Source organism: Collinsella sp. LCP21S3_A9 (assembly GCF_052118785.1).
In the GTDB taxonomy this organism is placed as follows: domain Bacteria; phylum Actinomycetota; class Coriobacteriia; order Coriobacteriales; family Coriobacteriaceae; genus Collinsella.
On sequence record NZ_JBQKGN010000008.1, the window covers coordinates 1 to 57,480 of the forward strand.

Sequence of the window (57,480 nt, forward strand, 5' to 3'; positions counted from 1 at the left end):
CGCTTCATCGAGGAGCTCGGGGGCTGGATCGGCCGATACAATACGGAGAGGCGCAGCGATGCGCTCGGCGGCCGCACGCCGGCCGAGTTCCGCGCCGCGCTGGGAAGGGCCACGTAACGGTCCAAGAAATCGTCCGCAGTCCCTCGCTCAGACCGGGACGCATTTTCCCGATCGACCCTCTGCGGGAAACTGTATCCCACCTTGAGGGGCAAAACTGGGACGCGGTTTCCGGCCCAGGCATCAAAACGAAGTTGCGATGGAATAGTTCCTGTTTGGGGCTTTAACCAGCAAAAACAGGAACTATTTCACCGCAAGTTATGAGGAACGGGATGGGGCTGGCCCTCTTACTCTTACAGATGGCGCTCCAGGAAGCGGAAGGCTAGGCGAATCCAAGGGCGGACTGCCACCTGCTTGTCCTCGTTGTCGACCGCGGTATTGGCATTGCCGAGCGAAAGGCCGTGACCGCCTTGGTCAAAGACGTGCATCTCGCAAGCGACGCCCTCCTCGGCCATGCGCTGAGCAAACGGATAGACCTGCGCGATCGGCGCCGTTTTGTCATCGGACACGCCCCACACAAAGGTCGGCGGCATCTGGCGCGAAACATGCGTGGTAGGGCAGATATCGGCCAGGTGCTCTTCGGTGGCCTCGCCACCCGTCACCATCGACAGGTAGTCGTTGAGCAAATCGCGCCCCGTCTTGCCACCTGTCTTGGGCACGCGCAAGTCGATGCGCGGGTCGCGCGTCTGCATGTCGCGGACATAGGCAAAGTCGAGCAATGGATATCCCAGCACCACGGCATCGGGACGAATGTCGTCCGGACGCGCCCCGGCAAGTGCCGCGAAGGGACCGGTCTTCCACTGCGTTGCCAGCGAGGCGCAAATCATGCCGCCCGCCGAAAAGCCCACAACGCACACGCGCTTGGGATCGACATGCCACTCGTCGGCATTCGCACGAACCGTGGCGACCATCTTGGCAAGATCTGCCTGGGGGTGCGGAAAGCTCACGTCACCCGTGCCACTCGTGACATAGTTGAGAACAAAGGCCTGGTACCCGTGATCCAAAAAGGCAAACGCCACCGGATCCTGCTCATGCGGGGCGATGTGCGTAAACGCGCCTCCGCCGCAGATGATCACTGCCGGGCGACGACCATTGGGCTTGCCGGGCAGCGGTTCGGCCCCCATATAGGTAAACGTCGCCGGATATTCCTCGGTCGGCTCCTCGCCCCACAGCGCATGGCTCTCGACGATCATATATGCTCCCTTCGCGCGATTCGTGCGCACGTTATGTATCGCCTTCAAGCGTACCCCACTTGGACGCACGGCATCGAAACGTATCCGCAATAAGTTTCCCTTCAACTGATATATCACATAATCCCAGCTCAGGGCCGTCGTTGAGCAGCGTAAAATAGAGACGCTGACCGAGCCGGTAAACACACACGAAACGTTTCCGGCAAAACTACGCGTGCGCCACATGCGCACTTGATACGTTGGAGGCATCTATGGGTCTGCTCGATTCGCTCAAGTCCACGTTCAACTCGTCGGGCGAGGCGTCCGTACCGCCCGCAGCAAGCTTCGCCACCCGCGAAGGCGTCATCTACGCTCCCGTTAACGGTGTGCTCGTCAATCTAAACGAGATTCCCGACGAGACCATCGCCTCGGGTATGCTCGGCCAGGGCTACGGCATCGAGCCCATCACCGGCACCATCTATGCTCCCGCTAACGGCCGCATCGGCGCCACCACCGTCACCAACCACTCTATTGGCATGATCACCGAGGACGGCCTTCGCGTGTTCATCCATGTCGGCCTGGGCACCGTACAAATGAACGGCAAGGGTTTTGCCCGCTTTGTCGAGATGGGCGATGTGGTCAAGGCAGGCCAGCCGCTCATCAGTTTCGACCGCGATGCCATTAAGGCCGCTGGCCACGAGGACATCGTGACCGTCATCATCTCCGAGCTCGATCGTCTTAAGAGCATCGACCATGTCGGCGAGTCTGGAACGCTTATCGGCGGCAACCCGCTCGTCAAGCTGGGCGACCCGCTGCTGGTGGCTAAGACCAAGTAACGAGTCCTGCGCCGTACAGCCAATAGGCAACACGCCAAGCGCCCACGACCATCTGGCCGCGGGCGCTTTTCGTTTGAAAACCGTCCCGTCAATACCTTATCTGTATAGCCCAAATGAGCCGAGCTGCTAGAATATCGAACTATATGGATAACTATCATTCAACCGCTATGGGAGGATATGTGAACCGCACCAAAATCGCGCAGCTCTATGCCGATGCCGAGTCGCTCGGCGGCAAGACCGTCACTGTCGCCGGCTGGGTCAAGTCCGTCCGCGACATGAAGAACTTTGGCTTCGTCACGCTCAACGACGGCAGCTGCTTCCGCGACCTGCAGGTCGTCATGAACCGCGAGACGCTCGGCAACTACGACGAGATCGCCCACCAAAACGTCTCGGCTGCACTCATTTGTACCGGCACCGTCAAGCTGACCCCCGATGCGCCCCAGCCTTTCGAGCTTTCTGCCACCTCCATCGAGGTCGAGGGCACGAGCGCCCCGGACTACCCGCTGCAGAAGAAGCGCGCAACCGTCGAGTTCCTGCGTACCCAGCAGCACCTGCGCCCGCGCACCAACCTGTTCCGCGCCGTGTTCCGCATCCGCTCTGTCGCGGCTGCCGCCATCCACCGCTTCTTCCAGGAGCAGGGCTTTGTCTACGTCAACACCCCCATCATCACCACGAGTGACTGCGAGGGCGCCGGCGAGATGTTCCGCGTGACCACGCTCGACCCCAAAAATCCGCCTCTCACCGCGTCCGGAGAGGTCGACTGGAGCCAGGACTTCTTTGGCAAGCATGCAAGCCTTACCGTGTCCGGCCAGCTCAATGCCGAGAACTTTGCCATGGCCTTTGGCGACGTGTACACCTTTGGCCCCACCTTCCGCGCCGAAAACTCCAACACCACGCGCCACGCCGCCGAGTTTTGGATGATTGAGCCCGAGATGGCCTTTGCCGACCTGAACGACTACATGGATAACGCCGAGGCCATGCTCAAGTACGTTCTTAAGGACGTTATGGCCACTTGCCCCGACGAGCTCAACATGCTCAACAAGTTTGTGGACAAGGGCCTGATCGAGCGCCTGAACCACGTGGCCAACTCCGACTTTGCCCGCGTCACCTACACCGAGGCCGTCGAGATCCTGGAGCAGGCCGTCGCCGCCGGTCACAAGTTTGACTATCCTGTCAGCTGGGGCATTGACCTGCAGACCGAGCACGAGCGCTTCCTGACCGAGGAACACTTTAAGCGCCCGACCTTCGTGACCGACTACCCGGCCGAGATCAAGGCCTTCTACATGCGCATGAACGACGACGGCAAGACCGTCGCCGCCGCCGACTGCCTGGTTCCCGGTATCGGCGAGATTATCGGCGGCTCCCAGCGCGAGGAGCGCCTGGATCTGCTCGAGGCCCGCATCAAGGACCTTGGCATGGCCCCCGAGCAGTACAAGTACTACCTTGACCTGCGCCGCTATGGCTCCTGCAAGCACGCCGGCTATGGTCTGGGCTTCGAGCGTTTGGTCATGTACCTGACGGGCGTGGGCAACATCCGCGACGTCCTTCCGCACCCCCGCACCGTGGGCAACGCCGATTTCTAATCGCCACAGCTCCGTCCCGCGCGTTACAGCGTGTCGCACCAGCGCCTCTCGGCAAGCCGAGGGGCGCTTTTTCAACAGTATCCGTCAAGCTTTTGTCAAGCTTTTGGTCAGCTGATCAGGGCTGTTGAAAACTCGACCCGCCGCTTGCCGACGACTACCGACCACCCAGAGTGCCCTGTGCCCCTAAGCAAACCCCGTGTCCTAGGCTCCGTAGCGTCATCACCCAAAAACGGAAAGGACGTGAACGCAATGGCCAAACCCGCTGTTGAGAACTACGAGGCCACGACCAGGGGTGCTGCTTCCATGGCAGCCTATCGCGCTGTGCGCATCCTGCAACTCTTAAGCGAGCATACCGGTGAGGACAAAGCGCTTCCTCCCGATGAGCTGATCGAGCGCCTCGCCCATCCCGACGACCCCGCTCGCATGCCCATCTCGGCAGCGCGGCGCAGTATCCATACCGCGATTTCCGCCCTGCGACATGCCGGATACGAGATTGAGTACAAGCGCGGCGCGGGTTACCGACTTCTCACCCGACCGCTCTCCGACGAGGAAATCATTCGACTCCATGGCATGGTCATGCGCAACCGCTCCACACCCATCGCGACCAGGAAAAGCATAGCGCGCCATCTGGTCGCCATGGCAAGCGCCGACGTTCGCGGCTATCTCGATACGTCCGAGCCGGCACCAAGCGCAGAAGGCAAACCCGCCAAGACCACGCGACCGCCCGCCAAACGCATCGATACCTGCGAGCTCATCGAGCGGGCCATCGACCACGGAACCACGGTGAGCTTTGACATTTCAAGCGTCACGACACATGACAAGATCGAAGTGACGCGGATGACCGTTCGGCCTTTTGCCATCAAACAGCGAGACGGCGTCTCGTATCTGCTGGGAACGGTCGTCGACGGGCACGGCTCCGACGACACCCTACGCACCGTCGAGGTCGGCCGCATGAGAAACGTTAGCACACGCCTGCTCGACGGCAAGAAGCTCTTTGCCGCGCTGGACGAGGGGGAGCGGCCCGCGCCCGCCGCCTAAGTCTTGCCGTTGCCCGCCAAATCCCCCGCCGTCCATCCGGTTCAGTATTAAAAAACCCGACAGGTTGTTGAAAAAATGGGCATCGGCGCTACTATAGACCCACTTGCACTTTGTTTGAGTGCAGTGTTTCCAGCAATTTCTATACTGGGGGTAATGACATGAACGACATCACCATCAGCCGCAGGAGCCTTCTGGTCTCCGCCGGCCTGCTCGCACTGGCCCCGCTCGCCGGATGCGGCGGCAACTCTGGTTCCGGCTCTGCAGCCGCCGGTTCCGACTACACCATCGGCGTTCTGCAGCTCACTGAGCACTCCGCGCTCGACGCCGCCAACGACGGCTTTGTCAAGGCCATCAAGAAGAGCGGACTCAAGGTCAAGATCGACCAGAAGAACGCCCAGAACGACCAGTCCACGTGTAAGTCCATCGCCGACAAGTTTGTGGGCGACAACGTCAACTTGATCTACGCCATCGCCACGCCTGCCGCACAGGCTGCCGCCGGCGCCACGGCCGATATCCCCATCGTAGGCTGCGCCATCACCGACTACGCCGCCTCCGGCCTGGTCCAGGACAACGACAAGCCCGGCACCAACGTCACCGGCGCCTCCGACCTCACCCCGGTCGCCGAGCAGCTCGAGATGATGCAGAAGGTCCTGCCCGACGTTAAAAAGGTCGGTCTGCTCTACTGCACCGCCGAGTCCAACTCCGACGTCCAGATCAAGGCCGCCAAGAAGGAACTCGACAAGCTGGGCCTGGAGTACACCGATTTCACCGTCTCGAGCTCCAACGAGATCCAGTCTGTCGTCGAGTCTGCCGTAGGCAAGGTCGACGCGCTCTACTCCCCCACTGACAACACTATCGCCGCGGGCGCTTCGCAGGTCGGTCAGATCTGCAAGGAGAACAAGCTTCCCTTTGTGACCGGCGAGGAGGGCATGTGCATGGCCGGCGGCCTGTTCACCCTTTCCATCAACTATGAGGACCTGGGCTACGCCGCGGGCGAGATGGCCGTTAAGATTCTGAAGGGCGAGGCCAAGCCCGAGGATATGCCGATCAAGCACCTCTCGAGCAAGGATCTGGTCGTCGTCAAGAACGACGAGATGGCCGAGGCCCTGGGCATCGACCTTTCCGCTCTAGACGAGTAGCGCCATGCGCGGTAACGCAGCTAGGCACGCGCTTGCGCCATAGCTGTGTTATTCAATATCTGAGTCATTGGGGCGAACGCTAAAGACCGGCGTTCGCCCTGCTTGTTTTTGGTAAAACAAAATGTCCGTCCGCTGCTCTTTTATGCATTGGTACCGCTATTATGGAAAATCACGTGTCCACCCTATCCTAGGAGGTATGAAGCATGCTCATTGCATTGCAGGGCGCCGTTTCGCAGGGTGTCCTCTGGGGCATTATGGTGCTTGGCGTGTTTATCACGTTCCGCCTGCTCGACATCCCCGATATGACCTGCGACGGCAGCTTTGCCCTCGGCGGCTGCGTCTGCGCCGTGCTCATCGTCAACAACAATGCCGACCCGTTGCTCGCCGTTTTGGCCGGCATGTGCGCCGGCGCCATTGCGGGCGCGGTCACGGGCATTCTGACTACCGTCTTTGAGATTCCCGCGATCCTCGCCGGAATCCTCACCCAGATCAGCCTGTGGTCCATCAACCTGCGCATCATGGGCAAATCCAACACGCCTATCCTTGCCAAGGGCACCGTGTTCTCGGCCGTCAGCAATATGACGGGTCTGCCGCAGTCCACCGTTGCCATCATCCTGGGCATCTTGCTCGCCGTGGCTATCGTTGCCATCCTGTATTGGTTCTTTGGCACCGAGATCGGCTCGGCGCTGCGCGCCACCGGCAACAACGAGTACATGATCCGTGCCCTGGGCGTCAACACCAACTCCACTAAGATGATCGCCCTCGTGCTCTCCAACGCCCTCATTGGCCTTTCGGGCGCGCTCATCTGCCAGAGCCAGAAGTACGCCGACATTGGCATGGGCACCGGCGCCATCGTTATCGGTCTCGCCGCCATTGTTATCGGCGAGGTGCTCGGCCGCCTGCTGCCCGGCGGTCTCACGCAGTTTAGCGTCCGTCTTGCCTCCGCCGTCTTTGGCTCCGTGGTGTACTTCCTCATCCGCGCCATCGTGCTGCAGCTGGGCATGGACGCCAACGACATGAAGCTGCTCTCCGCCGTGATTGTCGCCGTGGCCCTATGCGTGCCCGTGGTTTGGGAGCGCTATAAGCTCCGCAGCTCCTACACGAAGGGGGATGAGGCAGATGCTTAAGCTCTCGCACGTCAAGAAGACCTTTAACAAGGGCACCGTCACCGAAAAGCGCGCTCTTACCGGCGTCGACCTTACCCTCAACGATGGCGACTTTGTAACCGTGATTGGCGGCAACGGCGCCGGCAAGTCCACGCTGCTCAACATGATCGCCGGCGTGTATCCGCTCGATTCGGGCGTTATCGAGCTCGACGGCACCGACATCTCGCGTCTGAGCGAGTCGCAGCGTGCCAAGTACCTGGGCCGCGTGTTCCAGGACCCCATGCGCGGCACCGCAGCCGACATGCAAATTGCCGAGAACCTGGCACTCGCCAAGCGTCGCGGCCAGCGTCGCGGCCTTTCGTGGGGCGTCACCAAGGCCGAGAAGGACGAGTACGTCAAGCTGCTCAAACGCCTGGACCTTGGTCTGGACACGCGCCTCAACGCCAAGGTCGGCCTGCTCTCGGGCGGCCAGCGCCAGGCACTCACCCTGCTCATGGCCACGCTCACCAAGCCGCGCCTGCTGCTGCTCGACGAGCATACCGCGGCACTCGACCCCAAGACGGCCTCTAAGGTGCTCAATCTGACCGAGGAAATCGTCGACGAGAACCACCTGACCACGCTCATGGTCACGCATAACATGAACGACGCTATCCGTCTGGGCAATCGCCTGATCATGATGCACGAGGGCCACGTAATCTACGACGTGACGGGCGATGAGAAGAAATCGCTCACCGTGGCCGACTTGCTTCAGAAGTTCGAGGAGGTCTCGGGCGGCGAGCTCGCCAACGACCGCATGCTGCTGAGCTAAACCTACCAAAAAGGGACAGGTTTATTTTGGCAGGTTTTATCTGCGCAGACGTCAAAACCGCCGCAAAGGGACAGACACCTTTGCGGCGGTTTTTGTTAAAGAGTAAGGAGACCGCCATGAAAAGACTCCCCCGCCTTGCGTTAGCTGCCGCGTTGTTTGCCGGCGCACTCACAGGCATCCCAAGCCTCGCTTTCGCGGGGAACCTGCCCGCCGCTATTGACGGCTCCGTGGCCGTCATGCACACCAATGATATCCACGGCAGCTACAAGTACAGCTACAACGCAAGCAAGGGTACCGGCACTGTCGGCTTTGACGGACTGGCAGTTCTCTATAGCGCTCAAGGCAGTGCCCCCGATCTTTTGCTCGATGCGGGCGATACCTTCCACGGGCAATCCTTCGCCACTATGAGCGAGGGCAAAAGCATCGCCGAGCTCATGGACACCTTTTATGCGAACGGCTACGACGCGACCACGCCGGGCAACCACGACTGGAGCTACGGCGCTGACAAGCTCCGCACCATGACCGGCTACAGCACCACCGGCACGCCCTTCGCCATGCTCTGCGCAAACGCGAAGTCTACGAGCGGCGTATGGAGCTCGAGCATCACCAAGACGCTCGACCGTACCTGGGAGGACAGCGAAGATCACTCCACATTCGACTACAAAATCAAGGTCGGCGTCGTGGGTGCCATGGATGAGTCGCTGGGATTCTCACTGCGCGAAGGCCTTGTCCAGGACACGTCGTTCTCGGATGCGGCAGCCGCCATCAATGCCGAGGCTAAGCGACTGCGCGAGGATGAGGGCTGCAACGTTATCGTCTGCATCGCTCACACGCTCAACGCCAAGGCCTTTGCTGCAAAGCTCGTTGGGGTCGATGCACTGGTCGCGGGCCACGAGCACATCAACTTAGACGAAAACGTGACGGGGGCCGACGGCAAGCCGATCCGCGTCGTCGAGGCGGGCAGCGCCTTTGCCGAGGTCGGTCTGCTTTCCATTCCGTACAAGTACGACACGAATGGCACCGTGACGACCGACGATGACACGGTCACGATCCCCGCAGACGACAGCGACGAGAAGCTCTACACCGCCAAGAACGTCAACGACCTTTTGGCAGACCCCGACAAGGGCGCCTTCTACCAGAGTCAACTCGATGAGGTTCGCAATAACAAAATCAAGCCACTCGACGACGCCTTTAAAATCGAGTCGAACAAAGTGATCGGCACATCCGCCACTGACTATTTCTACGGCGAAGACGCCGCGGGTACGCATGGCTGGGAGATGGTGCGCACCACCGATTTGCGTCCCAGCAAAGCGAGCGACACCACCAAGGCCCAGACCATCGGGCATGTGATCTGCGGCTCTTATCTTGCCCTGACGGGGGCAGACCTCGCCATCGAAAACGCGGGCGGCATCCGCGGCGGCATCGCAGCGGGCGATGTGACCGCCGGCAACGTCATCGCCATCTCGCCTTATGGCAACACCGTGGAGACCTGGACCATGACCGGTGCAAACTTCCTCGCAGCGCTTGAGCACTCACTGCAGATCAGCGACGATTGCAATCACAGCTACGAGCTTCAGCAAGCCTACGTGGCAGCCGGCCATACCGAGCAGGAGGCGCAAGACAAGTACAAGTGGCGCGATGACTCTGGCAGCGTTCTCTCCTTTGGCGGCATTAACGTGACGATTGATTGGACGCAGCCCGAAGGCAAGCGCATTGTGAGCGCCACACTCACCAAGGATGGCAGCGCGCTCGACCCCGCCAAGAACTACGCCGTCGCCACCAACAACTACATCATTACCAACACGACCGACTTTCCCACCTTTGCAAAAGCTAAGAAGTGCGCCGAGTGGAGTACATGCGAGGCAGCGCTGAGGGCACTGATCGGGCAGGACGACTGGGAGAACAAGATGGCCTCGCTCGCGGGCACCATCAGCTTTGGCTCCGCCGAGAGCCCCGCACCCCATCCGACCCCAACGCCTGAGCCCTCATCCAAACCCGGCACGATGACCACGCAGATCACCGCCAAGAAGACGGCCGGTAAGCTTGCCGCAACGGGAGACCGTACGCTGACCGTGGTCGGTGCATGCCTCATCGGCGGCGTCATCGTCATCATGCTCGGCATTATCTGGAAGCGCCGCCGCTAAGCTACACCGCCGGGCCTTGCAGCCCCGCCGTACAAACCTTATATCGAGCGCAAAAGCCCGTCCGTTGTGATCGGACGGGCTTTTTGGTGGGTATCATGGTTGAACGATCATGAGGAGGTTTTCCCTACATGGAATTGTTTGAGCCGATTCTTCATTTCTTTGAGCAGCGGTGGGTCCACAACATCATCTGGGCTGGCATCTTGGCGATAGGCACCGCCGTTGCCGCCAAAGTCGTTTCCAAGACGCTGCGTCACCTGCTCAACCGCGACGATAACCCGCTTCCCGCTTCGAGCATCTTCATCAACATTGCGCGCGCCGTCATCTGGATGATTGGCGGCAGTTTTATCCTCGACAACTGCTTTGGCATTAACGCAAACGCGCTCGTCGCCGCTCTTGGCGTCGGCGGCATTGCCATCTCGCTCGGCTTTCAGGACACGCTGTCGAACCTTATCGGCGGCATGCAGGTGACCTTTATGGGCATCATCAAGCCCGGCGACAATATCGAGGTCGGCGGCGTGTCGGGCGTGGTACAGGACATCACCTGGCGCCACACGACCATCGAGGATGCCTACGGGCAGACCATCATTGTGCCCAACTCCAACATCTCCAAGGACACGCTCGTGCATCTGATGCCCTTTGGGCGCGTGGCCGTGCCCGTTGCCGTAAAGGACACGTCTAAATGGGCTTCCCTTGACGCGCTGGCAGACGAGCTGACCAGCGCCACCAAGGCCGCCGTGCTTCCCATCTCGGGCTTTGACCAGGAGCCCTACGTGCTCTTTAGCGAAATCGGCGACTTTGGCATCAAGGGCAAGATCATCTTTATCGTCAGTGACGACAGCACCACACTCACCGCTGCCGACGCCTGCATCCGCGCTATCGCTCCCATCATCGCCTAAAGCACCACAAAGGGGACAGTGAACTGCCTCCCATTTCTTTGACATCGGAAAATGGGAGGTTTTCATTCGTGGTACCATAGTTCATATAGTTGTTTAAACGACTAAGGGAGCAAACTATGGAAGAGGCCTACCGTCAAGCACGCAAGCGCGGCGAGCAAGGACGTCGACGCGCCATTAGCCAAAGCGAGCATCCATACCTTACGGACCTCGACAGTTTGGTTGCCCAGCTCCCCCTAGGTCAGCGAGAGAATGTCGGCCTGCGGGATATTCCGCTCGAAATGGTTGTCGGCACGGTTACCAAGGGCCGTCAGTCCGCCTTTTCATGCAACTTTATGCCCCTGCTGCCGTTTAGCACCGAGTTCGCCCGCAAGTGGTCCAACCTCTACGACATCCAGGTAACCGAGGGCTATCGCGACCCCATCATCGTCACCGAGTTCATGCATAGGTTCTATGTCCAGGAGGGCAACAAGCGCGTCAGTGTCCTCAAATTCCTGGACGCTCCAACGGTTTCGGCCAAGGTCACCCGTCTCTATCCCGGCAAATGGGATTCCGTCGAAAGCCGCCTGTACGGCGAGTTCTGCGCGTTTTGGCGCGTCTGCCCCCTATACGAGATCGAGTTCTCGCGTGAGGGAAGCTACGAAACGCTCGCCAAGATGCTCGGTCAGAACCTTATCGAAAAATGGCCCCAGAAAAAGGTCGATTACCTGCGCCACACCTTCCTACTCTTTAAGCGCGCCTACCTTCGCGCGGGCGGCGACCACCTGGACATTACGCCCGCCGACGCCATGCTCGTCTACCTCAATGTGTACAACCAGGACCGCCTGCTGGATACGCCGACAGATATCGTCGTAAACCGCCTGTGCAAGATCTGGCGCGAACTGGTCATTGCCGGGAAAAGTGACGAGGACAAGGTCGATCTTGTCGAAGCGCCAAACGTCGATGAGGAGGAGTCGCCCGCCAAGTCCACCTCCGGCATGCTCAACTTCTTTATGGGCAAGACCGTCTATTCGGCGGCCAACCCCCTGCGCATCGCCTTTATCCATGAATTCACCTGTGCGACGTCGAGCTGGGATAGCCTGCACGACCAAGGGCGTCAGTATCTCGATGAGCACTTTGGCGGTATCGTGCGCACCGAGGCGTTTGAGGACTGTCACGATCCGGACGTGTTCTACGCCGCCGTGGAAACGGCTGTCAAACATGGAGCAAACGTCATCTTTTCGACCTCGCACCGCCTGATGGAATACACGCTCAGGGCTGCCGTTGAATATCCCCGGGTTCGGTTCCTTAACTGCTCCATCGGCCTTCCCCACCAAAGCGTCCGTTCGTACTTTGGCAAGATGTACGAAGCCAAGTTTCTCCTGGGCGCCCTTGCCGCCAGCATGGCGGACAACCACCGCATCGGTTACCACGCGTCGGTCTTCGCTTCGGGCGCACTCAGCGAGATCAACGCCTTTGCGATTGGCGCCTCGCTGCTCGACCCCCGTGCGCAAATTATCCTAACCTGGGGCGATGTGCCCGCCGGAGGCCTTGCCGAGGCCATGTGCCGCGAAGGCGTGAGCGTCATGACCGGCGCCGATATGTCAAAGTCGCTCGAAGACCCCACGGCCTACGGACTCCACCGCCTGGTCGATGGCAAGGTTGCCGGCATTGCCATGCCGGTATGGAACTGGGGCCGATACTACGAGCTTATCGTGCGAAGTCTACTGCATGGCACCTGGGACGAGACCAGTGACGACAGCCAGGTCCGCGCCGTCAACTACTGGTATGGCATGAGCTCGGGCGTTATCGACATTCGCTACGCTCCGGGCCTGCCCTATCAGACGCGCAAGCTTGTTCAGCTCCTCCGCAATGGCATCGTCGAGGGCTCCATCAATCCATTTGGCGGCGAGCTCCGTAGCCAAGACGGCGTGGTGCAGATTGAGGGCTTTCCCCCACTGCCGAGCACGCAAATCGTCGAGATGGACTGGCTGGCAGACAACGTGGTGGGCACCATTCCGCAGCCCGACGATGAGCCGAAGGTCCGTGCTCTATGAAAATCCTTGCCATAGCCGATACCGAAGAGCGATGCCTGTGGGAGTGCTTTCGCAAGGAACGCTTTGAGGGTGTCGACCTAATTTTGTCCGCTGGCGATCTAGACCCGGACTATCTTGAGTTTTTGGTCACGGTCATCAACAGACCACTCATCTACGTGCGTGGCAATCACGATGACCGCTACGCGCGTCATGCACCGGGCGGCTGCATCTGTGTCGAAGACACCGTGTACGTGTATCGCGGCGTCCGCATTGCGGGGCTTGGCGGCTCCATGCGCTATCGAGATGGCGCTAACATGTACACCGAGCACGAGATGGCCAAGCGCATGCGTAAGCTGTCCCGCAAAGTGAGGATGGTCGGCGGCTGCGACATCTTGCTCACCCATGCGCCCGCCGCCGGCATGGGCGATCTGGACGATCTGCCGCATCGGGGATTCGAATGCTTTAACACAGCGCTCGAGACATGGAATCCCGACTACATGGTGCACGGGCATGTGCACCAATGCTATGTTCGCGACTTTCAACGCGAACGCCAGCACGCATGCGGGACGACGATTATCAACGCCTGCGGCTATACGCAGTTTGAGCTGGACGAGGCGCGCTACCCCATCCGTGGATGGCAGGCAGCCTGGCTCAATTCGCAAACCATGCGCCGCGAGCTCAAGCGCCACGAGGCAATCGAGTCCTCAACCGCCAGAACCCCCTGGTAACCACCACAAAGGGGACAAGCACCTTTGTGGTGGTTCCGGACATCTCGACACTACAGCGCGGCGATGACCTTATCGCCCATCTGGGTCGTGCCGAGGATCTTATCGGCAGGGGTGCTGTCGTCGGCAATGTCGCGGGTACGCCAGCCTTCGTCAAGCACACGCGCCACGGCATTTTCGATCCAAGCAGCCTGCTCACCCATGTCGAGCGCGTACGTGAGCAGCATTGCCGCCGACAGGATCTGCGCGAGCGGGTTAGCGATACCGAGCCCCGCGATGTCGGGCGCGCTGCCGGCGCTCGGCTCAAACAGCGACACGCCATCGCCCAGCGAAGCCGAGGCAAGCATGCCGAGCGATCCGGTAATCTGCGCCGCCTCGTCGGAGAGAATGTCGCCGAACATGTTCTCCGTAACTACGACGTCAAAGTCGACCGGTCGGTTAATGAGCTGCATGGCGGCGTTGTCGACGAGCAGGTCCTCAAGCTCTACATCTGGATACTCCTCGCCATGCACGCGATGCACGGCCTCACGCCACATGCGGCTCGTCTCCAATACATTGCGCTTGTCCACGCTTGTCACCTTGCCGCGGCGCTTGCGAGCTGCCTCAAACGCCTGGCGGGCGATGCGCTCAACTTCGTACTCGCGGTACTCCATTACGTCAACCGCGCGCTGGCCAGCCACACCGTCGGTGCCCGCACCGCCCTCGTCATAAAAGCGCTCGTGCTTGCCAAAGTAAATGCCACCGGTAAGTTCGCGGACGAGAACCATGTCAACGCCCTTGATGACTTCGGGACGAAGCGTCGATGCGCTGGCAAGTGCGTCGTAGATTTTTACGGGGCGAAGGTTGGTATAGAGGCCGAGTTCTTTGCGGATACGCAGCAAGCCTTGCTCGGGGCGCGGGACCGCCGGATCGGTCGAATCCCACTTTGGGCCACCGACGGATGCCAACAGCACGGCGTCCGACGCCTTTGCCGCCGCAAGGGTTTCATCGGGCAGCGGATTGCCGCACCCATCGATCGCCGCGCCACCAATCAGGTGATCCTCAAAGGCAAACTCTACGCCAGCGCGCTTGCCCACGGCAGCCAGCACCTTCTTACCCTCGGCAATAACCTCGGGCCCAATGCCGTCACCAGGAAGACAGCAGATCTTATAGGTCTTCTTCACGTTGCAGCTCCAGCTCTCGCTACTCGGCCCGTTTGCAAACGGATTATCCAGCTTGACCGTCATAATCGCTTACGCCTCCTGAGCCTTTGCCGCGACAATCTTGGCACGCGTGCGCGCAACCAAACCGCCGGCCTCGATAATCTCGGCAATAAATGGCGGGAACGGCTCAGCTGTAAAAGTCTCGCCAGTACGCTCGTTGGTGATGACACCCGCATCGGTATCGACCTTCACGGTATCGCCGGCACAAATCGCATCGACAGCTTCGGGGCACTCCATAATGGGCAGGCCCACGTTAATGGCATTGCGATAGAAGATGCGTGCGAAGCTCTTGGCAATAACACACGACACCCCTGCAGCCTTAATGGCAACCGGGGCATGCTCACGCGAAGAACCGCAACCAAAGTTCTCCTCGGCCACAATGATGTCACCGGGCCTCACGGTAGAGGCAAACGCGGGATCAATATCCTCCATAGCATGCGCCGCCAAGTGCGCATGGTCGGACGAGTTCAGATACCGAGCAGGAATGATGACATCCGTATCAACATCACGACCATACCTAAATACCTTGCCTTCAAAGTTCATATCATTCTCCGTTCAAACATGGAATGCGGGGGATTTGATATTTACTTACTTACTCGGACAGTCCTGCTCGCACGGAGAGCACATTAAGTGCTCTCCGACTCGTGCGGAACTCGACGCAAGCAAATATCAAATCCCTCGTTCGCGTTTCGGCTACAAAAAAGCTAATGGAAAGTTAGCGTTCGCCTTCGGCGAACAAAAAAGTGCCAGGACTGTCCGCAGTAGCGAGCAAAGGTCGAAGGACCCCGTAGCCCCTACAGGTCAGACGGCAAGCATATGTGCCCCGCCACGGCAGAAGCAGCCGCCACGGCCGGCGAGGCCAGATAGACCTCGGACGTGGGGGCGCCCATACGGCCGACAAAGTTGCGGTTGGTCGTAGAAACGCAACGCTCCCCCGCCGCCAAGATGCCCATGTAGCCGCCCAGGCACGGACCGCACGTGGGCGTGGAGAACACACAGTTGGCATCTAGGAAAATGTCGGTCAATCCCTCCTTCATGCACTGGCGGAAGACCGCCTGGGTCGCCGGAATCACGATGCAACGCAGCCCGTCGGCAACCTTATGGCCGCGCATGACTTCGGCCGCAGCACGCATATCCTCGATACGTCCGTTGGTGCACGAGCCGATTACCGCCTGGTCGATCATGATGTGACGGCTCTCGCTCACCGGATGGGTGTTGCTGGGCAGATGCGGCCACGATACACACGGCTTAATGTCGGCCGCGTCAATGGCAATAACCTGGGCATACTCGGCGTCTGGATCGGCGTGATACTCAACGTAATCACGTTCGCAGCGCCCCTTGAGCCAGGCGCGGGCAACATCATCGACCTCGATAATGCCCGCCTTGCCGCCCGCTTCGATCGCCATGTTCGAAATTGTCATGCGACCTTCCATCGACAGGCCCTCGATGGTGCTGCCGGCAAACTCCATGGCCTGGTACAGAGCACCGTCCACGCCGATCATGCCGATAATGTGCAGGATGATGTCCTTGGCGGTGGCGCCGTCCTCAAGCTCGCCATTAATCTCAAAGCGAATCGTCGGCGGAACCTTAAACCATGCGCGCCCCGTGGCAATGCCCACGCCGGCGTCTGTTGAGCCCACGCCGGTCGAAAACGCACCCAAGGCGCCATACGTGCAGGTATGCGAGTCGGCACCGATAATCAGATCGCCCGGGACCACCACGCCGCGCTCGGGCAGCAGGGCATGCTCAATGCCCGCGCAGCCTTGCTCGTAATAGTGCGTCACATGCTGCTCGTGCGCAAAATCTCGCATCTTTTTGGTCTGCTCGGCGCTCTTGATGTCCTTGTTGGGCGCATAGTGATCGGGCACCAGGCAAACGCGGTCGCGATCGAACACCTCGGTGGCACCCAGCTCGCGAAAGACATCGATCGCGATAGGTGCGGTAATATCGTTGGCGAGCACGATGTCCAGGTCGCATTCGACCAGCTGGCCCGGCTTTACCTCGTCCAGGCCTGCGTGTGCCGCCAAAATCTTCTCTGCTACGGTCATGGGACGTGCCATGTGATTCCCCTCTCAAGCGGGCTTTGCCCTGCCGAATATCGTTACTTGCCCGCCTTGGAACGGTTAGTCTGAATCATGCGGTTAATAGCGTTGATGTAAGCCTTGGCCGAGCTCACGATAATGTCGGTATCCGCGCCGCGGCCGGTGTAGATCTTGCCGTCCTCGGCGGTGATGCGCACCGTCACCTCGCCGATGGCGTCGATACCACGCGTAATGGCCTTAACGTTGAACTCCGTCAGCTCGCCATGGGCAGAGATGGCCTTGTCAACCGCTTTGTACGCCGCATCCACCGGACCGGTACCCGTCGAGCAAACCACCCGTGTCGCGCCGTCCTCGTCCGTGATGGTCGCCGTGGCCGTAGGAATAAGCGGGTCGCCGCAGGAAACCTGGAGCGCGTCGAGGGTGTAGATCGCCTTGACCTCGCGCTGGCGCTCCTGAATCATCGACTCCAGGTCCTCGTCAAAGACCTCTTTCTTTTGATCTGCAATCTCCAAGAAGCGCTGGTAGATCGACTCGAATTCCTCATCGCCAAACGTATAACCCAGCTCGGCGAGACGATGGCGCAGTGCCGCATGGCCCGAACGTGCCGAAAGGATAATCTCGGATCCCGCTGCACCCACGTCCTTGGGATCGATAATCTCGTAGGTGTCACGCGCCTTGAGCACGCCATCCTGGTGAATGCCCGAGCTGTGTGCAAACGCATTAGCGCCCACAATGGACTTGTTGGGCTGCACATTAATGCCAGTGATTGAGCTGACGAGCTTAGATGCGCGCGTGAGCTCGGTCGTCACGATATCGGTATGTGCATCCAGATCCTGCTCGTGCATCCTCATGGCCATGACGACCTCCTCGAGCGCCGTGTTGCCCGCGCGCTCGCCCAAGCCGTTGATGGTGCACTCGATCTGCGTCGCGCCATTGCGGACCGCCTCGAGTGCAAGGGCTGTGGCCATGCCCAGATCGTTATGCGTGTGGACCGAAATCGTAACGTCCTCGATTCCGGCCACGCGCTCGCGCAGATCGCGAATACGGGCGCCAAACTCCCAGGGCATGTTATAGCCCGTGGTGTCCGGAATATTCACGACCGTAGCGCCGGCCTTGATCGCTGCCTCGATAATGCGGACCAGGAACTCCTGATCGGAGCGGCCCGCATCCTCGGCATAAAACTCGACATCGTCGACAAACTTACGAGCATGCTTTACAGCGTGAACGGCACGCTCGATAGCCTCGTCTTCGGTCATATGGAGCTTGTCGCGCAAATGGCTGGGACTCACACCCAGACCGGTGTGGATACGGGGCCTCTGAGCCGTCTTGAGGGCTTCTGCGGCCACTTCGATATCCTTATCGACTGCACGGGTGAGACCGCATACCGTGCACCGGTCACCCGCGATCTTGCCAATCTCCTGTACGGAACGATAATCACCGGGGCTCGAAATAGGAAATCCCGCCTCGATCACGTCGACATTCATACGTACCAGCTGGCGTGCAATAACGAGCTTTTCCTCGGTATTCATGCTGGCGCCGGGAGACTGCTCCCCGTCACGAAGCGTTGTGTCAAAGATTGCGATTTTGCGGCTCATGATTTCCTCCTGACAGGCTAAAGATACAGATGGCTTTCAGGAGAGATGGAGTGCCTCAAGATAGAATAATACCCGTGTCGCTCATCACGCCCAAAAGCGGCGGAAGATAGCGCACCCGGGTACAACTAATCGTTATAGCGAAATTACAACCCTAGCGCGCTATCCAATCTAGTAGCGCTAGGCCTAGGAGCTGCTGTTTGTTATAGAACATGTCTGGCTCCTTTCAGCCTCGGGTATTCACTACATTGGGCTAAAGTGTAACACAGGCAAAACGACGCGCAACGGGGATTTTGAACCAAAACCACCACAAAGGCGCCTATCTCCTTCGTGTTGGTTTTGGCCCGAAATAGCAAGGAACCCGGTCCTGCACGAGACAGAACCGGGTTCCTTTAGCCATGCTTGCTTTGCTCAGGCAGTAACTAGAAGTTACTCAGCCAAGAAGTCACGCTGGACAGCGGGATCGACCTTGACGCCAGGGCCCATGGTGGAAGACACAGAGATGGACTTGACGTACTTGCCCTTAGCAGAAGAGGGCTTGACGCGCAGGATCTCGGTGTACAGGGCAGCGTAGTTCTCAACGAGCTGCTGCTCAGAGAAGGACTTCTTGCCCAGGGGCACGTGGCAGATGCCATAACGGTCGGCGCGATACTCAACGCGGCCGGCCTTGAGCTCGGAGACCATCTTGGCGACGTCCATGGTCACGGTGCCGAGCTTGGGGTTCGGCATGAGGCCACGGGGACCAAGGATCTTACCGATGCGGCCAACCTTGGCCATCATGTTCGGCGTAGCGATAGCGGCGTCGAAGTTGATCTCGCCCTTCTGGATCTGGGCGACGAGCTCGTCGGAACCGATGATGTCGGCGCCGGCAGCCTCGGCCTCACGGGCCTTCTCGCCCTCGGCGAAGACGGCAACACGAACGGTCTTGCCGGTGCCGTGGGGCAGGGAGATGGAACCACGGATGTTCTGGTCAGCCTTACGAGTATCGATGCCCAGACGGAAGTGGGCCTCGACGGTCTCGTCGAACTTGGCAGTGTCGAGCTCCTTGATGAGCTTGGCAGCCTGAAGGGGGGTGTAGAGCGTGGCGCGGTCGACCTTCTCGGCAGCGGCGTTATAGCTCTTACCATGCTTAGCCATGTGCATTACCTCCTGTGGTTAAACGGGCGTGAGCCCTCCCACATCGTATCGTGTGCCCTATTGCACACATTTAACGGGCGCCCCGGTCGGAGCACCCGTCGTTACCTAGAAAAACGCTACTCAGCGATGGTGACGCCCATGGAACGGGCGGTACCGGCGATGATCTTCTTGGCGGCGTCAATGTCGTTGGCATTGAGGTCCGGCATCTTGATCTCGGCGATCTTGGTGAGCTGCTCCTGAGAGAGCTGGCCAACCTTGTCGGCCTGGGGCTTAGCGGAACCAGACTTGAGGTTCAGCTCCTTCTTGATGAGGTGAGCCGCCGGCGGAGTCTTGGTGATGAAGGAGAAGGACTTATCCTCGTAGACAGAAATCTCAACGGGGATAATGTCGCCCTTCTTGTCCTGCGTCTCGGCGTTAAAGGCCTGGCAGAACTGCATGATGTTCACGCCAGCAGCGCCCAGGGCGGGGCCGACGGGAGGAGCGGGGTTAGCGGCACCAGCAGGAATCTGGAGCTTAATGACGTTGGCAACCTTCTTCTCAGCCATGGTCATTCCTTTCGAATCACGAGTGTGAAGTACTTGCTATATCGTAAGCACGCACGTGTTAGAAGCACTCCTGAGATGAGCAGTCACAGAAGAAGCACGCTCGCGCGAACGGACGAAAACTTAAGCGATGACAGCGACCTGGTTAAAGTCGAGCTCGACCGGCGTCTCGCGGCCAAAGATCATCAGCGTGACCTTGAGCTTGCCTGCCTCGGCGTTAACCTCGGAGACCTTGCCATCAAAGTCGGTAAGCGGGCCATCGGTGACGCGGACGGACGTACCGACCTCAATATCAACCGACGTACGCTTGGGCGAATCGCCCTTACCGGGACGACGAGTCATCTTATTGTACTCGTCGCGGGAAAGCGGAGCGGGCTTGCCGTTGCCGCCCAGGAAACCGGTGACGCCGGGCGTGTTGCGAACACACGTCCATGCATCGTCATCCATCTCCATGCGAACCAGGACATAACCCGGGAAGATCTTAGAATCCTTGGTCTCGCGCTTGCCACCCTCTTTGATCTCGGTGACGCGCTCCATAGGAATCTCAATATCAAAGATACGATCCTGCATGCCCATGGTCTCGATGCGATGCTCGAGATCGGACTTAACGCGGTTCTCGTATCCAGAGTAAGTGTGGACGACGTACCAACGCTTAGACATGGTTTAGCCCCTCAATCCAGAGAACAGAGCAAGAGCCTCGCCAAAGCCAGCATCGAGCAGAGCGATGACGACGCCGACGACGATCAGAGAAGCGCAAACGACGACCGAGTAGTTCACGAGCTCCTTCTTATCGGGCCACGTGACACGCTTCATCTCGGACTTCACCGAAGCAAAATACTTCTTGGTGCGGGCGAAGAAACCGGGCTTCTCGTTCTTCTTGGACTTCGCAGCCTTCTCGCTCTTCTTGGCAACGGCCTTCTTGGCCTCAACTTTGGAGTTGGCGGCAGCTTTGTTGGCAGGCGCCTGCTGCTGTGCCTTCTTCTTGTTCTTCTTGTTGGCCATTTGGGTTACCTCCGCGCAATGCGCTTATACATGAGTAAACCGTAAGCCCCCAAATGGGAGCTTACGGAATAATGACTGGCACGCCAGGAAGGACTCGAACCCTCAACACTCGGTTTTGGAGACCGATGCTCTACCAATTGAACTACTGGCGTATGTGACTAGAGACTAGCGAGTCTCTTTGTGCAGCGTATGGTGACGGCACCAGGGGCAATACTTCTTGATCTCCATACGATCAGGCATGTTCGCCTTGTTCTTAGTGGTCGTATAGTTGCGGCGCTTGCACTCAGTGCACGCAAGAGTAACTAGAGTACGCATGTATCCTGAACCTTTCATATCCGCCCCGTACGGGCACGAGTTGGTACTTTATCAGCTCTACGTAAGTGCTGTCAACGAAAACCTCGAATCAATTGGTTCTCGGTAGATCCATTCATATTTGGAACACATCAATGGAGCCAACGAGATCTAATCGATTCCTCACGCTCAACTTAAGAGCGAGCTAAGCGTAATCATCAGGCAAAAAGACCCACGTAGAAAAGAACCCGGCACCCATATAAGTGCCGGGTTCTCTAAGTCAGCTGTATCAGAGAGCTAATTTACTCAATGATCGTGGAGACGATGCCCGAACCGACGGTGTGGCCACCCTCGCGGATAGCGAAGCGCAGGCCCTCCTCCATAGCGATCGGGTGAATGAGGTCGCCCTCGATGGTGATGTGGTCACCAGGCATAGCCATCTCGGTGCCCTCGGGGAGCTTGACCGTACCGGTAACGTCGGTGGTACGGAAGTAGAACTGAGGACGATAACCATCGAAGAACGGGGTGTGACGGCCGCCCTCCTCCTTGGTCAGAACGTAGATCTCACCGGTGAACTTGGTGTGCGGGGTAACCGAACCGGGCTTGCAGAGAACCTGGCCGCGCTCGATGTCCTCGCGCTTGATGCCGCGGAGCAGCAGACCGACGTTGTCGCCAGCCTCGCAGAAGTCCATGGACTTACGGAACATCTCGATACCGGTAACGACGGTGTTCTGGGTATCCTTGATGCCGACGATCTCGACGGGCTCGTTGAGCTTGAGCTCACCGCGCTCGACACGGCCGGTAGCAACGGTACCACGGCCGGAGATGGTCATAACGTCCTCAACGGCCATCAGGAACGGGAGGTCGTTGTCACGAGCAGGCGTCGGGATGTACTCGTCGACGGCAGACATGAGCTCGCGAATGGCGTCCATCCACTTGGCGTCGCCCTCGAGAGCGCCCAGAGCGGAACCACGGATGACGGGGATGTCGTCGCCGGGGAATTCGTACTCGGAAAGGAGCTCACGGGTCTCCATCTCGACGAGGTCGATGAGCTCGTCATCGTCGACCATGTCGCACTTGTTCAGGAAGACGACGATGTAGGGAACGCCGACCTGACGGGCGAGCAGGATGTGCTCGCGGGTCTGAGCCATGGGGCCGTCGGTAGCGGCGATGACCAGGATAGCGCCGTCCATCTGAGCAGCACCGGAGATCATGTTCTTGACGTAGTCAGCGTGGCCCGGGCAGTCAACGTGAGCGTAGTGACGGGCAGCAGTCTCGTACTCGACGTGGGAGACGGAGATCGTAATGCCGCGCTCGCGCTCCTCGGGAGCCTTGTCGATGTTCTCGAACGCAGTGAAGTCAGCCTTGCAGCCCTCGGTCTCGGAGAGAACCTTGGTGATGGCAGCGGTCAGCGTGGTCTTGCCGTGGTCAACGTGACCAATGGTGCCGATGTTAACATGCGGCTTAGTGCGCTCAAACTTCTCTTTGGCCATAAAGCCCTCCTCTAAACAGGTCGTCCCCGGACGGGACTATGCCTTTATACCATAGTGGCCTCTCAACATACTATTGAGAAGCCACCGTGTTACCTATGGTAGCGGTGACTGGATTCGAACCAGTGACGCCACGGGTATGAACCGTGTGCTCTAACCAACTGAGCTACACCGCCGGATGGAGCCTGCAACCAGACTTGAACTGGTGACCTCTTCGTTACCAACGAAGTGCTCTACCGACTGAGCTATACAGGCACTTGACGGGTGGGAGCTATAGGATTCGAACCTATGTAGGCAGAGCCAACGGGTTTACAGCCCGTCCCCATTAACCACTCGGGCAAACTCCCAATCGTTCAAGTATCCGCAGGTTCTTTGGTCTTTTGGGCCTCCGCCCCCGCGAACGAAAAAGATAATACGATGCAACCTTGGGGGCTGTCAACGAAAACCTCTAAATACACGGTACCGGGCGTATCTATATACCTTTGACCTGCGGTTTTGCTGAATTTAGATATGAAGGACGGCGGATTTGGCTGCGCTGACGACATTTCCCAAGGGAACACTTTGGTGTGGTGGAGTACGCTTGCGGTATCGACTTTCGATAACGATCCTCGTGCGTCCGAATATCCTCGCTCAACCAGGATGGCTGGGACCGGTCCGGCCTTTGTCTCGATCTGTAACATTTAGAGAACATTTTCTCCCCTATTTGTTACAGATCGAGATGTTTCCCTGGCGGTTTCCCATTTATCTAAATCTGTAACAACAAGAACGGTTTTCCTTCCCTATTTGTTACAGATTGAGACACTTCTCAGCTCGACCCCAGATTGTCTAAATCTGTAACAGCTGGGAGCTGAATGCTCGTCCTCGTGTTACAGATCGAGACAAACCTGAAGCTTGGTGGGAGTCAAACCCGCTTATATATCGACATAAATAGAAACGGGCCCTGTCCCACTAGGGAACAGAGCCCGAAACTCTCATGGAGCCAGTGACAGGAATCGAACCCGCAACCCACTGATTACAAATCAGTTGCGCTACCGTTGCGCCACACTGGCACACTTGGCGCTTTCGCGCGAAGCCAATTAAGAATAAAGGAATTGCGGACGGGGCGCAACAGGCCCTTTGATCGACCATATCTCAAAACTATTCGTCAGAACGAATAGTTTTATCTGTTCGCCAGAACCAAAAACTATTCGTTTTGGCGATGTCAAGCCGCAACCCATTGATTACAAACCAGTTGGTTGATCAATCGAGAAAGCAGCTCCCCATAGAAGGTTTACCTACCTCCCGCGCAGGGCCTTGAGCTTGGCCAGTGCCTCGGGGCTCAGGCGACTGCCCAGAGTCATCTTGATCTGCGGAGCCTCCTCTGCCTCGCGGACGTCGTTATCGATCTGTTTGATCTCGTCCACCAGCATGCGGCTCGAGATACGCGTAACGCCCTTGCCCATGACGACGGCTTGAATTGTGCCGTCACTCGATACCACGGAGCACGCGCGGCCTTCCTCGCGCGCCTCAATGCAGAGCTTTTGTACCACGGTATCGGCCGATACGCCCGTCGGCGAAAACTCGATGCGCACGCCGCGAGCCGGCAGGTTGGGGCGCTCGCTAGAGATATTGCCAGCGCCGTCAAACACAATCACGGCCTCGTAGCGGCCCTGGGCAAAGGCGGCGACGTCGTTGATAAGGGCGGTGCGCGCCATATCGTGAACGTCGCTGGAATACGGATCGTCGGAATGGTCGTACACGAGCTTTTCGTAGCGCGGCGTGCAGTGGATCACATTGTAGCCGTCGACCACTAACAGCTCGGGCTTATTGGAGTGCACCGTGGAGACCGGGTCGGCAATAGCCTGCGCAAACGCATTGCCGCCCACGCCGTAGGTCGCGGCCGAGACAATCGGCTTGGCCGAGCCTTCGCCAAAGCGCTTGGCCTTAGACTTGGCGCGGTTCTTCTTGGACATGCGCTACTCCTCCCCCATGAGCTCGCCGGCGTTGCGACGTAGCCACTCAAAGCACAGTGCCGTCGTTGCCTGGGCAACGTTGAGGCTCTCGGTCATGCCACGCTGAGGAAGCTTGGTCAAAAAGTCGCATTTCTCGAGTACCAGGCGCGAGATGCCGTCGCCCTCGGAGCCCATGACAAGCGCCACGCGGCCCTCGAAGGGAGCATCCCAGCAACTGCCCTCGGCGTGCTCGGAGGCACCGCCCACCCAAAAGCCAGCGGCCTTAAGATCGTCGAGTGCACGAGCGATATTGGGGACCTGTGCGATAGGCAGATGCATGACGGCGCCGGCGGAGGTCTTGTAGCTACCAACGGTCACGCCGGCAGCGCGCTTGTTGGCAATAATGACGCCCGCCGCGCCCACGACCTCGGCGGAGCGCACGATGGCGCCAAAGTTACCGTCGTCGGTCACGTGGTCGAGCACCACGACAAGTGCCGGACCCTCGCCTGCACGGTCGAGGATATCGGCGACATCCGCATAAGGGAAGTTGCCCACCTCGAGCGCAATGCCCTGGTGAGCGCCGTGGCTCGACAGCGCATCGAGCTGCGCGCGCGGCACGTACTTAATGCGGACACACGCGGCGTTGAGGTCATCGACCAGACGAGACAGGGCGGCATCGCGCTCCCCGCCCTCGGCAATGAGCGCGCACTTGATGGGAAAACCGGTGCGCAGCGCCTCGACGGCAGCACGACGACCTTCGATAAACTCGCCCTTGGGAGCCTGGACAGCGTCGCGGTTGCGATCGCGCTGCGGACGCGCAGCTTGGGTGCGATCGCGCTGGCCCTTGGAAGCGGCAGCGCGGTCATTTCGGCGAATCGAACGCGAGCCAGAAGCGGCCTGCTTGCCGCCACGAGGCGCACGCTTGCGATTGTCGGCCATAGGACGGCCTCCTAAATACAACTATCAAACGAAACAAATAGACCGACCGCCCGAGGTGCGGCAGATTGCCTTGAAAGAGGAGGGCATAGACCTTGGGGCCATGCCCGACGATTGAAAGGCAAGGTGCCGTGGCTCGTGCGGTCGGGTGCTTGGGAAACCCGCAGGGGTTAGAGGGATTTGATACGGGTGCCGGCAGCGGTATCTTCAATCGTCAGGCCCAGGTCCTTGAGCTGATCGCGGATGGCGTCTGCCAAGTCCCAGTTCTTGGCGGCACGGGCCTCGGCGCGAGCCTCGAGAATCTTGGCAGCGGCCTCGTCCACGTCGTCACCAGTGTAGGCAACCAAGCCAGCAGCAACGCCCAAAAGGCCCAGCGGCAGCTCGACCTTGGGCTCGGGAAGCTCAACGCCAAACGTATCGAGCAGCTCGACCAGCGTATCGGCGGCAGCAAGAGCCGCGGCCTTGTCGGCAGCGTCGCCCGCCTGCTCCAGATACTGATTGCACTCGGTGACAAAACCAAAGACGGCGCCCATGGCACCGGCGGTGTTAAAGTCGTCGTCCATGCACTCCTTAAAGGCGGCACGGGTCTCGGCAGCCTTGGCGGCAAACGCCTCAGATGCTGCCTCATCGGCATCGGCCGTCGCATGGTTCGCGGCCCAGCGCAGGTTCTCGACCGTACCGGCGATACGCGTGAGCGAATTCTCGGCACCCTCCAGGCGCTCCCAGGAGAAGTCGAGCGGCGAGCGATAGCTCGTCTGCAGCATCAGCAGGCGCAGGGCGGCAGCGGAGTGCTGCTCGAGCACCTCGGCCAGCGTAAAGAAGTTACCAAGCGACTTGGACATCTTCTCGCCGTCGACCAGCAGCATGCCCGTGTGCATCCAGGTGTTGGAGAAGCCCTGGTGCCAGGCGCAGGCAGCCTGGGCGCACTCGTTCTCGTGATGCGGGAAGGCAAGGTCGGAGCCACCGCCGTGAATGTCGATCGGGGTACCCAGGTAGCGGTGCACCATGGCGGCGCACTCGGTGTGCCAACCGGGACGGCCCTCGCCCCAGGGGCTCGGCCAGCTGGGCTCGCCGGGCTTGGCGGCCTTCCACAGGGCAAAGTCGAGCGGGTCGTTCTTGTCCTCGTTCTCCTCGATGCGCGCACCCACCATGAGGTCGTCGATGTTGCGGCCCGAGACCTGCCCGTAGTTGGGATCGCTGCGCACGGAAAAGTACACGTCGCCGTTATCGGCGGCGTAAGCGTGGCCTTGCTCGATGAGCGCCTTGATCATGGCAATCATGGGGCCGATCTCCTTGGTGGCGCGGGGGCGCACATCGGGATCGAGCACGTTGGCAGCGCGCATGACGCCAATAAACTTATCCGAGAACTCCGTCGCGACCTCGGCGGCCGTACGGCCCTGCTCGTTGGCACGCTTGATGATCTTGTCGTCGACATCGGTAAGGTTCTGGGCGAACGTGACCTCGTAGCCGCTCGCGATGAGCCAGCGTCGAATCACATCGAAGCTGATGAACGTGCGGGCGTTGCCGATGTGGATGTTGTCGTAAACCGTGGGTCCGCACACGTACATACGGACCTTGCCGGGCTCGATGGGCTGGAACTCTTCCTTTTTATGGGTAGCGCTGTTGTAGATACGCATTCGTTACTCCTTAACGGTTTTCTGTAGCAGGCAGACGGCCCAGGCGCCAATTCCCTCGCCTTGACCTTCCCAACCGAGCTTTTCGGTCGTGGTGGCGGCGACGCCCACGTTTTCGACGTCAACGCCCAGGGCATGGGCCAAGTTGGCACGCATGGCATCGCGGTGCGGGGTGATCTTAGGCTGCTGGCAGGCAATGGTGCAGTCGGCATCGACAAACTCAAAGCCCAGCTCGCGCGCATAGTCCATTACGCGGGCAAGCAACACCATCGAGTCGGCACCCTCGTAGGCGGGGTCGGTGTCGGGGAACAGCTTGCCAATGTCTCCCCCGCGGCAGGCGCCCAGAATAGCGTCGGCCAGCGCGTGCGCGAGCACATCGGCATCCGAGTGGCCCAGCAGGCCGCGCTCGTAGGGAATGTCGACCCCGCCGATGATACATCGACGCCCCTCCACCAAACGGTGGACGTCGTAGCCGTGGCCAATGCGCAGGTTACTGAACATGGGGAAGGTCCTCTCTCTCGGCCATCCGCCCGAGCAAAATTGCGGTTACGGGACGCAAGTCCTCGGGCACCGTCACCTTAAGGTTGTCGCGCGGGCTCTGGACGCAGTGGACGCGCCCACCCATGCGCTCGACCAGTGACGAATCGTCCGTACCGATAAAGCCCTCGGCAATCGCCGCGGCATGGGCGCGTTTCATGGCGTCGACACTAAAGATCTGCGGCGTCTGCGCGGCCCAATAGAGTTCGCGTGGCGGCGTCTCGACGATGTTGTCCCCATCGACGATCTTGAGCGTGTCGATCGCGGGCTGGCCACACACGACACCGTCGAGCGAGCGGTCACTCACGAGCACGTCGATAGCGTGATCGATGGCCTCGGTAGTAATGAGCGGACGAGCGCCGTCGTGAATGGCGACGTATTCAAAGCCTGCCGGCACCGCATGCACGCCGGCACGAGTGGAGTCCTGGCGGGTATCGCCGGCATCGGCGAAGCTGATGGGCGTGTTATACGAATACGGGCTGATGGCCAGGCGGCGCATCTCGGCACGGCGCTCGGCAGGGCAAACCACGACGATGTGGCCGACCTTATCGCTACGGTCAAACGCGCGGATGGACCAGCTCATAAGCGGACGGCCCGCTACATTGACGAGCTGCTTGCCACCGGGATTACCAAAGCGCTGGCCGCTGCCACCGGCAACGACCACGGCGCATACGGGCGCCATTATGCGTTCCCCTGTTTGGTGCCCTTCATGCGGTACAGGGAGTCCGCAAGAATGGCAGGGTTGTTAACGCCAAAGTCGCCCAGGCGCTCAGGATCCTTGCTGATGTCGTCCATGAGCTCCTGCAGCGAGCCATACTCGTCGACGATCTTCTCGGCCACGCCGTCGCGCACGACGGACACGCGCGAAAGCGTGCGCAGGCCCAGCGGCGTCATGACGGAGTCCTCGTCCAAGTCGTCGTAGCCCAGAACCGCCGCCACATGCTGCGGGTCGGACAAGTCCTTGGGCGTCATGCGGCTAAGCTCGGCACGGATCTTCTCGGCGTTTGCCTCGGAGGAATCGCTTGCGTAGTCGCGAATCATCAAGTCGTACTCGGTATCCATGCTGGAGCCGGCGAGCTGCTCGAGCTGCATCTGCACGAGCTTGCCCTGGTTGCCCAGCTTGACAATGCAATCCTTAAGCTCGGTCTTTGCCTGCTGCATGATCTCGAAACTCGAGAAAATGCCGGTGATGTCGGCGAGCGTGACGTAGTCGTCCAGCTCGAGGGCCGTCAGACGCAGCAGGGAGCGGTCGAGCGACTGACGGGTGGTCTGAAGCGTAGCGACGAGCTGGTTGACCGAGCTCATGATGGTGGTGACGGGCTGAATCTCATAGCTCTTGCCGTGCACATACACGTTGACGACGGCACGACGGGCCGAGACCGAGATCACGATGGCGTCGGTGAGCACCGACATGCGAGCGGCAGTACGGTGACGCATGCCCGTCTCGCTCGTGGCGAGCGAGGGGTCGGGATTGAGGTGGAAATTGGCGCGCAGAATCTGGGTAAGGTCGCCGTCGATGACGATGGCGCCGTCCATCTTGGAAAGCTCGAACAGGCGGTTCGAGGTAAACGAAATGTTGAGCGGGAAGCCGTCGTTACCGGCAGCGAGCACGTTTTCGGTGTCGCCGACGCAGATAAGCGCGCCCAGGTGACCGGCGATGATCATGTCAAGGGCGGTGCGGATCGGCTGACCAGGTGCCGTCAGGCGGATGGCCTGTTCCATACGCTTTTGCAGCTCGTTCTTATCCAAGGCATCGCTCCCATCGTATACGCTCCATAAACGTCAATAAGTTTCTCACGGTTTGCCCCTGTGACGCCCGCAAATTCCGATGCTTACAGAATGAGCGAACACCGCTTAGGTAGCTCATTTGGGACGGGGCTCTTTTGGCTGCTCATGTGGTAGCATCGGGTCTCATATAAATGAGGGAGTGGTCGTGTAATCGGGTTCGCCCGGAGAGAGGGAGCCAGACTATGGGACTCGCAGAGCTCGTGTTGCTCGCCGTTGGCCTTTCGATGGACGCCTTTGCCGTTTCCATCTGCAAGGGTCTCGGCATGAAAAAGGTCAACCTTAAAGTCGCCGTTGTGCTCGGCCTGTTCTTTGGCGGCTTTCAGGCCGGCATGCCCGTAATCGGTTGGGCACTCGGCGGCCAGTTCATGGGCATCATCGGTCCCATTGACCATTGGATTGCCTTTATCCTTTTGGCCTTTATCGGCGGCAAGATGCTGTGGGAAGCCTTTACTGAAGACGAGGATGAGGACGAAGGCGACGGCAAGGATGCCGAAAAGATCGACCTGGGCGAGTACCTAATCCTTGCCATCGCCACCTCGATTGACGCGCTCGCCGTGGGCATCTCGTTTGCCGCGCTCTCGGTCGATATCGTGCCCTCTGTATCACTTATCGGCGTCACAACGTTTATCTTCTCCGTCGCCGGCGTAGCGATCGGCCACACCTTTGGCGCGCGCTACGAAAAACCCGCCACCATCGTGGGTGGCGTCGTACTCGTCCTCATCGGGCTTAAGATCCTACTTGAGCACCTTGGGATCCTCGCACTGTAACGAATAACGGCCGCCCGGCATTACGCCAGGCGGCCGTTTTCATAGCCAGCCGTTTTAGAGCGGCTTAACCAAGGCGACCTTTACGCGGCAAGGCGCTTGAGGACGTCGATGAGCAGCTCGTAGAAGCGCTCGGCAGAAGCGAGCTCCATGCTCTCGTCCGGGGTGTGGACATCGGAGAGCGTCGGGCCCACGGCGATGGCGTCCAGGCCGTGCAGGGCCTCGGCAAACAGGCCGCACTCAAGGCCGGCGTGAATGGACTCGATGCGCAGCTCGGAGCCAAAGAGCTCGCGATAGCTCTCGATAAAGACGTCGCGGACCGGCGAATGCTCGGCATAGCTCCAGCCGGGATACTCGAACTCAAACTTGGCGTCGAAGCCCAAGACATCGGCCAGCGTCTGCAGGCGGTCCTTGAACTCGTTCTGCAGCGAGGTGATCGAGGAGCGCGGGGACAGCATGATCTTGACCTCGTCGTCAGAAGTGGCAACCACACCGATGTTGGAGGAAACCTCGACGGAGCCGTCGGTAGCAACGTTGCGGCGGATCACGCCATTGGGGGCAAGACGCAGGGCGCGGATGAGGGCAAGCGCGGACTTCTCGTCCATGGCCTCGACCTCGGCGTCGTCGGCAATCTCGACAGTGCAGGTAAAGCCGGGGTCGAAGACCTCGAGCTCGGCAGCGACGTCGGCGATAATGCCCTTTGCGATCTGGGCCGCGGCCTCGGCGGCAGCGTGGTCGGCGTAGACCAGAACAGCCTTGCACTCACGGTTGATGGCGTTGTCCTTGGTGCCGCCGTTAAAGCTAACGATGGCGGGCTCGCCGGCAACCATCAGGCGGTCGATGATGCGGGCCATGATGAGGTTGCCGTTGCCGCGCTCCAGGTGGATATCGCTGCCGGAGTGACCGCCCAGCAGGCCGGAGATGTCGAACGTGAGGGTACTACCGGTCTTGTGCTCGCGCGCGATCGGGCAGGTGTAGGTAACGACGACGCCGCCGGCGCAGCTGACGGTGGCAACGCCCTCTTCCTCGGAGTCAAGGTTGATCATGGTGCGGGCGCTAATCTGGGACTTGTCGAGCGTCTCGGCGCCGACCAGGCCAGTCTCCTCGTCGGTGGTGAATACGCACTCGAGGGCGGGGTGAACGATCGAATCGTCATCGAGAACAGTGAGCATCAGAGCGACGGCGATACCGTTGTCGGCGCCCAGCGTGGTGCCGTTAGCGGTGAGAACGCCGTCCTTGACGAGCAGGTCGATACCATCGGTCGTAAAGTCGTGCTCAACGGAGCCCAATTTGTCGCACACCATATCGATGTGGCCCTGCAGCATCACGGTCGGGGCATTCTCGGCACCGGCAGATGCGGGCTTGCGAATGATGACGTTGTAGACCTCGTCCTGATACACATCGAGGCCGCGCTCCTTGGCAAACGCAACCAGGAAATCGCTGATGCCCTTCTCGTTGCCAGACCCACGGGGGATCGCGCTGACCTCCTCAAAGAAATGGAACAGCTGGGCGGGCTCATAGCCGGTGATCTTGTAGTCCATGGTGCCTCCTTGGCGCAACTGGTTAGACAATAAGACATGCGCCTTGTATATTCCCAGACTTCGTTTGCATAAACCAGTCGAAAACGCCGAGCGCTCTCGCATCATCGGCTAACGGCGGAGAAACGCCACTTTATTAAGATAAAGCAGGTAGACGGACCGCGCCGAAGGGACGTTGGACCCTTCAACCAACCTCAACGCTTGATCAACGCTTATGCATACGCCGTTGGTATGTTTAATGAGCTTTACTTTGAACGAGGGGCCTTTCCAACAGAAAAAAGGGCGCTCCTTTGGAACGCCCTCGTGGACACAAGGTTTTGTTACGCCCTACAGCGCGCCGGAACCGGCTTGCATCATGCCGCCGGGGCCCGAGCTTACGCCACTGCTCACAGGCGCGGCGTTTCCGGTGTGCGGCGCTTCCGGAGCGGTATCGCCCCCAAGCGCACCTGCCGGACGCGGCGCTGGGATCTCGCCCGTACCGTGGCTAAAGACGAACTTGCCGTCGGCCACGTCGCACATGACGGTATCGCCACTACCCCACTCGCCGGCCAGCAGCTCCTCGGACAGCGGATCCTCGATGAGCTTTTGGATGGCGCGGCGCAGCGGACGTGCGCCGTTGGTGAGGTCGGTACCCTCGGCTACGATCTTGTCGTAGGCCGCATCGGTGAGTTTGATGTTCATGCCGTTGGCAATCAGGCGCTGGCGCAGGTCGTCCACCAGCAGGTGAGCGATCTTGGTCAGGTTCTCGCCCGAAAGCTTCTGAAACACCACGATGTCATCGATACGGTTGAGCAGCTCGGGGCGGAACAGGCGCTTGAGTTCGCCCATCGCACGGCCCTTAATCTCGCTCGAGGTAAGACCCTGCTCACCGGTGGTGCCAAAGCCAACGCTCGCATCCTGCGCAATCTCGCGGGCGCCCACGTTGGACGTCATGATGATCACGGTGTTGCGGAAATCGACCGTCTTGCCCTGGCTATCGGTCAGGCGACCCTCCTCAAGCACCTGCAGCAAGATGTTGAAGATATCGGGGTGCGCCTTCTCGATCTCGTCGAACAGCACGACCGAGTACGGGTGACGGCGAACGGCCTTGGTGAGCTGACCGCCCTCGTCGTGGCCCACGTAGCCCGGGGGGCTACCGATAAGCTTGGAGACCTCGAACTCGCTGCCAAACTCCGACATGTCGAAGCTGATGAGCGCGTCCTTGCTGCCAAAGAGATACTCGGCGAGCGTCTTGGCGAGCTCGGTCTTGCCTGTGCCGGTAGGACCCAAGAAGATAAAGCTGCCGCCGGGACGACGCGGGTCCTTGAGCGGCGAGCGGCTGCGGCGCACTGCCTTGGCCACGGCCTCGACAGCTTCATCCTGGCCGATAATGCGGGTCTTGAGCACGCTTTCGGTCTGCAACAGACGACGGCTTTCGCTCTCGGTGAGCGAAGACACCGGCACGCCCGAGGTCACGGACACGATGTCGGCAACCTGGGCGACATCGATGGTGAGCGGGCTGGCGTCGAGCTCGGCCGTCCAAGCTGCCTTGGCCTCGGCGAGCTCAATCTCGGCAGCCTTCTGCTGCTCGGTAATCTCGGCGGCCTTGTTCATGTCGTCGCCCTCGGTGGCCTCCTGCGCGGCAGCCTTGAGCTCCTCCACGCGATGCTCGGCCTCGCGCACCGGCTCAGGCGCACGGTTGGCGGCAATGCGGGCGCGGGCGCCGGCCTCGTCGATGAGGTCGATGGCCTTATCGGGCAGGAAGCGATCCTGGATGTAGCGGTTGGAGAGGTTCGCGGCGGCCTCGATGGCACCCTGCGTATAGCGCACGTGGTGGTGCTCCTCGTAGCGTGGCTTGAGCGCGGTCAGGATCTTGACCGTGTCCTCGACGCTTGGCTCCTCAACATCGATGGTCTGGAAGCGGCGCTCGAAGGCCGGGTCCTTGGTGAGGTACTTGCGGAACTCCTCGGCCGTGGTGGCACCGATGATCTGGAAAGCGCCGCGCGCGAGCACGGGCTTGAGCATGGAGCTTGCATCGATGGATCCCTCGGCAGAACCGGCACCGATGATGGTGTGCATCTCGTCGATAAACAGGATGACGTCGTCGGCTTCGGTTGCCTCCTGGATCACGTTCTTGAGACGCTCCTCAAACTCACCGCGATATTTGGCACCCGCGACAAGACCCGGCAGGTCGAGCGTCCAGATGTTCTGGTTCATAAGGTTCTCGGGCACGTTGCCGGCAGCGATCTGCTGCGCCAGGCCCTCGACGATGGCCGTCTTGCCCACGCCGGGGTCACCCAAGATAAGCGGGTTGTTCTTGGTGCGGCGCGAAAGGATCTCCATCATGCGCTGGACTTCCTTTTCGCGACCGATCACCGGGTCGAGCTCGCCGTCGCGCGCCTTCTGCGTAAGGTTGGTGGCGAACTGCTTGAGCGTGTCGGTGCCGCTCCCCTTTTGCTGCGAGGCGTCCGAGCCGCTAAAGAACGGCAGGCCTGTACCGGGACGCCCGGCACCGGCACCGGCGAGCGGGCGCTTCTTGTCTTGATCCTTGGCGGTAAGCTTCTCGATGGCTTTTTTAATGGAAGCGGACGAAACACCCAGGCGCATGAGAATGTCCATGGCCATGCCGTTGCCCTCTTCGACGATACCGATGAGCAGGTGCTCGGTCGACACATAGGTCTGGTTGTTCTCGCGCGCCACGCGGAAGGAACGCTCCATCACGCTGATGACGAGCGGCGTAAAGGCGAGCTTAGCGGCCTCGGTCTCCTCGCTGGGCTCGGGAACGGTGGTCTGGACCTCCTTGAGCGTGTCCATGATGTCATCGTAGGAGATATCGAGTGAGCGCAGTGCCTCGGCGGCAATGCCCTCGTCCTCCTTGGCGAGCGCGAGCAGCAGATGCTCGGTACCCACCTTATTTGAGTGAAGATCGAGCGCCTCCTGCTTGGCCATGGACATGACCTTGCGCGCGCGATCGGTAAAACGGTCCAACATGCTAGTTCCTCTTAGACGAGCTAGTTTTTCAAACGCAAAGCGCCACTCGTGGCGGCGCTTTGGTCTCTTTACCCATATGGAGTATATGTTAACCGCTGTGGCCTTTTCCGCGTGCAGCCATACGACAACGTCTACAAAAAAGGAATCGCCGGGTGCGGCGGGCGCTCTAGGTTAGAGGCTCTTGCCTAGCAGGCGGGCTCAGCGTCCATACTCTCGGCAACGTCATCGGCGACATCGGCAGCGGGAGCGCCCGGCATACGTACGAGCTCCATATGCTGCTCTTCAAAGACGGTTCCCATGGGGAAGGCATGGCGGAAGATAAAGCGAGCAACCCCGGCGTGACCAGGAATTTAAAAGCGAAACCCTTGGCAAGGGGGCTGGCAACAAATCAGTCGCAGCACATGGCAAAAATGTAGGCAACGGGGAAGCCGAGCCACGCGGCGGCAATGGCCTCGCCGTTGATGGCCCCATGCTGCAGGGCAACGTTGTAGATGCTCATCCAGAGCACCATGCACAAGCACATGATAAAGGTAAACAGCAGGCTCTCTCGTTTATTGATAGGCATAAAGGGCAAAATTCTTTCTGTGTTACGCCGTGGTGCACAACAAATACGGGCGGGCGAGATGGAGCTACTGGGACTTCATCTCGCCCGCCCGTGGTACGTGCGTCTGCGACTACTTATGTGGTGGAACTACCCTAACACGAACAGCACACGCTTCGTAAGCGTTGAGTTTATGAAGATGCAGGGCACCGATAATCCCCCGACCCCATAAGTTGCAGTGGAATACGGACTGTTTTGACCCTTTAAGCAGCAATTCAGTCCCTATTTCACCGCAACTCATTTGGTGCAAAGTAACCTGTCCCCCCTTGTACCAATTAGCTGGTGTGGCGCCAGCGAGGGTCGGTGAGCGTACGCGCCACACCCAGCCCAACGGGCAGAAACGCTACGATGAGCACTGCGCGCACAAACCAGCCGAGCATATTGACTGTGTCGAAGGTGCACATGTAATACATAGAGCGATAGAGATACAGGCCGGGCACCATAATGACAATCGAAGGCACCGTGAGGGCGATGCGCGGGTAGGTGAGCTTGACTTCGGCCAAGCTTGCCAGCAGACCCGATACCAGCGCGCCGATAAACGCTGCTGCCTCGGGAGGCATTCCCGTGCTGAGGCCCAGGAAGGGAATCATCGTCGGCGCATCGACAAGGGTCAGACGCAGGGTATTTGACACGGCGCCGATCAACCCAGCTGCCGCGGCCATCTTTACCGGGCTGTTGAACATCACCGAGAAGCCGAATACGCCAACGAAGCTCATCACCACGCGCAGGAGCGTAAGGGCAAGCGGCGAAAGGCCCAATGGGGCAAAGTCGTCCGGCGCCAGTCCCACACACTCGGCAACCATCCAACCTACGAGGGTCGCCATCACAATAATCGACACAGCATACGAAAGACGCTCGATACCGCTTCGCATGTCGAGCTTAGCGATGTCGAGACCTGCCGTAATGAGCGGAAAGCCAGGAATCACAAAGAGCATGGCGCCGATATAGCCTTCTTGGTGCGACATTGCACCCGGAACAACCTGGGCGAGGCCGAGCAATGCCAGCAAATATGAGATACAGGCCAGTGCGACACCGAGCGTCAAAGCGCTGAACTGACCAAGGCCTTGCTTGAGAATATGGGAGCGGGCAAAGTTGCCGACACCCGCGCCCACGAACGCGCATGCCATCTCAATGGGACCGCCACCAAGTAAAAAGACAAAGGCGCCACAGGCGCAGGCTGCCGCAAGGCCCTGTTGCCAAGGCGCGTAATCAGGTTTTGAACTCTCAACGGTCTTGAGCATCTCGTGATACTCGTGCACCGTGAAGCGACGACCATAGGTCTCGATTTCCTTGAGGAAACTCTCCATCATCCAAATGCGATGGGTGTTGACGCCGGTTGTCGGCAGACTGACGACCTCGTTAAAGCAGTGGCCATCTTCGATGCAAGTACACTCAAACGACAGGAGACTTAAGTCAACATGGATGGTGACACCGAGTACGGCGGCGACTCGATTCATGGTATCGCGTACGCGCCAGGCACCCGTTCCACTCGCGAGCATAAGCATACCGGTGCGGCAGACGATGGATGATTTATCGGTGAGCGGCGCATCGACGGCAAGTTCATCGCCTGCCGTCACGATCTGGTGCCAGTCAGTTTTCATATGGAGCGCGCCGGCACGAACGCCGTGGTGCATGGGGGCTCTCGAAAGCAGCGAGTTAAGGCGCGAAGACTGTGGGGACTCCGTTGATTCGTCCTCAACCTCATCAGTCTCTTCATCGACCAGATCAAAGGAATCAAGCGGCGCTGGCTCGCGACGGTCGATCAGCTCCTCGTCCTCATCATCAAAGTAATTGAACTGATCGAGCATGTCCTCTTCGATTGCGCGCTCGCTCGCATCGTCCATCCCGGTGCTCCCTTCCTATCGACTAACCCCCATCCTAGACAGCGACGGCTAAAGGAAACATAAAAGAGACGGCTGTCATGCGAGCCATGCGTGCAATAGCCATTGGGTAGTCGTTTAAGAACGTCCCCAACGACTACTCCGGCAACGCCGATGTTTTGGCAACGACAGCGAGCGACGTCCAGGGCGAACAAGTTGGCATGAAAAAGGCAAGGCATAGACCTTCTGGTCATGCCTTGCCTTTTGAATGACAAATTGTCGCCCTGGGCGGCGCGCAGCGTCGGCTGGTCCGCCGTTCGGTAGAACGGCGGAACCAATTAGTACATCTTTGCGCCGGCGGGAATGGAGGCGTCGAGCTGGATCAGGTTGAGGCGCTCCTCGCCCTCCTCCTCGTGGATGGCACTGATGAGCATGCCGCAGCTGGGGATGCCCATCATCTTGCGCGGTGGCAGGTTGGTGATGGCAAGCAGGGTCTTGCCGACCAGGTCCTCGGGCTCATAGTATTCGTGGATGCCGGAGAGGATGGTGCGGTCGGCACCGGTACCGTCGTCGAGCGTAAAGTTCAGCAGCTTCTTGGACTTCTTGACGGCCTCGCATGCCTTGACCTTCACAGCGCGGAAATCGCTCTTGGAGAAGGTATCGAAATCGACGAACTCCTCAAACAGCGGCTCAACGGCGATCTTGGAGTAATCGAGCGTGGGCTTAAGCGACTTAACGAACGGGCTCGCGGCGTTGCCGGCCTCTGCAGCCTTGGCGGCAGCGGCACCGGACTGGAAACCCTTCTCGGGCTTCATGTGCGGGAACAGCAGGACATCGCGGATGGAAGCCTGGTTGGTGAGCAGCATGACCACGCGGTCGATACCGATGCCAATGCCACCCGCGGGAGGCATACCGTACTCGAGGGCGCGCACGTAGTCCTCGTCATACTCCATGGCCTCATCGTCGCCGCCGGCCTTCTCGGCCATCTGGGCGGCAAAGCGCTCAGCCTGGTCGACCGGGTCGTTGAGCTCGGAGAATGCGTTGGCGTACTCGTGGCCGGCGATGACCAGCTCAAAGCGGTGGGTCAGACGCGGGTCGTCCTCAAAACGCTTGGCGAGCGGGCTGACCTCGATGGGGTAATCGCACACGAAGGTCGGGTTGACGATGGTGTCCTCGCCCAGCTCATCGTAAATCTCGGCGATGATCTTGCCGGCAGTCCACTCGGGCTTGATCTCCAGGCCCTTCTCGCGCGCGGCGGCAGCAAGCTCCTCGACAGGCGTGTCGATGGTGACCTTCTTGCCGAGCACGTCAGAGACAATATCAGTCATGGGGCGGCTTGCCCACTCACCGGAAAGATCGATGGTCTGGCCCTGGTACTCGATGACCTCGGGGTTGCCGATGGCCTTGTTGGCAGCCTTGATGACGCCCTGGGCGAGCGCCTTCATACCCTCGAGATCGGAGAAGGCACGGTAGGCCTCCATCGTGGTGAACTCGGGGTTGTGGGTGAGGTCCATGCCCTCGTTACGGAAGATACGACCGATCTCGAAGACGCGCTCAAAGCCACCGACGATGCAGCGCTTGAGGTGCAGCTCGGTAGCAATGCGCAGGTAGCACTCCTGATCGAGAGCGTTAAAGTGCGTGATGAACGGCTTAGCCGTAGCGCCACCCTGAATGGTCTGCAGAATGGGAGTCTCGACCTCCATGTAGCCGTCGGACTCCATAAATCGACGGAAGGTGGAGAGGATCTGCGAGCGCTTGCGGAAGGTCTCGCGGACATCGTCGTTGGCGATCAGGTCGACATAGCGCTGACGATAGCGGGTCTCCTTGTCGGAGAGACCGTGGAACTTCTCGGGCAGCGGGCGAACGGCCTTGGAGAGCAGGGTCGCGCTCTTAGGGGCGACGGAGAGCTGGCCGCGCTGAGTGCGCACAACCACACCGGTCACACCCAGGATATCGCCAAGGTCGAGGGCCTTGAGCGTATTCCAGGCTGCCTCATCCATGTCGTTGATGCGGCAGAACAGCTGAATCTCGGCCGTTGCGTCGCGCACGACGATGAACATGATCTTGCCCTGACCACGCTTGGCGACCACGCGGCCGCCGATCTTCACGACGTCCTCGGTGTCTTCGCCATCGGCAAGATCGGCATACTTAGCCTCGATGTCGGCAACGTAGTCCTCGATCTCGGAGTGCTCGGGATAGGGGTTCTGGCCCGCCTCGAACAGGGCGGCGCGCTTGGCCAGGCGCGTGGCGCGCTCGTCGTTGAGCGTCGATGCCTGCTCGGCGGCGTTCTGGTTCTCTGCCATAAGTTAGCTCCTCAAACTAAAACGCTCCCCAGGATTCGGTCCCAGGGAGCGAAAACATACCTTTACGCGGGACCGTGGTCTAGCGTGCGATCTTGGCGATGGTGTAGACGCGAGTCTTGCCGGAAGGCGTAACGACCTCGACGGAGTCGCCCTCGCCGTGGCCGATGATGGCGTGGCCGACCGGGGACTCGTTGGAGATCTTGTGCTCGAGCGAGTTGGTCTCGGTGGTACCGACGAGCGTGACTTCCATGACCTCACCGTTGGGATCAATCAGCGAAACGGTGGAACCGATGGAGACGGTCAGATCGCCCGTGGTGGCAGCAACCTGAGCGTTGGCGAGAATAGCCTGAATCTCGGCAATGCGAGCAGCATTCTGAGCCTGCTTGTCCTTGGCGGCATCGTACTCGGAGTTCTCCGAAAGGTCGCCAAACGCGCGGGCTTCCTTGATGTCCTCGACGATCTCCTTGGCGTAATCGCCCTCACGCCAAGCGAGCTCCTCGACGAGCTTCTGGCGGCCCTCAGCGGTCAGTACGATCTGGCTTGCGTCCATACGGATATCTCCCCAACTATGATGTAACAATCAACTGTCAACATAACGAAAAAGACCGGCTAGCCTGCGGGCAAGCCGGTCAGGTGCTCACCCCAAAGGGATGGGACTACTCTGCGTCCGCGTCGCCGTCCTCTGCCTTCTTTTTCTTGGCGGCGGCGAGCTGGGCCTCGAGCTCTGCGATCTTCTTGTCCTCCTCGGACTCCTCGACCACAACGTCCTCGGCCTGCTTGGTCTCGTCCTTATCGTCGCCCTCCATACCCTCGCGGATATTCTTGACGGTAGAGCCGAGGGACTTGCCGAGCTTCGGCAGGTTCTTGGGCCCGAAGATAATCAGGACAACGACGAGAATAATGATGAGCTCAGGAGCCCTCAGTCCAAACATGTAGACCTCCACAAAACAGCGAGACAAGCTCGAATGAGTATACCGCGGGTATCGCGGTATCACAACAATAGCTAAAAAAAGGGACCGCAAGAAGCGGTCCCTCCTCATGCTCTGGTCGGGTTGACTGGATTTGAACCAGCGACCCCTGCGTCCCGAACGCAGTGCTCTACCAAACTGAGCCACAACCCGTTAGCTCGACTATAGTAACAAAGTTTTTCGCCGCGTGCTAGAGAAATTTTTATTTCTTTGGCGCGTCGATTTGTACCGTGTTGGGAATAAGCTCAGTCGCGCAGGACCACCAGCCATTTTGCTGGGCGGCGTCGGCAAGCCTTTCGGCCGTGGCGGCGGTGTCGCAAATGGCAAACGAGCAGGCACCCGACCCGCACACGTCCACGGCAACGGTTCCCTCCTGTTCGCTCAGCCAGTCGAGAACCGCCTGGATCTGCGGCTCCATCAAAGCAGAAATGACGCCCAAGTTGTTATGGATGAGCGAATACGCCATCTTCGCATCACTCACGCTAAGAGCCGATACAATGGCACCGGACGCAGTCGCGGGCACCGGGGCCTCGTCAAAACGTCGATAGGCCTCAATTGTCGAAACGCTCGCCTCCCGCGGCTTGACCAGCACAACGGGCGTCACAGGAAGCGCGGGGTACTCAGTTGCCAGAACGTCTCCCCCACCCACGTAGAATGCGGGGCTCGTATGCAAAAAGAACGGCACGTCGGCGCCGATGCCACGCGCAATCTCATCCAGCGCAGGATCAGTGCGGTCGATGCCCCACAGCTCAGCCAGGGCAACGATAACCGCCGCGGCATCCGTCGAGGGGCCGCCCAGGCCGGCGCACAGCGGGATGCGCTTCTCAATCGTCACGCACACGTTTGCCTCGCGCCCGAAATGATCGGCCATGGCGACGGCGGCGCGGTAGGCAGTATTCTTTTGCATGGGAAAATCTGATGCCGGAACCGTCTGGACGGTCAACGCCTGCGCCGGCGTGACCGTCACGGTATCGGCTAGGCCGACAGCTGCCATCAGGGAATCGACTTTGTGGTAGCCGCGGGTATCGCGCTCGGTATGAACCCCCAGGTAGAGGTTAATCTTTGCCGGCGCAGTAAGGATGAGGGACCGATCGGTCACCGTTAATGCTCCTCGAGCTGGTTGCCGAGCGGAGTAAAGATGTGCTCGCCGCTCTCGGGGTCGAACAGTTCAACCTGACCGGTAAGGACGTCGATGTACTGGTAGGACTGACGCGACTTGCGGCCGCGGCGCTCGTCAACCTCGACGATAAAGACAGCCGGGTGGACGCTCTTGATGGTACCCATGCGCTCGACAACGCGGGTACGGCCCATGTTGGCCTTCACCTTGACGCGATCGCCCACCATATCGGTCAGCTTCTCGTGGATGTCGTCGACGTAATTGACTTCCATCTCTTCCATGAACAGGGCCTCCAGAAGGTGCAATTCAAAAAGGGGATAATACCCCTAAGATAGACAAAACTCTAATACTATAGCACCCTGTTACAACCCCACGCAAGTAGCTAATTAGGCTACTTACAGATTGTCGGTATCGAGGACAATGGTGAACGGGCCGTCGTTGACCAGGTCGACTTTCATGTCGGCGCCAAAGATGCCGTGCGCCACGTGGTCGACGTCCTGGGCGACGAGCGTCAGAAAGTACTCGTAAAGCTCGTTGGCAACATCGGGCGCGCCAGCATCCGTAAACGACGGACGACGGCCGTGGCGGCAATCGGCAAACAGCGTAAACTGCGACACCACGAGCACCTCGCCGTCGACATCGGCAAGCGCCAAGTTAGTCTTGCCGTTCTCGTCCTCGTTGATACGCAGCCCGCGGAGCTTGCCCCATAGTTTATCGGCCTCGGCACGCGTATCGCCATGGCCCACACCCAGCAATACCAGATAGCCGCGCCCAATGCGGCCCACGCACTCGCCGTCGACCGTCACACCGGCGTTGAGCACGCGTTGCACCACCGCACGCACGGCCTACTCCTCGCCCGTGAGTTTGGCGGACAGGTGCTCGAGTGCATGGAAACGATGGCTGATGGCGTTCTTCTCGTCCGCTGTGAGCTCGGCCATAGTCTTGCCCGGCGTATCGACCGGCAGGAACAGCGGGTCGTAGCCAAAGCCGTGGTCGCCGCGGCCCTCGTGTGCGATAACGCCCTCGCAGGCACCCTCGCCATAGGTGACCAGGCCGTCTTGGTCGATGAGCACAACGACGCTCATAAAGCGTGCGGTGCGATCCTCGTCTGCCACGCCTTCCAGATTAACGAGAAGTTTGGCATTGTTGGCGGCATCATCGCCGTGTACGCCCGCATAACGCGCGCTATACACACCCGGCTCACCGTCCAGCGCGTCGACGACCAAGCCGGAATCGTCGGCGATGGCCATAAGGCCCGTCTCCTCGACCGCAGCCTGCGCCTTGATGATGGCGTTCTCCAAAAACGTCGTGCCGTTTTCCTCGGGGTCCTCAAAATCGCCCAGCTGGCCGAGCGCCACAAAGCGCACCTCGGGCATGACCTTGCCCAAAATGGCCTCGATCTCGGTGAGCTTATGGGCGTTACCCGTGGCCACAACAATGGTCGCCGCCGGGTCGAGGGTGTCGATGTCAATCTTCTCAAGTGCCATAGCCGGCCTCCTTGTCTCTTATAGCAATGCCGCGTAGAGGACGACGAGGGCCTCGGCCTCTCCCCTCTCAATCAACGGCAGTCTTATACTTCGGCGTTTTCGCAGATTAAACCTGCCAAAATCAACATCACCTTTTGGCAGGTTAGGCGAGGGCTTGACGCTGAAGCTCGATGAGCTCGGCGATGCCCTTGTCGCCCAGATCGAGCAGGGCGTTGAGACGCTTGCGGTCGAAGGGCGCCTGCTCGCCGGTACCCTGGAGCTCGATCATCTCGCCAGAGTCGGTGGCGACGAGGTTCATGTCGACCTCGGCGTGGCTGTCCTCGGAATAATCCAAGTCGAGCAGGGTGTTGCCGTCGACGACGCCCATGGAAATAGCGGCAACCTGACCGGTAAGCGGAATGCGCTCGAGCTTGCCCGCCTCGACCCACATGGCAAGGGCGTCGTGCAGCGCCACCCAGGCGCCGGTGATGCTCGCCGTACGCGTGCCGCCATCGGCCTGGATCACATCGCAGTCAACGGTAACGGTGTACTCGCCGAGCGCCTTCATATTGACGACGGTGCGCAGGCTGCGGCCGATCAAGCGCTCGATCTCCATGGAACGGCCCTTGCGGTTGGCATGTTCGCGCTTGCAGCGCTTGCCGGTCGACGCCGGCAGCATCGCATATTCCGCCGTTACCCAACCGGCCTTAGCGCCCTTGCGCCAGCCCGGAACGCCCTCCTCGATGGTGGCGGCGCACAGCACGCGCGTGTCGCCAAACTCTGCCAGGCACGAGCCGTGGGCGTGCTTCATGACGCCGCGGGTGAGCTTAACGGGACGCAGCTCGTTTGCGGCGCGGCCGTTAGCGCGGTTGACCTGCATATATTCCATGGAACTATCCTTTCGGCAAAAGATGTGGCGAAGACTCCGGCGACATTGCGTGCCTAACCGAGTTCGTCGATATCGACATGCTCGATGCTTTTGAGCGGCTGGCCAAAGATAAAGCTGCCCGCCACCGCAAACTCGGCAATGTTGTCGGACGTGGTGGCAAAGCGATGCTGCGGCTCGGCGGTGTTGCCCGCCAGCTGCTCACGGCGCGTGAGGATATCGGTCAGCTCGCGAGTGGTCTCCTCGGCGGAGCTCACCACGCGCACCCCGGGCCCCAACGCATGACGGATGGGGCCCACCAGCAGCGGAAAGTGCGTACAGCCGAGCACCACGGTATCGATGCCACGATCGTGCAGTGGCTCGACTGTGGCGTTGACCAGCGCGCGAACGGCTGGCGTATCAAAAATATCCTCGTTCTCGAGCCACTGCTCCTGCAGATGCGCGCCCGAGGCGAGCTCGTGCTCGACAACCTCGACAAAGCTCGAAGCAGGGCAGCCATACACGTCCACGCCGGCATCCAAGTCCTGGATGGCGCGCGTGTAGGCGCCCGAGCGGATGGTGAGGTTGGTGGCGAGCACGCCCACACGGCGCGTGCGGGTGCTGTTGATGGCGGCACGCGCGCCCGGCGCGATTACGCCAATCACGGGGACATCGAGCACCTGCTGAGCCAGGCGAAGCGCCGCTGCCGTCGCCGTATTGCAGGCGATGACCATGATCTTGACGTCGTGTCTCGAAAGCCAGCGCCCCGCCTGTAGCGCAAACGAGCGCACCTCGTCCTCGGTGCGGGTGCCGTAAGGGCAGCGCTTGGTATCGCCAAAGTAGTAGACGGACTCGTGCGGAAGCGCCGTCGCAATCGCGCGCGCAACCGTCAAGCCGCCCAGGCCCGAGTCGAACACGCCGATGGGGCGCGTATCACCGGCCAGATTCTCGATATCGGACATTACCTCACCAGATTCTCTCTCGAAAAGATATGGCCAAGCGTAACGGCACTGCGCTATGAACGGGCCGCGACGAGCAGCTCCGCCGTCGCCGCCCAGCCGTCAACGATCCTGCCACGCGTGACAAAGGCGTTATCGCAGGACGCAAGAAACTCGGACGCGCCGGCGCTGGTCAGACCGTTCTCAACCAGGCAGAACGTGCCCACGTGGTCGGCCATGTAGAAATCAGACTCGGAATCGCCGAGTGCCAGCGTCTCGTCGCGCTCGATGCCCAGATGCTCGCAGAAACGCGCGACCGCCACGCCCTTGTCGAGACCCGACGGATTGATGTTAAAGGCACGACCGTCCTCGACGCGATCGAGCTCGAGGGTCGTCGGCTTGGACAGATGAGTCAAGTGGCCGTTGCAGGCCCAGACCAGACCGCAGCCGGCCTCGTCGAGGATGGCCTGCGCCTCCTCATCGGGAATATCGCCGCGCATGCCGACGGTGACCTCGCGGTACTTATAGCCAGTCGACATGTCGTTGTGATACTCGATCTTGTGCGGCCAGCGAGCGAGAATCTTCTCGCACACGCCGGTCTGCTCAATCACCTGGTGCGGCGTAAGGCCGCAGGCGGGGTCGTAAGGCATGTCGCCGGTCAGATACTCCCAGTCGTTGGCCTTGAGGTCGTACATGACCAGGCCACCCATCTCGCCAATGTAGGAGTTGAGGCCGAGCACGCGGGCATCTTCGTGGATCATGGTGCGGTTGCGACCCGAGGTGGGAATTACCTGGATGCCAGCGCGGGCAAGCGCCACGACGGCCTCGACGAGCTTGGTCGAGGGATTGCCGTCGTTGTCGCGCAGCACGCACGAGCCGGGCGCGAGCATCGTGGCGTCCAGATCGGTAAAGACATACTTGACCTTGGCAAGGCGCTCGCGCATCTCGCCCGAAAGCTCGGCAACGGTCGGCAGGGTGTTGTGGGACATGGTCACTCCATTTATTACGTAGAAAAGACTTAATCTTGGTACCGCGTTTTCCCTAAGGTGAACACGCTTGAGAGGCACCGCATCATCGGGCGTCGATGATTCGCAAACGCCATCCTAAAGGCAGCAGCGCTTAGGCGTCGTACGCCGCAAGGATGCGCTTGAGAACCGAGCCATCACGCTCGCAGGGCTCGGGTCCGTTCTTGCGCAGCATGCACTCCTCCTCGCCCTTGCCGGTCACGATAACCACAGCGGAGCGGTCGGTCTCGCGCACCGCCGTCTCGATAGCGGCGGCACGGTCGCACACGATCTGCCAGCTATCGTTTCCCTGCGCCTGGACATTGCGCGCGATCTCGGCGCAGATGTCCTCGACGTCCTCGGGGCCCGGGTCATCCTCGGTAATCACGATGCGATCGGCGTACTTGCCGGCAGCGATACCCATCGTAGTACGGCGATCGACACCCTTGCCTCCCGTTGCACCAAAGACAACCGCCAGCTCGCGCTCGGGATAGTTCTCGCGCAGGTCGCGCAAAAGCGTCTCGAGGCTCATGCCGTTGTGCGCATAGTCAACGACGCCCAAAATCTTGCCCGATGCAGACGGATAGAGCTCCATGCGACCGGGAACAAAGACGCCCTCAAAGCCATGGACGATGCCCTCTTCGGAAATGCCGAGGGCCTCGGCGCAGGCAATCGCGGCAAGCGCATTGGACACGTTGAACTTGACGGGCGTGGGGATCACGATGTCACGCGTAAAGCGCGGCGTGCGGACCGTGGCGATCACGCCGCAATCGCCGTTGCGAATGGCCAACGCACGCACGTCGGCGCGTCCATCGGTCAGCGAGAACGTCACCGTGCGCTCGCAGCGGGACGCCGCCTCGAGCACGCGGTCGACGTGGTCCATATCGAGGTTGACCACGGCAAAGCGGCTCTGCGAAAAAATCTTGAGCTTGCTGGCAAAGTAATCCTCGAGCGTGGGGTGCTCGATCGGCGAGATATGGTCCTCACCGATATTGGTAAAGGCGCCCACTTCAAAGTCAATCTTGCCCGTACGCTCGTATTTGAGGCCCTGGCTCGACGCCTCCATGACCAGCCACGGAACGCCCGCCTCGGCGGCATGTGCGATACGCGACTGCAAAAGGAAGGACTCGGGGGTCGTTAGCTTAGAAGGACCGGCCTCGATACCGTCATCGAACTCGATACCCGTGTTGAGGGCTGGTCGATGACGGCCCGTGAGCTTAGCCTCGTTGGCAAGAATGCCACGCAGATAAAAGCTGCAGGTCGACTTGCCCTTGGTGCCCGTAAAAGCGCAGACCTTCACCTTCCCCGAGGGATGACCGTAATAGGCGTCCGCCACCACAGCGAGCGTACGGCGGATATCGTTGACGATCACAGCGGGAATATCGACGTCGTAATCGACCTCGGACACGTACGCCACGGCGCCTTCGGCAATCGCCGAGACCAGATACTCGGGCTTGAACGCACGGCCCTTGCAGACAAACAATGTGCCCGGACGTACCTGGCGCGAGTCGTCGGTCGCAAACTCGATGCGCTGGTCGCAAAGAGTATCCGGCTTGGAAACAACAAGGGCCTCGGCCTCGAGCAGCTCCACATAGCGCATCAAAGCCAGCTTCTCCTTCGTCGTACCCGACATATAACGACCTTTCTCGCTAAACCTAACCTTAAAAGAGCAAAAACCGTCCCAGATGAATCCGGCCGCGCCCCTGTATTATCAACCATCCTAATATGCCACCTGACCTTGCGAGTGTCTCAGCACCCTAAAAACTTGCAAGGACCAGCGCACGGTTAATTCGAAATAACAAAACCCCCGCCCTACAAATGCGCGTGATGCAGGGATGACCAGTGAGTTTGTCATGCTCTACAAGGACACGTCGCTGTTTTCGAGTGTCGGCGTCATGGAACTCATGCTGTTCTCCAAAAACCTCACGGCCACCACGGGCAACATCACATCCTACATTTGCGCCGCACCCTACTATCTGGTTGTGACGATTCCGCTCATCCACGTCGTCGCCAAGGTAGAGCACCGCCTTGCCAAGCGCGGCAGGCGCTAGCCCCTCTCGCGCTCTCGCACACAGCAATCGTCGCAGTCACGGCCCGCCGCTTCACCCAACGTGCGGGCCGTGGTTTTTCGGTCCCCTCGGCGCTTATGCCCCATCACGAAGCAAAAGATTGGCATGATAGTAAGGATTGATTGATATCGACTGCTGCAAACCTTGCGGCAGCGCACCTAAGCCGTCAGCAGAAAGGATCTTGCATGTGCGGTTTTGTCGGTTTTACCGGTACAGATGAACAGAGTGAGCTGGTTCTCACGGCCATGATGAATCGCATCATCCATCGCGGGCCGGATATGGGTGGCCAGCACATCGTCGATAACGTCGCCCTCGGCTTCCGCCGTCTTTCGATTCTCGACCTTTCCGAGGCTGGCGCTCAGCCCATGTCGAGCGATGACGGCAAGGTCACCATCGTCTTCAACGGCGAGATCTACAACTTCCAGGAGCTTCGCGCCGAGCTCGAGGCTGCCGGCTACGTCTTCCACTGCAACGCCGACACCGAGGTCCTGGTGCACGGCTACGAGGCGTGGGGCGAGGACCTGGTCAACCGCCTGCGCGGCATGTATGCGTTCGTGATTCACGACCAGAACAGGAACAAGCTCTTCGGCGCCCGTGACATCTTTGGCATCAAGCCGTTCTATTACTACCGGGCCTCCGACGGCTCGCTGCTGTTTGGCTCCGAGATCAAGAGCTTCCTGGACCACCCCAAGTTTGAGAAGGCCGTCAACCGCGACGCGCTGCGTCCCTACCTCACGCTGCAGTTCCCTGCCACGGAGGAGACGTTCTTTAAGGGCGTGTTCAAGCTTGCCCCCGCGCATTGCTTTACGTACGACCTTACGACCAACACTATGGACATCAAGCGCTACTGGAGCTGCGACTTTACCGATGACAACTCCAAGAGCTTCGAGGAGTACGTGAACGAGTGCGACAAGGTCGTGCACGAGAGCGTTGCCGCGCACCGCATCGCCGATGTTAAAGTTGGCTCGTTCCTCTCCGGCGGCGTCGACTCCAGCTACATTGCCGCCTGCCTCATGCCCGACACCACGTATTCCGTCGGCTTTGACTACAAGAACTTCAACGAGACCAACTACGCCGCCGAGCTTTCCGACAAGCTTGGCATTAAGAACGTGCGCAAGATGATCACCGCCGACGAGTTCTTCGACGCGCTACCCGATATCCAGTACCACATGGACGAGCCACAATCGAACCTCTCCAGCGTGCCGCTGTACTATCTGGCACAGATGGCCGCCGAGGAAGTTACCGTCGTCCTTTCGGGCGAGGGCGCCGACGAGCTGTTTGCCGGCTACGAGTGGTACGAGGACACCCCCGAGATGCGATCCTTCAAGAAGCGCGTGCCGCTCGGCGTGCGCCGTGCCCTGGGCTCGCTCGTTCAGCATCTCCCCTACTTTAAGGGTCACAACTTCCTGACCAAGTGCGCCGAGGTCCCCGAGCGCTGGTACGTGGGCCAGGCAAAGGTGTTCGACCCGTCCGAGGTTGACGAGGTTCTCAAGCCAGCTTACGACACCGGCAAGAACGCCTCCGAAATGTGCGCAGAGTACTACAAGCAGGTCCCCGACTGCTGCGAGCTCTCTAAGAAGCAATACCTGGATATGAACATGTGGCTTCCGGGCGACATCCTGCTCAAGGCAGACAAGATGTGCATGGCACACTCCCTGGAGCTCCGCGTTCCGTTCCTGGACAAAAAGGTCATGGAGTTCGCCGAGCATATTCCCGCCAACTACCGTGTCAACGAAGAGGGCTGCAAACTTGTCCTGCGCCACGCCGCCAATCGCACGCTGCCCGATGAGTGGGCAACACGCAAGAAGGTTGGCTTCCCGGTGCCAGTTAAGTTCTGGCTGCGCGAGCAGAAATACTACGACTACGTCAAGGAGTACTTCACCGCACCGTGGGCTGCCGATTTCTTTGACACCGATGCGCTCATGAAGCTGCTCGACGATCACTTTGAGGGCCGCGCGCTCAACCAGCGCAAGATCTACACCACGCTGACGTTCCTCATTTGGTACAAGCGCTTCTTTATCGACGAGAACAAGGGCACCGAAGTCGCCGCTTAGATTTCGTTATGAATTAGCGGTGAACCCCGCAGGGTTTCCGCTATACTCAATTCCCGCGGGCGATTGGCGCAACGGTTAGCGCAGGTGCTTTACACGCACAAGGCTGGGGGTTCGAATCCCTCATCGCCCACCACTTGATTGAAAAGGCTCCCAGCGATGGGGGCCTTTCCCTTTTGGGCCCAGTGCAGAGGGATTCGAACCCGCAAGGGTGCGGAGCTGAGGAAACGCGAAGCGTTTTCCAGCGCAGCACGCGAGGAGCGGAGCGACGAAGCGGAAGCGGGCGGCGCCAGCCGCACGCGGACATCCCTCATCGCCCACCACTGAATTGGAAACGGTCCTCGCAAGGGGACCGTTTTTGTTTGCACACGGCCTATCCCAGCCATGGTAAATCGATAGCAAAACGGGCTCCAGTTTGCCCAATCGTGCGCCAAACGGCACGTGACGGTCTGGAACCCGCTTCAAACTGCTATGCCTGATGGCGCTAAGCTAAAACACCCGCCAGGATCTCGATTAGGCTGTCCACATCGGCTTCCTCGCACACGAGCGGCGGCAAGAAGCGCAGTGTATGTGCACCTGTAGCGTTAATCACGGTACCAGCCACCAATGCGCGAGCCACAACGTCGTGCGCATCACCCGCAGCATCGTCCAAATCGCAGCCGAGCATTAGGCCGCGACCACGCACCTCGGTAACATGCGGCAGCTTGGCGAGCCTTGCCTCCATATAGGCACCCACCTTGGCGGCATGGTCTGCGTAGTCACCGCGCACAAGCGCGGAGAGCGTCGCGGCACACGCCGCGATGGCCAAGCAGCTGCCGCCGAAGGTCGAACCATGGTCGCCGGACTTAAAGATGTCAGCGATTTCTTTCTTTGCCACCACGGCACCCATGGGCACGCCGTCGGCGATGCCCTTGGCAAGACTCATGATATCGGGCTCCACACCATAAGTCTGGAACGCAAACGGCTTGCCGGAGCGGAAAATACCACACTGGACCTCGTCGGCGATCAGCACGGCACCCACCTCGTGTGCCAAGTCGCGCGCCGCAGCCATAAACTCCTCAGTCATGGGATGCACACCGCTTTCGCCCTGGATCGGCTCGAGCATCACAGCGCAAATCTCGCTTCCCAACTGCTTAAAGATTGCGTGCAGTTCATCTACATCGTTGGGTGTGCATGCCACAAAGCCACCCGGCAGCGGGCGGAAACTGTCCTGCAGCCAATCCTGCATGGTCGCCGCAATGGTCTCGAGCGTACGACCATGAAATCCGCCGCGCATACACACGATGGTGTTGCCACCGTTGCCGGCACGTTTGGCATACAGACGCGCGAGCTTCATAGAGCCCTCGTTGGCCTCGGCACCGGAATTGGCAAAGAACGTCTCCCACACCTGCTCGCCCGCAGCCGGAGCGCCAAGCGCCGCCGCCGTGGTCTCGTCGCCAGCGGCAATCGCGTCGGCAAGCACGCGCGCACCGTCCGCATCGTCGTTGGCGAGCTTGGACAGCAACGCCGCGACCTGGCCGCGCTGCTCAATGTAGAAGTAGTTGGAGACATGAAGGAGCTTCTTGGCCTGGGCCTCGAGCGCCGAGAGCACCGCCGGGTTGCCGTGGCCTAGGCTGCATACGCCAATACCTGCAAGAAAGTCGAGATATTCGCGACCGTCGTCGCCGGTGAGCTTCATGCCGTGGCCCTCGACAAACTCGACCGGCGAGCGGCCAAAGGTTTGCATAACGTAGTGGGATTCGAGCGATTGTTGAGCTGCAAGTGACATGAGATGCCTTTCGTTAAGCGCCAGGTGGCGCGGACTGTGGGTGTAACGGTGTGACGATTTCTAACCAGCTAGACCGTCTGGAGCTTCTCGACCTCGTCGAGGTTCTCGGTCAGGCGCGCCGCAAAGGTCGAAAGCGGGTGCGGGTGCGTATCAAATTCGTAGGCCGTCTCGGTAGAGTGGATCACGGTGCCGACGCCGGCATCGGTCAGCAGCTCCAGGAGCAGCGAATGCGGCGTGGTACCGTTAATGATGTGAGCGCGAAATACGCCGCCGACAAGCGCATCGACGGCTGCGCGCAGTTTGGGAATCATGCCCTTATCGACCTCGCCGGCGTAGAGCATCTCATTAACCTCGTCGAGCGTTAGGTTGGAGATGAGCGAGTCTTTATCGCTAAAGTCCTTGTACAGGCCGTCGACGTCGGTCAAAAAGATCGCCTTGTGCGCGTGGAGCGCCGCCGCAACGGCACCGGCGGCGGTGTCGGCGTTGATATTGAAGAAGCCACCGTCCTCCCCCGCCGCGACGGTAGCGATGACGGGAATATACTCGCTATCGAGCAAGTTCTCGATGTAGTCGGTGTTGACATGCGTCACTTTGCCCACGCGTCCGAGCTCGGGGTCGAGCGGCTCGGCGATGAGCGTGCCGGCGTCGCTGCCCGATACGCCCACGGCCAAGTTACCGTGGTGGTTGATTGCCGCCACCAGCTCTTGGTTAACCTTGCCGCCCAGCACCTCGCGCACGATATCCATGGTCGCCGGCGTGGTCACGCGCTGGCCGTTCTTAAACTCGACGGGCATATCGTAATGGCTCAGCGCCTCGTTGATGGCTTTACCGCCGCCATGCACGATGACGGGGCGCATGCCGATAATCTTGAGCAAAACGATGTCGCTCATCACGTCGCGACGCAGTTGCTCGTCTACCATGGCGGCCCCGCCATACTTGATAACGACCGTCTTGCCGGTCAGGTTTTTAATCCACGGCAGCGCTTCGAACAGCAGCTGCGCAGTTGCTTCGTTGGATTCGCTCGAACGACAATCGCGTGCGAATTTCATAATCTGCCTCGTCTTTCGTATCGTTATCGCGCTGTGCTCCGCTGCCCGCAATCGCGGCGAGATGCGCAGCGTGCCTGGAGTCTAGGAGCGGTAGTCACCATTGATTGAGATGTACTCGTGCGTGAGGTCACAGGTCCACACGGTCGTTGCCGCGTCGCCTGCGCCCAGGTCGGCCGAAATCACGATCTCGGGCGCCTCAAAACGTCGCAGGGCCTCGTCCTCGTCAAAAGGAACAGTCAGGCCATCGCGGCAGACGGGCATGCCCATCATGTCGATGGAAACGTCTTCCTGATTAAACTTTACGCCGCACTTGCCGAGCGCCATGGCAACGCGACCCCAATTGCAGTCGTGGCCAGCGATGCAGGTCTTGACGAGCGGCGAGTTGGCGACGGCGCGGGCGGCGATATCGGCTTCCTCGTCGTTGGCGGCGCCGGTGACGTTAACCGTCACGAGCTTTGACGCACCCTCGCCATCGGCCGCGATGTTACGCGCCAGGCTCTCGCACACCTCGTGCACGGCAAAGGCCAGCTCGTCAAAGGCGTCAGTGCCCTCGACGATGGCCTCGGCATCCGCGGCGGCAGCGCCAGAAGCCAGCATGATACAGGTGTCGTTGGTCGAGGTATCGGAATCGACCGTCACTTTATTAAAGGTCTGTTTAACGGTCGAGAGCAGTAGGGTGTGGAGCGCCGCCGACTCGACGGGGGCATCGGTAGTAATGACCGCGATCATGGTGGCCATATTGGGCATGATCATGCCCGATCCCTTGCACATGCCGCCCACCGTATAGGTATTGCCTGCGTGCCCCGCGGCCTCGCTGCTGTAGCGAACGGCATACTCCTTGGAATGCGTATCGGTCGTCATGATGGCACGGGCTGCATCGGCGCCGCCATGGGCAGAGAGTGCCTCGTAGGCGGACGGAATTGCCGTCTCAAACGTGTCGATCGGCAGAATCTGTCCGATCACGCCCGTGGAGGCAACTAAAATCTGTTGGGGTTCACAGCCAATGACCTGCGAGGCGATATTGCACGTCTCACGCGCACAGGCAAGGCCGGTCTCGCCCGTGGCGGCGTTCGCGTTGCCGGAGTTGATTGAAACACCGGCGATGATGCCATAGCCCTTGTCCGTACCGCCCAGGTTGGCACGGCTCACCTGCACGGGCGCCGCACAAAAGCGGTTAGTCGTAAACACGCCGGCCCCGGGACAGGGTTTATCGGGCACAACGAGCGCGTAATCCAGGCGCTCGGGATTCTTGCGGAATCCGGCATGGATGCCCGCCGCCTTAAAGCCGGCTGCCGCCGTTACGCCGCCCTCTACGGCACGAATCTTGATATCGAACTGCTCAGCATTCATCGTCTTTACGACTCCTTATGTCAAACAAAAAATGGGCATCGGTTGGTGCGCCATGCCAGCCACAATCATGAGACCAGCTTAAAAGTGGCGCCAAACTCGATACCCGACTACCAAATCGTTAATAATCGAATGTGCTACACCGGGCACGCCACTGTGGGCAAGCCTCGTCGCTCGTCAAAACCAAAGACGATGTTGGCGCACTGGACCGCCTGGCCCGCAGCGCCCTTGCACAAATTGTCGATGGCGCCCGTCGCCACCAGCACGCCCGCACGCTTGTTGAGCGCAAGGCCGATCTGGGCGGCATTGGTACCGACAACCGAAGCCGTCTTGGGCTGCTGGCCGGCATCGAGCACGCGCACAAAGGTACGACCGGCGTAGAACTTCTTGTAATGGTCGACGGCATCCTCAAGAGTCAGCGCTTCGAGAGCCTGCGTTGCGAGCGGCAGCGTCACCGTAGAGAGCAGGCCGCGCTTGAGCGGTGCCAGGTGCGGAGTAAAGACGACGCGATCGGTAAGGCCCAGAATTTGCTCGATTTCTGGCGTATGGCGATGTTTTCCTACGCCATAGGCCTCCAGATTCTCGTCCGCGCTGCAAAAATGGGTGCGGGTGTTGCACGACTTACCGGCACCCGTCACGCCACTGATGGCGTCGACGACTACGGGGCCGCTCTGGGCCACCCAGCCCGCACGCACGGCAGGCGCGGCAGCAAGACTCGTTGCGGTGGGATAGCAACCGGCGCAGGCGACCAGTACGGGCTTGCCGTCGGCGTGGTCGGATGCAGCGGTCTCTAAGTCCTGGCAGAACAACTCGGGCAGACCGAAGGCACGTGTTTTAAGCAACTCGGGGCTCGTGTGCTCGGCGGCATACCATGTCTCAAAGACGGACGCGTCGCTCAGACGGTAATCGGCCGAAAGATCAAAGCAAGAGACACCCGACGCAAGCAGAGCGGGCACCTGTGCCATGGCAGCCGTGTGCGGCACGGCGAGAAATACCGCATCGCAGCTCTTGAGTTCAGGGGCGTCATGCGTGGTGAAAACCAGATCGCTCACGCCAGCAAAGCTCGGATACACCGCGGACAGCAGCTGGCCGGCATCGGCGTTGGACGTAATGGCAACAAGTTCAAACTCGGGATGGCCGAGCACGAGGCGAATAAGCTCGGCGCCGGCATATCCAGCCGCGCCGACGATTCCAACCTTTAAAGACATATCGGACTCCTTGTCTGCGGTCTTATGCGTCGTTGCGCATTCCGCAGCCGTCGTTATGAGGTAGGTTGAAACTTTAGCACCCGAGAATGCATATTTACGCAAATAATTTGTGTCTTCATGCATTGAAGCATACCCGACACATTCGCTTGAAAGAATTGACAAAAAATAAGCGAGCTCTGCATTAGCCGCAGCGCATCATACTGCTGGCCAATGCGGAGCCCACCTTATACGGAATACCAAACTTAAGGGTCGCCCAGAGCAGCCTAGAGCTCGACCGGAACCCATTCGTCGTGATTGCAGATAAAAGCCTCGGGGTCCTCGACGCTAAAGAAGACAAGCGTGGGATCGTTAGGCCCCTCATAGTGCTCGCTCAAGCGCTCAAGATGCTTCCACCCGGCCTCGCGCATTTCATCCGAAGCCCGGTCGTCCAGACCCGCACGTCCGCGCAGGATCAACCAACCATGGCCCGGCCACCAACTCGTGGCCTCAAAGCGCTGGTTTTGCAGCAGCTCTTGCCACACATCTTTGGTGCGCGCCGTTACAAACCACAGTTTGCCGTCCTGAATCTGCGCAAACGAGAACGGACGCACATGCGGCTGCCCGTCCACGCTCGTCGCTAGGTACCACGCCGGCACCGACGTCAGATACTCCAGCACCGTATTCAATCCGTCCACGTTTCCTCCTGTCATCTGACCAGTCTTTTTGGAATGGGCAGCCAATTTGGGAAATTAAAGCTCGAGGAGCTCTTCGCTGCCGTCGATATCGCAGAACCGCGCGGCGATGTTGCGGACCGAGAAGAACGCAAGGCGGTCATCGTTGGCACTATCGTGTTGCTCGCCAATGCCCACCATGTGCTTAAAGCCCGTCTGGCGCACCTTGTCACTCACGAATGCATCGTCCTCGAGTGCGGCCTCGCCAGTTAACACGATCCAGCACTCCCCCGGCTTCCAGCCCGACACCTCAAACTTGGGATTCTTGCTCAACTCCGCCCACACGTCCTTGTCGCGCGACGTGCAAAACCACAGCTTGTCGTTATCGACCATGGCAAACGAAAACGGCCTCACGCGGGGCTGATGCCCGTCGTTTGCATCGGTCGTGGCAAGATACCACGCCGGAATGCGCCTGAGATACGAGCAGACGCGTTCGAGCTGAGCCGTGCGATCGATGTCGGTCATAGAGACCCCTTTCTTGCGCTCGAATCGAGCTTAGACGAGTTGAAGATTGATAACGACAACGCATGCCACCAGCAGCGCCATCGCCACCGCGGCCAGTGCATCCCCGCGGCCAAACGTAAGCGCATGCAGACGCGTGCGTCCCCGCTCGCCGTGATAGCAGCGCGCATCCATGGCGGCCGAAAGCGTCTCGGCATGACGGAACACGCCAGTAAACAGCGGAATCGCCACACTGCCGAGCATGCGCACGCCACCGAGCGGACCGCCCGTCACGCGCGCGCCACGGCTTGCCTGTGCATCGGCCGTCTGTTTCATCTCGGTGGCAAATTGTGGCATAAACCGCAGTGCGATACCCATAATCATGCCGAGCTCGTGCGCCGGAAGCCCCACGCGCGCGAATGGTGCGAGCAGGCGCTCAAAACCCGCGGTGAGGTCGAGCGTCGGCGTGGTGAGCGTAATGGCGCTCATGCCGGCCATCATCATCGTCAGACGACACGCCATAAACGTCGCAGAACGCAGCGAGCCCTCGCTCACCTGCAAAAAGCCAAACTGCCACAAAATGCGGCCACTCTGATCGGAAAACAGGTTGAGCACCGCGACCACCACGACAATCGCCAGCAGTGGTGCCATCGACGATAGGACCCGACGCAACGGAACCCGGGCCGCGACATAGACCAGCACGACAAAAATTTCGACCGGAACCAGCCCGCGGAAGCTGCCGACGGTGAGCGCAGTGATCAGAAATGCGAAACCTAGGAGCAACTTAGTGCGCGGATCCAGGCGATGCACTGCGCTTTCCCCCGGATAGTAGCTGCCAAATGAGAA

52 protein-coding genes and 7 tRNA genes (1 of these 59 only partly in view) are annotated in these 57,480 nt (G+C 59.9%); 14 read left to right on the forward strand and 45 right to left on the reverse strand.

Going from position 1 to position 57,480, the window contains the following annotated elements; all coding sequences use genetic code 11:
• Nucleotides 1–350 precede the first annotated feature (350 nt).
• Entirely contained in the window at nt 351–1,250 is a 900-nt protein-coding gene (locus ACTQ05_RS04740; protein WP_427793558.1) for an alpha/beta hydrolase, read from the reverse strand.
• 248 nt (nt 1,251–1,498) lie between these two features.
• Between ACTQ05_RS04740 and ACTQ05_RS04745 the strand changes: the two genes are divergently transcribed.
• The 10 genes from ACTQ05_RS04745 to ACTQ05_RS04790 all read left to right on the forward strand — a co-directional run bounded on the left by ACTQ05_RS04745 (nt 1,499) and on the right by ACTQ05_RS04790 (nt 13,516).
• Complete coding sequence (locus tag ACTQ05_RS04745) at nt 1,499–2,062, forward strand: PTS sugar transporter subunit IIA (protein WP_154514730.1); 564 nt, start codon at nt 1,499–1,501, stop codon at nt 2,060–2,062.
• A 179-nt stretch (nt 2,063–2,241) separates the two neighbouring features.
• Nucleotides 2,242–3,645 carry an asparagine--tRNA ligase gene (asnS, locus tag ACTQ05_RS04750; RefSeq protein WP_427795057.1) on the forward strand — a complete coding sequence of 468 codons (1,404 nt, stop codon included), beginning with the start codon at nt 2,242–2,244 and terminating at the stop codon, nt 3,643–3,645.
• 249 nt (nt 3,646–3,894) lie between these two features.
• On the forward strand, nt 3,895–4,683 hold the full coding sequence (locus ACTQ05_RS04755; RefSeq protein ID WP_427793561.1) for a hypothetical protein: 789 nt from the start codon (nt 3,895–3,897) through the stop codon (nt 4,681–4,683).
• Between the two features lie 158 nt (nt 4,684–4,841).
• On the forward strand, nt 4,842–5,822 hold the full coding sequence (locus ACTQ05_RS04760; protein ID WP_427718396.1) for an ABC transporter substrate-binding protein: 981 nt from the start codon (nt 4,842–4,844) through the stop codon (nt 5,820–5,822).
• Nucleotides 5,823–6,025: 203 nt separating this feature from the next.
• Entirely contained in the window at nt 6,026–6,949 is a 924-nt protein-coding gene (locus tag ACTQ05_RS04765; RefSeq protein WP_427718394.1) for an ABC transporter permease, read from the forward strand.
• Nucleotides 6,942–7,736 (forward strand): ABC transporter ATP-binding protein, encoded by a 795-nt coding sequence (locus tag ACTQ05_RS04770; protein WP_441538137.1) that lies wholly within the window; start codon nt 6,942–6,944, stop codon nt 7,734–7,736. Before ACTQ05_RS04765 ends, ACTQ05_RS04770 begins: the two co-directional genes overlap by 8 nt.
• A gap of 116 nt (nt 7,737–7,852) precedes the next feature.
• Nucleotides 7,853–9,880: a bifunctional metallophosphatase/5'-nucleotidase gene (locus tag ACTQ05_RS04775; RefSeq protein WP_441538138.1), complete on the forward strand. Its 2,028-nt coding sequence runs from the start codon at nt 7,853–7,855 to the stop codon at nt 9,878–9,880.
• Between the two features lie 128 nt (nt 9,881–10,008).
• Entirely contained in the window at nt 10,009–10,776 is a 768-nt protein-coding gene (locus ACTQ05_RS04780; protein ID WP_427718391.1) for a mechanosensitive ion channel family protein, read from the forward strand.
• Nucleotides 10,777–10,892: 116 nt separating this feature from the next.
• Nucleotides 10,893–12,809, forward strand: a complete 1,917-nt coding sequence (locus ACTQ05_RS04785) for a BMP family ABC transporter substrate-binding protein (protein WP_441538140.1) — start codon at nt 10,893–10,895, stop codon at nt 12,807–12,809.
• Nucleotides 12,806–13,516, forward strand: coding sequence for a metallophosphoesterase family protein (locus tag ACTQ05_RS04790; RefSeq protein ID WP_441538141.1), 711 nt, complete (start codon nt 12,806–12,808; stop codon nt 13,514–13,516). The genes ACTQ05_RS04785 and ACTQ05_RS04790 overlap by 4 nt, the downstream gene beginning before the upstream one ends.
• Before the next feature lie 50 nt (nt 13,517–13,566).
• Here the strand turns inward: ACTQ05_RS04790 and leuB are convergent, their stop codons facing one another.
• The 21 genes from leuB to disA all read right to left on the reverse strand — a co-directional run bounded on the left by leuB (nt 13,567) and on the right by disA (nt 29,571).
• The gene (gene leuB / locus ACTQ05_RS04795) at nt 13,567–14,739 is read right to left on the reverse strand and encodes a 3-isopropylmalate dehydrogenase (RefSeq protein ID WP_441538143.1); all 1,173 of its coding nucleotides are present in this window, start codon (nt 14,737–14,739) and stop codon (nt 13,567–13,569) included.
• Between the two features lie 6 nt (nt 14,740–14,745).
• Nucleotides 14,746–15,258, reverse strand: a complete 513-nt coding sequence (locus ACTQ05_RS04800) for a 3-isopropylmalate dehydratase small subunit (RefSeq protein ID WP_441538145.1) — start codon at nt 15,256–15,258, stop codon at nt 14,746–14,748.
• 251 nt (nt 15,259–15,509) lie between these two features.
• Nucleotides 15,510–16,775 (reverse strand): 3-isopropylmalate dehydratase large subunit, encoded by a 1,266-nt coding sequence (leuC, locus tag ACTQ05_RS04805; protein ID WP_441538147.1) that lies wholly within the window; start codon nt 16,773–16,775, stop codon nt 15,510–15,512.
• A gap of 41 nt (nt 16,776–16,816) precedes the next feature.
• Nucleotides 16,817–18,352: a 2-isopropylmalate synthase gene (locus ACTQ05_RS04810; protein WP_441538149.1), complete on the reverse strand. Its 1,536-nt coding sequence runs from the start codon at nt 18,350–18,352 to the stop codon at nt 16,817–16,819.
• Nucleotides 18,353–18,778: 426 nt separating this feature from the next.
• Nucleotides 18,779–19,486: a 50S ribosomal protein L1 gene (rplA, locus tag ACTQ05_RS04815; RefSeq protein WP_154514750.1), complete on the reverse strand. Its 708-nt coding sequence runs from the start codon at nt 19,484–19,486 to the stop codon at nt 18,779–18,781.
• Between the two features lie 116 nt (nt 19,487–19,602).
• The gene (rplK, locus tag ACTQ05_RS04820) at nt 19,603–20,031 is read right to left on the reverse strand and encodes a 50S ribosomal protein L11 (protein ID WP_022093893.1); all 429 of its coding nucleotides are present in this window, start codon (nt 20,029–20,031) and stop codon (nt 19,603–19,605) included.
• A gap of 120 nt (nt 20,032–20,151) precedes the next feature.
• Entirely contained in the window at nt 20,152–20,688 is a 537-nt protein-coding gene (gene nusG / locus ACTQ05_RS04825; RefSeq protein WP_427718370.1) for a transcription termination/antitermination protein NusG, read from the reverse strand.
• A gap of 3 nt (nt 20,689–20,691) precedes the next feature.
• Nucleotides 20,692–21,030, reverse strand: coding sequence for a preprotein translocase subunit SecE (gene secE, locus ACTQ05_RS04830; RefSeq protein ID WP_154514754.1), 339 nt, complete (start codon nt 21,028–21,030; stop codon nt 20,692–20,694).
• A gap of 76 nt (nt 21,031–21,106) precedes the next feature.
• Nucleotides 21,107–21,182 (reverse strand) — tRNA-Trp (locus ACTQ05_RS04835).
• Nucleotides 21,183–21,195: 13 nt separating this feature from the next.
• Nucleotides 21,196–21,363: a 50S ribosomal protein L33 gene (gene rpmG / locus ACTQ05_RS04840; RefSeq protein WP_427795067.1), complete on the reverse strand. Its 168-nt coding sequence runs from the start codon at nt 21,361–21,363 to the stop codon at nt 21,196–21,198.
• 260 nt (nt 21,364–21,623) lie between these two features.
• Entirely contained in the window at nt 21,624–22,814 is a 1,191-nt protein-coding gene (gene tuf / locus ACTQ05_RS04845) for an elongation factor Tu (RefSeq protein ID WP_154514756.1), read from the reverse strand.
• A gap of 96 nt (nt 22,815–22,910) precedes the next feature.
• Nucleotides 22,911–22,987, reverse strand: a tRNA-Met gene (locus ACTQ05_RS04850).
• A gap of 3 nt (nt 22,988–22,990) precedes the next feature.
• Nucleotides 22,991–23,066, reverse strand: a tRNA-Thr gene (locus tag ACTQ05_RS04855).
• A 10-nt stretch (nt 23,067–23,076) separates the two neighbouring features.
• A tRNA-Tyr gene (locus ACTQ05_RS04860) sits at nt 23,077–23,158 on the reverse strand.
• Nucleotides 23,159–23,785: 627 nt separating this feature from the next.
• Nucleotides 23,786–23,860, reverse strand: a tRNA-Thr gene (locus tag ACTQ05_RS04865).
• 225 nt (nt 23,861–24,085) lie between these two features.
• On the reverse strand, nt 24,086–24,763 hold the full coding sequence (locus tag ACTQ05_RS04870; protein ID WP_154514764.1) for an NYN domain-containing protein: 678 nt from the start codon (nt 24,761–24,763) through the stop codon (nt 24,086–24,088).
• Between the two features lie 3 nt (nt 24,764–24,766).
• On the reverse strand, nt 24,767–25,681 hold the full coding sequence (gene rlmB, locus ACTQ05_RS04875) for a 23S rRNA (guanosine(2251)-2'-O)-methyltransferase RlmB (RefSeq protein ID WP_441538151.1): 915 nt from the start codon (nt 25,679–25,681) through the stop codon (nt 24,767–24,769).
• A gap of 167 nt (nt 25,682–25,848) precedes the next feature.
• Nucleotides 25,849–27,315 (reverse strand): cysteine--tRNA ligase, encoded by a 1,467-nt coding sequence (gene cysS, locus ACTQ05_RS04880; RefSeq protein WP_154514768.1) that lies wholly within the window; start codon nt 27,313–27,315, stop codon nt 25,849–25,851.
• Between the two features lie 3 nt (nt 27,316–27,318).
• On the reverse strand, nt 27,319–27,813 hold the full coding sequence (gene ispF / locus ACTQ05_RS04885) for a 2-C-methyl-D-erythritol 2,4-cyclodiphosphate synthase (RefSeq protein WP_006234975.1): 495 nt from the start codon (nt 27,811–27,813) through the stop codon (nt 27,319–27,321).
• The gene (gene ispD / locus ACTQ05_RS04890) at nt 27,803–28,531 is read right to left on the reverse strand and encodes a 2-C-methyl-D-erythritol 4-phosphate cytidylyltransferase (RefSeq protein ID WP_441538154.1); all 729 of its coding nucleotides are present in this window, start codon (nt 28,529–28,531) and stop codon (nt 27,803–27,805) included. Before ispD ends, ispF begins: the two co-directional genes overlap by 11 nt.
• Nucleotides 28,531–29,571: a DNA integrity scanning diadenylate cyclase DisA gene (gene disA / locus ACTQ05_RS04895; RefSeq protein ID WP_370450554.1), complete on the reverse strand. Its 1,041-nt coding sequence runs from the start codon at nt 29,569–29,571 to the stop codon at nt 28,531–28,533. Before disA ends, ispD begins: the two co-directional genes overlap by 1 nt.
• A 248-nt stretch (nt 29,572–29,819) precedes the next feature.
• Here disA and ACTQ05_RS04900 point away from each other — a divergent pair, with 248 nt between their 5' ends.
• Complete coding sequence (locus tag ACTQ05_RS04900) at nt 29,820–30,404, forward strand: manganese efflux pump MntP (protein WP_441538156.1); 585 nt, start codon at nt 29,820–29,822, stop codon at nt 30,402–30,404.
• An 80-nt stretch (nt 30,405–30,484) separates the two neighbouring features.
• Here ACTQ05_RS04900 and ACTQ05_RS04905 read toward each other — a convergent pair whose 3' ends face one another.
• The 16 genes from ACTQ05_RS04905 to ACTQ05_RS04980 all read right to left on the reverse strand — a co-directional run bounded on the left by ACTQ05_RS04905 (nt 30,485) and on the right by ACTQ05_RS04980 (nt 47,624).
• A complete protein-coding gene (locus ACTQ05_RS04905; RefSeq protein ID WP_441538158.1) occupies nt 30,485–31,942 on the reverse strand; it encodes an aminoacyl-histidine dipeptidase in 1,458 nt (485 codons plus the stop codon).
• 324 nt (nt 31,943–32,266) lie between these two features.
• Entirely contained in the window at nt 32,267–34,909 is a 2,643-nt protein-coding gene (locus ACTQ05_RS04910) for an ATP-dependent Clp protease ATP-binding subunit (RefSeq protein ID WP_441535963.1), read from the reverse strand.
• Nucleotides 34,910–35,297: 388 nt separating this feature from the next.
• A complete protein-coding gene (locus ACTQ05_RS04915; protein WP_441538160.1) occupies nt 35,298–35,474 on the reverse strand; it encodes a hypothetical protein in 177 nt (58 codons plus the stop codon).
• Nucleotides 35,475–35,785: 311 nt separating this feature from the next.
• Nucleotides 35,786–37,354 carry a threonine/serine ThrE exporter family protein gene (locus ACTQ05_RS04920; protein WP_441032103.1) on the reverse strand — a complete coding sequence of 523 codons (1,569 nt, stop codon included), beginning with the start codon at nt 37,352–37,354 and terminating at the stop codon, nt 35,786–35,788.
• Nucleotides 37,355–37,668: 314 nt separating this feature from the next.
• Entirely contained in the window at nt 37,669–39,633 is a 1,965-nt protein-coding gene (gene lysS, locus ACTQ05_RS04925) for a lysine--tRNA ligase (RefSeq protein WP_154514782.1), read from the reverse strand.
• A gap of 79 nt (nt 39,634–39,712) precedes the next feature.
• Nucleotides 39,713–40,183 (reverse strand): transcription elongation factor GreA, encoded by a 471-nt coding sequence (gene greA / locus ACTQ05_RS04930; protein WP_006234960.1) that lies wholly within the window; start codon nt 40,181–40,183, stop codon nt 39,713–39,715.
• Nucleotides 40,184–40,289: 106 nt separating this feature from the next.
• Nucleotides 40,290–40,565 (reverse strand): twin-arginine translocase TatA/TatE family subunit, encoded by a 276-nt coding sequence (gene tatA / locus ACTQ05_RS04935; RefSeq protein WP_195838497.1) that lies wholly within the window; start codon nt 40,563–40,565, stop codon nt 40,290–40,292.
• 112 nt (nt 40,566–40,677) lie between these two features.
• A tRNA-Pro gene (locus ACTQ05_RS04940) sits at nt 40,678–40,754 on the reverse strand.
• Between the two features lie 49 nt (nt 40,755–40,803).
• Entirely contained in the window at nt 40,804–41,700 is an 897-nt protein-coding gene (gene ispE / locus ACTQ05_RS04945) for a 4-(cytidine 5'-diphospho)-2-C-methyl-D-erythritol kinase (protein WP_441067650.1), read from the reverse strand.
• 2 nt (nt 41,701–41,702) lie between these two features.
• Nucleotides 41,703–41,999 carry a Veg family protein gene (locus tag ACTQ05_RS04950; protein WP_118206416.1) on the reverse strand — a complete coding sequence of 99 codons (297 nt, stop codon included), beginning with the start codon at nt 41,997–41,999 and terminating at the stop codon, nt 41,703–41,705.
• Nucleotides 42,000–42,113: 114 nt separating this feature from the next.
• Entirely contained in the window at nt 42,114–42,560 is a 447-nt protein-coding gene (gene dtd, locus ACTQ05_RS04955) for a D-aminoacyl-tRNA deacylase (protein WP_117797049.1), read from the reverse strand.
• Nucleotides 42,561–42,563: 3 nt separating this feature from the next.
• Complete coding sequence (rdgB, locus tag ACTQ05_RS04960) at nt 42,564–43,205, reverse strand: RdgB/HAM1 family non-canonical purine NTP pyrophosphatase (RefSeq protein WP_441054895.1); 642 nt, start codon at nt 43,203–43,205, stop codon at nt 42,564–42,566.
• Between the two features lie 142 nt (nt 43,206–43,347).
• The gene (rph, locus tag ACTQ05_RS04965; RefSeq protein WP_117799672.1) at nt 43,348–44,073 is read right to left on the reverse strand and encodes a ribonuclease PH; all 726 of its coding nucleotides are present in this window, start codon (nt 44,071–44,073) and stop codon (nt 43,348–43,350) included.
• A 53-nt stretch (nt 44,074–44,126) separates the two neighbouring features.
• Nucleotides 44,127–45,011: a glutamate racemase gene (gene murI, locus ACTQ05_RS04970; protein WP_117769301.1), complete on the reverse strand. Its 885-nt coding sequence runs from the start codon at nt 45,009–45,011 to the stop codon at nt 44,127–44,129.
• Between the two features lie 53 nt (nt 45,012–45,064).
• On the reverse strand, nt 45,065–45,976 hold the full coding sequence (locus ACTQ05_RS04975; protein ID WP_441538161.1) for an HAD family hydrolase: 912 nt from the start codon (nt 45,974–45,976) through the stop codon (nt 45,065–45,067).
• Nucleotides 45,977–46,106: 130 nt separating this feature from the next.
• The gene (locus tag ACTQ05_RS04980) at nt 46,107–47,624 is read right to left on the reverse strand and encodes a Mur ligase family protein (RefSeq protein WP_441538163.1); all 1,518 of its coding nucleotides are present in this window, start codon (nt 47,622–47,624) and stop codon (nt 46,107–46,109) included.
• A gap of 202 nt (nt 47,625–47,826) precedes the next feature.
• On the opposite strand from ACTQ05_RS04980, the gene ACTQ05_RS04985 reads away from it, so the two are divergent.
• From ACTQ05_RS04985 to ACTQ05_RS04995, 3 genes are all read left to right on the forward strand, one after another.
• Nucleotides 47,827–48,042 (forward strand): hypothetical protein, encoded by a 216-nt coding sequence (locus ACTQ05_RS04985; protein ID WP_441538165.1) that lies wholly within the window; start codon nt 47,827–47,829, stop codon nt 48,040–48,042.
• Nucleotides 48,043–48,245: 203 nt separating this feature from the next.
• Nucleotides 48,246–50,114, forward strand: a complete 1,869-nt coding sequence (gene asnB, locus ACTQ05_RS04990) for an asparagine synthase (glutamine-hydrolyzing) (RefSeq protein ID WP_441538167.1) — start codon at nt 48,246–48,248, stop codon at nt 50,112–50,114.
• A gap of 57 nt (nt 50,115–50,171) precedes the next feature.
• Nucleotides 50,172–50,247, forward strand: a tRNA-Val gene (locus ACTQ05_RS04995).
• Nucleotides 50,248–50,595: 348 nt separating this feature from the next.
• Here ACTQ05_RS04995 and ACTQ05_RS05000 read toward each other — a convergent pair.
• The 7 genes from ACTQ05_RS05000 to ACTQ05_RS05030 form a co-directional block, all read right to left on the reverse strand.
• Nucleotides 50,596–51,879, reverse strand: coding sequence for an aminotransferase class III-fold pyridoxal phosphate-dependent enzyme (locus ACTQ05_RS05000; RefSeq protein ID WP_441538169.1), 1,284 nt, complete (start codon nt 51,877–51,879; stop codon nt 50,596–50,598).
• A 68-nt stretch (nt 51,880–51,947) separates the two neighbouring features.
• The gene (gene argB, locus ACTQ05_RS05005; protein ID WP_441535956.1) at nt 51,948–52,928 is read right to left on the reverse strand and encodes an acetylglutamate kinase; all 981 of its coding nucleotides are present in this window, start codon (nt 52,926–52,928) and stop codon (nt 51,948–51,950) included.
• A gap of 81 nt (nt 52,929–53,009) precedes the next feature.
• Nucleotides 53,010–54,278, reverse strand: a complete 1,269-nt coding sequence (argJ, locus tag ACTQ05_RS05010) for a bifunctional glutamate N-acetyltransferase/amino-acid acetyltransferase ArgJ (RefSeq protein WP_441535955.1) — start codon at nt 54,276–54,278, stop codon at nt 53,010–53,012.
• Nucleotides 54,279–54,412: 134 nt separating this feature from the next.
• On the reverse strand, nt 54,413–55,483 hold the full coding sequence (gene argC / locus ACTQ05_RS05015) for an N-acetyl-gamma-glutamyl-phosphate reductase (RefSeq protein WP_427795080.1): 1,071 nt from the start codon (nt 55,481–55,483) through the stop codon (nt 54,413–54,415).
• Nucleotides 55,484–55,746: 263 nt separating this feature from the next.
• Complete coding sequence (locus ACTQ05_RS05020) at nt 55,747–56,157, reverse strand: pyridoxamine 5'-phosphate oxidase family protein (RefSeq protein ID WP_427718303.1); 411 nt, start codon at nt 56,155–56,157, stop codon at nt 55,747–55,749.
• Nucleotides 56,158–56,211: 54 nt separating this feature from the next.
• Nucleotides 56,212–56,658 carry a pyridoxamine 5'-phosphate oxidase family protein gene (locus ACTQ05_RS05025; RefSeq protein ID WP_441063642.1) on the reverse strand — a complete coding sequence of 149 codons (447 nt, stop codon included), beginning with the start codon at nt 56,656–56,658 and terminating at the stop codon, nt 56,212–56,214.
• Between the two features lie 30 nt (nt 56,659–56,688).
• Nucleotides 56,689–57,480, reverse strand: the 3' portion of a protein-coding gene (locus ACTQ05_RS05030; protein WP_441535954.1) for an energy-coupling factor transporter transmembrane component T family protein. The gene runs 9 nt beyond the window's last position; the window shows 792 of its 801 coding nt (coding positions 10–801); its start codon lies off the right edge, out of view; the stop codon is at nt 56,689–56,691.

Coding starts and splice junctions, on each gene's coding strand:
- ACTQ05_RS04740 (WP_427793558.1), bottom strand. CDS start 1,250: ATGATCGTCGAGAGCCATGCGCTGTGGGGCGAGGAGCCGACCGAGGAA.
- ACTQ05_RS04745 (WP_154514730.1), top strand. CDS start 1,499: ATGGGTCTGCTCGATTCGCTCAAGTCCACGTTCAACTCGTCGGGCGAG.
- ACTQ05_RS04755 (WP_427793561.1), top strand. CDS start 3,895: ATGGCCAAACCCGCTGTTGAGAACTACGAGGCCACGACCAGGGGTGCT.
- ACTQ05_RS04760 (WP_427718396.1), top strand. CDS start 4,842: ATGAACGACATCACCATCAGCCGCAGGAGCCTTCTGGTCTCCGCCGGC.
- ACTQ05_RS04765 (WP_427718394.1), top strand. CDS start 6,026: ATGCTCATTGCATTGCAGGGCGCCGTTTCGCAGGGTGTCCTCTGGGGC.
- ACTQ05_RS04770 (WP_441538137.1), top strand. CDS start 6,942: ATGCTTAAGCTCTCGCACGTCAAGAAGACCTTTAACAAGGGCACCGTC.
- ACTQ05_RS04775 (WP_441538138.1), top strand. CDS start 7,853: ATGAAAAGACTCCCCCGCCTTGCGTTAGCTGCCGCGTTGTTTGCCGGC.
- ACTQ05_RS04780 (WP_427718391.1), top strand. CDS start 10,009: ATGGAATTGTTTGAGCCGATTCTTCATTTCTTTGAGCAGCGGTGGGTC.
- ACTQ05_RS04785 (WP_441538140.1), top strand. CDS start 10,893: ATGGAAGAGGCCTACCGTCAAGCACGCAAGCGCGGCGAGCAAGGACGT.
- ACTQ05_RS04790 (WP_441538141.1), top strand. CDS start 12,806: ATGAAAATCCTTGCCATAGCCGATACCGAAGAGCGATGCCTGTGGGAG.
- leuB (WP_441538143.1), bottom strand. CDS start 14,739: ATGACGGTCAAGCTGGATAATCCGTTTGCAAACGGGCCGAGTAGCGAG.
- ACTQ05_RS04800 (WP_441538145.1), bottom strand. CDS start 15,258: ATGAACTTTGAAGGCAAGGTATTTAGGTATGGTCGTGATGTTGATACG.
- leuC (WP_441538147.1), bottom strand. CDS start 16,775: ATGGCACGTCCCATGACCGTAGCAGAGAAGATTTTGGCGGCACACGCA.
- ACTQ05_RS04810 (WP_441538149.1), bottom strand. CDS start 18,352: ATGAGCCGCAAAATCGCAATCTTTGACACAACGCTTCGTGACGGGGAG.
- rplA (WP_154514750.1), bottom strand. CDS start 19,486: ATGGCTAAGCATGGTAAGAGCTATAACGCCGCTGCCGAGAAGGTCGAC.
- rplK (WP_022093893.1), bottom strand. CDS start 20,031: ATGGCTGAGAAGAAGGTTGCCAACGTCATTAAGCTCCAGATTCCTGCT.
- nusG (WP_427718370.1), bottom strand. CDS start 20,688: ATGTCTAAGCGTTGGTACGTCGTCCACACTTACTCTGGATACGAGAAC.
- secE (WP_154514754.1), bottom strand. CDS start 21,030: ATGGCCAACAAGAAGAACAAGAAGAAGGCACAGCAGCAGGCGCCTGCC.
- rpmG (WP_427795067.1), bottom strand. CDS start 21,363: ATGAAAGGTTCAGGATACATGCGTACTCTAGTTACTCTTGCGTGCACT.
- tuf (WP_154514756.1), bottom strand. CDS start 22,814: ATGGCCAAAGAGAAGTTTGAGCGCACTAAGCCGCATGTTAACATCGGC.
- ACTQ05_RS04870 (WP_154514764.1), bottom strand. CDS start 24,763: ATGTCCAAGAAGAACCGCGCCAAGTCTAAGGCCAAGCGCTTTGGCGAA.
- rlmB (WP_441538151.1), bottom strand. CDS start 25,681: ATGGCCGACAATCGCAAGCGTGCGCCTCGTGGCGGCAAGCAGGCCGCT.
- cysS (WP_154514768.1), bottom strand. CDS start 27,315: ATGCGTATCTACAACAGCGCTACCCATAAAAAGGAAGAGTTCCAGCCC.
- ispF (WP_006234975.1), bottom strand. CDS start 27,813: ATGTTCAGTAACCTGCGCATTGGCCACGGCTACGACGTCCACCGTTTG.
- ispD (WP_441538154.1), bottom strand. CDS start 28,531: ATGGCGCCCGTATGCGCCGTGGTCGTTGCCGGTGGCAGCGGCCAGCGC.
- disA (WP_370450554.1), bottom strand. CDS start 29,571: ATGGAACAGGCCATCCGCCTGACGGCACCTGGTCAGCCGATCCGCACC.
- ACTQ05_RS04900 (WP_441538156.1), top strand. CDS start 29,820: ATGGGACTCGCAGAGCTCGTGTTGCTCGCCGTTGGCCTTTCGATGGAC.
- ACTQ05_RS04905 (WP_441538158.1), bottom strand. CDS start 31,942: ATGGACTACAAGATCACCGGCTATGAGCCCGCCCAGCTGTTCCATTTC.
- ACTQ05_RS04910 (WP_441535963.1), bottom strand. CDS start 34,909: ATGTTGGACCGTTTTACCGATCGCGCGCGCAAGGTCATGTCCATGGCC.
- ACTQ05_RS04915 (WP_441538160.1), bottom strand. CDS start 35,474: ATGCCTATCAATAAACGAGAGAGCCTGCTGTTTACCTTTATCATGTGC.
- ACTQ05_RS04920 (WP_441032103.1), bottom strand. CDS start 37,354: ATGGACGATGCGAGCGAGCGCGCAATCGAAGAGGACATGCTCGATCAG.
- lysS (WP_154514782.1), bottom strand. CDS start 39,633: ATGGCAGAGAACCAGAACGCCGCCGAGCAGGCATCGACGCTCAACGAC.
- greA (WP_006234960.1), bottom strand. CDS start 40,183: ATGGACGCAAGCCAGATCGTACTGACCGCTGAGGGCCGCCAGAAGCTC.
- tatA (WP_195838497.1), bottom strand. CDS start 40,565: ATGTTTGGACTGAGGGCTCCTGAGCTCATCATTATTCTCGTCGTTGTC.
- ACTQ05_RS04950 (WP_118206416.1), bottom strand. CDS start 41,999: ATGGAAGAGATGGAAGTCAATTACGTCGACGACATCCACGAGAAGCTG.
- rdgB (WP_441054895.1), bottom strand. CDS start 43,205: ATGGCACTTGAGAAGATTGACATCGACACCCTCGACCCGGCGGCGACC.
- rph (WP_117799672.1), bottom strand. CDS start 44,073: ATGGAATATATGCAGGTCAACCGCGCTAACGGCCGCGCCGCAAACGAG.
- murI (WP_117769301.1), bottom strand. CDS start 45,011: ATGTCCGATATCGAGAATCTGGCCGGTGATACGCGCCCCATCGGCGTG.
- ACTQ05_RS04975 (WP_441538161.1), bottom strand. CDS start 45,976: ATGTCCCACAACACCCTGCCGACCGTTGCCGAGCTTTCGGGCGAGATG.
- ACTQ05_RS04980 (WP_441538163.1), bottom strand. CDS start 47,624: ATGTCGGGTACGACGAAGGAGAAGCTGGCTTTGATGCGCTATGTGGAG.
- ACTQ05_RS04985 (WP_441538165.1), top strand. CDS start 47,827: ATGACCAGTGAGTTTGTCATGCTCTACAAGGACACGTCGCTGTTTTCG.
- asnB (WP_441538167.1), top strand. CDS start 48,246: ATGTGCGGTTTTGTCGGTTTTACCGGTACAGATGAACAGAGTGAGCTG.
- ACTQ05_RS05000 (WP_441538169.1), bottom strand. CDS start 51,879: ATGTCACTTGCAGCTCAACAATCGCTCGAATCCCACTACGTTATGCAA.
- argB (WP_441535956.1), bottom strand. CDS start 52,928: ATGAAATTCGCACGCGATTGTCGTTCGAGCGAATCCAACGAAGCAACT.
- argJ (WP_441535955.1), bottom strand. CDS start 54,278: ATGAATGCTGAGCAGTTCGATATCAAGATTCGTGCCGTAGAGGGCGGC.
- argC (WP_427795080.1), bottom strand. CDS start 55,483: ATGTCTTTAAAGGTTGGAATCGTCGGCGCGGCTGGATATGCCGGCGCC.
- ACTQ05_RS05025 (WP_441063642.1), bottom strand. CDS start 56,658: ATGACCGACATCGATCGCACGGCTCAGCTCGAACGCGTCTGCTCGTAT.